At 52.8% G+C, this 57,671-nt stretch carries 54 protein-coding genes (1 of these 54 running past the window's edge); 5 read left to right on the top strand and 49 right to left on the bottom strand.

Going from position 1 to position 57,671, the window contains the following annotated elements; translation table 11 throughout:
* The 6 genes from D5269_RS05950 to pyrH all read right to left on the bottom strand — a co-directional run.
* Window positions 1–209 carry the beginning of a site-2 protease family protein gene (locus D5269_RS05950; RefSeq protein WP_120484109.1) on the bottom strand. Its footprint begins 817 nt before the window's first position, so 209 of the gene's 1,026 nt are visible here — the first part of the coding sequence; it begins with the start codon at window positions 207–209; its stop codon lies beyond the left edge, outside the window.
* An 83-nt stretch (window positions 210–292) separates the two neighbouring features.
* Entirely contained in the window at window positions 293–1,450 is a 1,158-nt protein-coding gene (locus D5269_RS05945) for a 1-deoxy-D-xylulose-5-phosphate reductoisomerase (protein ID WP_016316257.1), read from the bottom strand.
* 14 nt (window positions 1,451–1,464) lie between these two features.
* The gene (locus D5269_RS05940; protein WP_016316256.1) at window positions 1,465–2,304 is read right to left on the bottom strand and encodes a phosphatidate cytidylyltransferase; all 840 of its coding nucleotides are present in this window, start codon (window positions 2,302–2,304) and stop codon (window positions 1,465–1,467) included.
* A gap of 54 nt (window positions 2,305–2,358) precedes the next feature.
* The gene (gene uppS, locus D5269_RS05935; RefSeq protein ID WP_120484108.1) at window positions 2,359–3,087 is read right to left on the bottom strand and encodes a polyprenyl diphosphate synthase; all 729 of its coding nucleotides are present in this window, start codon (window positions 3,085–3,087) and stop codon (window positions 2,359–2,361) included.
* 16 nt (window positions 3,088–3,103) lie between these two features.
* Window positions 3,104–3,658 carry a ribosome recycling factor gene (frr, locus tag D5269_RS05930; RefSeq protein ID WP_120484107.1) on the bottom strand — a complete coding sequence of 185 codons (555 nt, stop codon included), beginning with the start codon at window positions 3,656–3,658 and terminating at the stop codon, window positions 3,104–3,106.
* 2 nt (window positions 3,659–3,660) lie between these two features.
* Complete coding sequence (pyrH, locus tag D5269_RS05925; RefSeq protein WP_120484106.1) at window positions 3,661–4,374, bottom strand: UMP kinase; 714 nt, start codon at window positions 4,372–4,374, stop codon at window positions 3,661–3,663.
* Between the two features lie 340 nt (window positions 4,375–4,714).
* Between pyrH and D5269_RS05920 the strand changes: the two genes are divergently transcribed.
* From D5269_RS05920 to yaaA, 3 genes are all read left to right on the top strand, one after another.
* Window positions 4,715–5,308 (top strand): DUF4364 family protein, encoded by a 594-nt coding sequence (locus D5269_RS05920; protein WP_016316252.1) that lies wholly within the window; start codon window positions 4,715–4,717, stop codon window positions 5,306–5,308.
* A 77-nt stretch (window positions 5,309–5,385) separates the two neighbouring features.
* Window positions 5,386–5,796 carry a hypothetical protein gene (locus D5269_RS05915; RefSeq protein ID WP_016316251.1) on the top strand — a complete coding sequence of 137 codons (411 nt, stop codon included), beginning with the start codon at window positions 5,386–5,388 and terminating at the stop codon, window positions 5,794–5,796.
* A gap of 16 nt (window positions 5,797–5,812) precedes the next feature.
* Window positions 5,813–6,556: a peroxide stress protein YaaA gene (yaaA, locus tag D5269_RS05910; protein ID WP_120484104.1), complete on the top strand. Its 744-nt coding sequence runs from the start codon at window positions 5,813–5,815 to the stop codon at window positions 6,554–6,556.
* A 36-nt stretch (window positions 6,557–6,592) separates the two neighbouring features.
* Here yaaA and D5269_RS05905 read toward each other — a convergent pair whose 3' ends face one another.
* From D5269_RS05905 to D5269_RS05860, 10 genes are all read right to left on the bottom strand, one after another.
* Window positions 6,593–7,132 (bottom strand): zinc ribbon domain-containing protein, encoded by a 540-nt coding sequence (locus tag D5269_RS05905; RefSeq protein WP_120484103.1) that lies wholly within the window; start codon window positions 7,130–7,132, stop codon window positions 6,593–6,595.
* Between the two features lie 153 nt (window positions 7,133–7,285).
* Window positions 7,286–8,572, bottom strand: coding sequence for an aminotransferase class I/II-fold pyridoxal phosphate-dependent enzyme (locus tag D5269_RS05900; protein WP_120484102.1), 1,287 nt, complete (start codon window positions 8,570–8,572; stop codon window positions 7,286–7,288).
* Window positions 8,573–8,661: 89 nt separating this feature from the next.
* Window positions 8,662–9,288, bottom strand: coding sequence for an MBL fold metallo-hydrolase (locus tag D5269_RS05895; protein WP_120484101.1), 627 nt, complete (start codon window positions 9,286–9,288; stop codon window positions 8,662–8,664).
* A 61-nt stretch (window positions 9,289–9,349) separates the two neighbouring features.
* Window positions 9,350–10,744, bottom strand: a complete 1,395-nt coding sequence (asnS, locus tag D5269_RS05890; RefSeq protein ID WP_016316246.1) for an asparagine--tRNA ligase — start codon at window positions 10,742–10,744, stop codon at window positions 9,350–9,352.
* 42 nt (window positions 10,745–10,786) lie between these two features.
* Window positions 10,787–11,128 carry a histidine triad nucleotide-binding protein gene (locus tag D5269_RS05885; RefSeq protein WP_016316245.1) on the bottom strand — a complete coding sequence of 114 codons (342 nt, stop codon included), beginning with the start codon at window positions 11,126–11,128 and terminating at the stop codon, window positions 10,787–10,789.
* A gap of 16 nt (window positions 11,129–11,144) precedes the next feature.
* Window positions 11,145–13,787: an alanine--tRNA ligase gene (alaS, locus tag D5269_RS05880; protein WP_120484100.1), complete on the bottom strand. Its 2,643-nt coding sequence runs from the start codon at window positions 13,785–13,787 to the stop codon at window positions 11,145–11,147.
* A gap of 374 nt (window positions 13,788–14,161) precedes the next feature.
* Window positions 14,162–14,932, bottom strand: a complete 771-nt coding sequence (sigG, locus tag D5269_RS05875) for an RNA polymerase sporulation sigma factor SigG (protein ID WP_016316242.1) — start codon at window positions 14,930–14,932, stop codon at window positions 14,162–14,164.
* Between the two features lie 74 nt (window positions 14,933–15,006).
* Complete coding sequence (locus D5269_RS05870; protein WP_120484099.1) at window positions 15,007–15,441, bottom strand: pyridoxamine 5'-phosphate oxidase family protein; 435 nt, start codon at window positions 15,439–15,441, stop codon at window positions 15,007–15,009.
* Window positions 15,442–15,559: 118 nt separating this feature from the next.
* Complete coding sequence (locus tag D5269_RS05865) at window positions 15,560–16,870, bottom strand: HAMP domain-containing sensor histidine kinase (RefSeq protein ID WP_120484098.1); 1,311 nt, start codon at window positions 16,868–16,870, stop codon at window positions 15,560–15,562.
* Window positions 16,867–17,544 (bottom strand): response regulator transcription factor, encoded by a 678-nt coding sequence (locus tag D5269_RS05860; RefSeq protein ID WP_120484097.1) that lies wholly within the window; start codon window positions 17,542–17,544, stop codon window positions 16,867–16,869. The genes D5269_RS05865 and D5269_RS05860 overlap by 4 nt, the downstream gene beginning before the upstream one ends.
* A gap of 371 nt (window positions 17,545–17,915) precedes the next feature.
* Between D5269_RS05860 and D5269_RS05855 the strand changes: the two genes are divergently transcribed.
* Together D5269_RS05855 and D5269_RS05850 are read left to right on the top strand one after the other, a co-directional pair.
* Complete coding sequence (locus D5269_RS05855; protein ID WP_120484096.1) at window positions 17,916–19,640, top strand: efflux RND transporter periplasmic adaptor subunit; 1,725 nt, start codon at window positions 17,916–17,918, stop codon at window positions 19,638–19,640.
* On the top strand, window positions 19,637–22,726 hold the full coding sequence (locus D5269_RS05850) for an efflux RND transporter permease subunit (protein ID WP_120484095.1): 3,090 nt from the start codon (window positions 19,637–19,639) through the stop codon (window positions 22,724–22,726). Before D5269_RS05855 ends, D5269_RS05850 begins: the two co-directional genes overlap by 4 nt.
* A 74-nt stretch (window positions 22,727–22,800) precedes the next feature.
* Here the strand turns inward: D5269_RS05850 and D5269_RS05845 are convergent, their stop codons facing one another.
* The 33 genes from D5269_RS05845 to infC form a co-directional block, all read right to left on the bottom strand.
* Window positions 22,801–24,024: a hypothetical protein gene (locus tag D5269_RS05845; RefSeq protein ID WP_016316236.1), complete on the bottom strand. Its 1,224-nt coding sequence runs from the start codon at window positions 24,022–24,024 to the stop codon at window positions 22,801–22,803.
* Between the two features lie 30 nt (window positions 24,025–24,054).
* Window positions 24,055–24,564, bottom strand: coding sequence for a C-GCAxxG-C-C family protein (locus tag D5269_RS05840; RefSeq protein WP_016316235.1), 510 nt, complete (start codon window positions 24,562–24,564; stop codon window positions 24,055–24,057).
* 222 nt (window positions 24,565–24,786) lie between these two features.
* Complete coding sequence (locus D5269_RS05835) at window positions 24,787–25,551, bottom strand: SDR family oxidoreductase (RefSeq protein WP_120484094.1); 765 nt, start codon at window positions 25,549–25,551, stop codon at window positions 24,787–24,789.
* 21 nt (window positions 25,552–25,572) lie between these two features.
* A complete protein-coding gene (locus tag D5269_RS05830; RefSeq protein ID WP_158604873.1) occupies window positions 25,573–26,838 on the bottom strand; it encodes a TRAP transporter large permease in 1,266 nt (421 codons plus the stop codon).
* A 1-nt stretch (window position 26,839) separates the two neighbouring features.
* A complete protein-coding gene (locus D5269_RS05825) occupies window positions 26,840–27,346 on the bottom strand; it encodes a TRAP transporter small permease (protein ID WP_016316232.1) in 507 nt (168 codons plus the stop codon).
* Between the two features lie 136 nt (window positions 27,347–27,482).
* Window positions 27,483–28,580 carry a DctP family TRAP transporter solute-binding subunit gene (locus D5269_RS05820; RefSeq protein ID WP_016316231.1) on the bottom strand — a complete coding sequence of 366 codons (1,098 nt, stop codon included), beginning with the start codon at window positions 28,578–28,580 and terminating at the stop codon, window positions 27,483–27,485.
* A 99-nt stretch (window positions 28,581–28,679) separates the two neighbouring features.
* Entirely contained in the window at window positions 28,680–29,420 is a 741-nt protein-coding gene (locus D5269_RS05815) for an SDR family NAD(P)-dependent oxidoreductase (protein ID WP_207709103.1), read from the bottom strand.
* A 353-nt stretch (window positions 29,421–29,773) separates the two neighbouring features.
* Window positions 29,774–30,487: a Bax inhibitor-1/YccA family protein gene (locus tag D5269_RS05810; RefSeq protein WP_016316229.1), complete on the bottom strand. Its 714-nt coding sequence runs from the start codon at window positions 30,485–30,487 to the stop codon at window positions 29,774–29,776.
* Window positions 30,488–30,738: 251 nt separating this feature from the next.
* Entirely contained in the window at window positions 30,739–31,266 is a 528-nt protein-coding gene (locus D5269_RS05805) for an isochorismatase family cysteine hydrolase (RefSeq protein WP_120484091.1), read from the bottom strand.
* 10 nt (window positions 31,267–31,276) lie between these two features.
* The gene (locus D5269_RS05800; protein WP_120484090.1) at window positions 31,277–32,218 is read right to left on the bottom strand and encodes a hexose kinase; all 942 of its coding nucleotides are present in this window, start codon (window positions 32,216–32,218) and stop codon (window positions 31,277–31,279) included.
* Window positions 32,219–32,240: 22 nt separating this feature from the next.
* Window positions 32,241–34,337, bottom strand: coding sequence for an ATP-dependent zinc metalloprotease FtsH (gene ftsH, locus D5269_RS05795; RefSeq protein WP_256374357.1), 2,097 nt, complete (start codon window positions 34,335–34,337; stop codon window positions 32,241–32,243).
* A gap of 38 nt (window positions 34,338–34,375) precedes the next feature.
* A complete protein-coding gene (hpt, locus tag D5269_RS05790; RefSeq protein WP_243126654.1) occupies window positions 34,376–34,933 on the bottom strand; it encodes a hypoxanthine phosphoribosyltransferase in 558 nt (185 codons plus the stop codon).
* A gap of 4 nt (window positions 34,934–34,937) precedes the next feature.
* The gene (gene tilS, locus D5269_RS05785) at window positions 34,938–36,320 is read right to left on the bottom strand and encodes a tRNA lysidine(34) synthetase TilS (RefSeq protein ID WP_158604872.1); all 1,383 of its coding nucleotides are present in this window, start codon (window positions 36,318–36,320) and stop codon (window positions 34,938–34,940) included.
* Entirely contained in the window at window positions 36,310–37,626 is a 1,317-nt protein-coding gene (gene dnaB / locus D5269_RS05780; RefSeq protein ID WP_051142468.1) for a replicative DNA helicase, read from the bottom strand. The genes tilS and dnaB overlap by 11 nt, the downstream gene beginning before the upstream one ends.
* 62 nt (window positions 37,627–37,688) lie before the next feature.
* Window positions 37,689–38,135, bottom strand: a complete 447-nt coding sequence (gene rplI, locus D5269_RS05775) for a 50S ribosomal protein L9 (protein WP_016316222.1) — start codon at window positions 38,133–38,135, stop codon at window positions 37,689–37,691.
* 13 nt (window positions 38,136–38,148) lie between these two features.
* Window positions 38,149–40,554 carry a leucine--tRNA ligase gene (gene leuS / locus D5269_RS05770; RefSeq protein ID WP_016316221.1) on the bottom strand — a complete coding sequence of 802 codons (2,406 nt, stop codon included), beginning with the start codon at window positions 40,552–40,554 and terminating at the stop codon, window positions 38,149–38,151.
* A gap of 41 nt (window positions 40,555–40,595) precedes the next feature.
* On the bottom strand, window positions 40,596–40,949 hold the full coding sequence (gene rsfS / locus D5269_RS05765) for a ribosome silencing factor (RefSeq protein WP_016316220.1): 354 nt from the start codon (window positions 40,947–40,949) through the stop codon (window positions 40,596–40,598).
* A gap of 43 nt (window positions 40,950–40,992) precedes the next feature.
* Window positions 40,993–41,559, bottom strand: a complete 567-nt coding sequence (gene yqeK / locus D5269_RS05760) for a bis(5'-nucleosyl)-tetraphosphatase (symmetrical) YqeK (protein ID WP_016316219.1) — start codon at window positions 41,557–41,559, stop codon at window positions 40,993–40,995.
* Between the two features lie 265 nt (window positions 41,560–41,824).
* Window positions 41,825–42,430 (bottom strand): nicotinate-nucleotide adenylyltransferase, encoded by a 606-nt coding sequence (nadD, locus tag D5269_RS05755; RefSeq protein WP_120484088.1) that lies wholly within the window; start codon window positions 42,428–42,430, stop codon window positions 41,825–41,827.
* Between the two features lies 1 nt (window position 42,431).
* Complete coding sequence (gene yhbY / locus D5269_RS05750) at window positions 42,432–42,722, bottom strand: ribosome assembly RNA-binding protein YhbY (protein WP_016316217.1); 291 nt, start codon at window positions 42,720–42,722, stop codon at window positions 42,432–42,434.
* A 24-nt stretch (window positions 42,723–42,746) separates the two neighbouring features.
* Entirely contained in the window at window positions 42,747–43,334 is a 588-nt protein-coding gene (rdgB, locus tag D5269_RS05745; RefSeq protein WP_016316216.1) for an RdgB/HAM1 family non-canonical purine NTP pyrophosphatase, read from the bottom strand.
* Window positions 43,331–44,257: a signal recognition particle-docking protein FtsY gene (gene ftsY / locus D5269_RS05740; protein WP_120484087.1), complete on the bottom strand. Its 927-nt coding sequence runs from the start codon at window positions 44,255–44,257 to the stop codon at window positions 43,331–43,333. The genes rdgB and ftsY overlap by 4 nt, the downstream gene beginning before the upstream one ends.
* Before the next feature lie 22 nt (window positions 44,258–44,279).
* Entirely contained in the window at window positions 44,280–47,849 is a 3,570-nt protein-coding gene (smc, locus tag D5269_RS05735) for a chromosome segregation protein SMC (RefSeq protein WP_158604871.1), read from the bottom strand.
* A gap of 2 nt (window positions 47,850–47,851) precedes the next feature.
* A complete protein-coding gene (locus tag D5269_RS05730) occupies window positions 47,852–48,847 on the bottom strand; it encodes a radical SAM protein (protein WP_016316213.1) in 996 nt (331 codons plus the stop codon).
* Window positions 48,844–49,533 (bottom strand): ribonuclease III, encoded by a 690-nt coding sequence (rnc, locus tag D5269_RS05725; protein ID WP_016316212.1) that lies wholly within the window; start codon window positions 49,531–49,533, stop codon window positions 48,844–48,846. Before rnc ends, D5269_RS05730 begins: the two co-directional genes overlap by 4 nt.
* 10 nt (window positions 49,534–49,543) lie before the next feature.
* A complete protein-coding gene (plsX, locus tag D5269_RS05720; protein WP_016316211.1) occupies window positions 49,544–50,557 on the bottom strand; it encodes a phosphate acyltransferase PlsX in 1,014 nt (337 codons plus the stop codon).
* Complete coding sequence (gene trmFO, locus D5269_RS05715; protein ID WP_120484085.1) at window positions 50,554–51,873, bottom strand: methylenetetrahydrofolate--tRNA-(uracil(54)-C(5))-methyltransferase (FADH(2)-oxidizing) TrmFO; 1,320 nt, start codon at window positions 51,871–51,873, stop codon at window positions 50,554–50,556. Before trmFO ends, plsX begins: the two co-directional genes overlap by 4 nt.
* Window positions 51,870–53,990, bottom strand: coding sequence for a type I DNA topoisomerase (gene topA, locus D5269_RS05710; protein WP_022788447.1), 2,121 nt, complete (start codon window positions 53,988–53,990; stop codon window positions 51,870–51,872). The genes trmFO and topA overlap by 4 nt, the downstream gene beginning before the upstream one ends.
* Before the next feature lie 42 nt (window positions 53,991–54,032).
* The gene (dprA, locus tag D5269_RS05705; RefSeq protein WP_120484084.1) at window positions 54,033–55,253 is read right to left on the bottom strand and encodes a DNA-processing protein DprA; all 1,221 of its coding nucleotides are present in this window, start codon (window positions 55,251–55,253) and stop codon (window positions 54,033–54,035) included.
* A 50-nt stretch (window positions 55,254–55,303) separates the two neighbouring features.
* Entirely contained in the window at window positions 55,304–56,119 is an 816-nt protein-coding gene (locus D5269_RS05700) for an RNA methyltransferase (RefSeq protein ID WP_158604870.1), read from the bottom strand.
* Between the two features lie 127 nt (window positions 56,120–56,246).
* Complete coding sequence (gene rplT, locus D5269_RS05695) at window positions 56,247–56,600, bottom strand: 50S ribosomal protein L20 (protein WP_016316206.1); 354 nt, start codon at window positions 56,598–56,600, stop codon at window positions 56,247–56,249.
* Window positions 56,601–56,636: 36 nt separating this feature from the next.
* The gene (gene rpmI, locus D5269_RS05690; RefSeq protein ID WP_016316205.1) at window positions 56,637–56,834 is read right to left on the bottom strand and encodes a 50S ribosomal protein L35; all 198 of its coding nucleotides are present in this window, start codon (window positions 56,832–56,834) and stop codon (window positions 56,637–56,639) included.
* Between the two features lies 1 nt (window position 56,835).
* A complete protein-coding gene (gene infC / locus D5269_RS05685; protein ID WP_016316204.1) occupies window positions 56,836–57,366 on the bottom strand; it encodes a translation initiation factor IF-3 in 531 nt (176 codons plus the stop codon).
* Window positions 57,367–57,671 lie beyond the last annotated feature (305 nt).

The following is a 57,671-nucleotide window of genomic DNA, read 5'->3' as shown; positions in this document are numbered from 1 at the left end:
ACCGCCACAAAGCCGCCGATCGGAAACAAGCGGATCGCATATTTTGTTTCGCCCCGCTGTTTCGACCAGATCGCCGGTCCCATGCCAATCGCAAACTGGTTTACCCTCATTCCCGAAAGCTTTCCGACTGTAAAATGCCCCAACTCATGCACAAAAATCAACAGTCCAAATACCAGAATTGCCGCAACCACCTGAATCACAATTTCCATAGGTCAAGTATCCTCACCAATTCAAAAAATGTCCTGCTACTGCGCAGGAGCGGGGTTACAGCCCCGCCATAGTCATAGTATTCTTACCCGATCCCGCAATATTCCAATACCATCTCACGGGCAGTCCGATCTGCTTCCAGCACCATTTCCAGCGTATATGCCTGCTTTTCTCTTCCATCAAACCGTTCCAAAACCTCATGTACACAATCTGCGATCTTTGTGTAACGAATCCTGTTCTGCAAAAATAGTGCGACCGCCTGTTCATTCGCGCTGTTGACTGCACATGGGAACAGGCCGCCCATACTCGCTGCGCGCATGCAGTCCGCCAAACAGGAAAAGGTCTGCAAATCCGGCGGCTCAAAGGTCAGCGAGCCCATCTCTGACAGCGAAAGCCTGTTCGCCGTACCGGGAATCCGCTTCGGGTAGGTCAAAGCATATTGAATGGGGATCTCCATATCCGGAACCCCCATCTGTGCGATCACTGATCCATCGGCATATTCCACTGCGGAATGTACGACACTCTGCGGATGGACAATCACTTCGATCTGATCCGGGGAAATGCCGAACAGCCACATCGCTTCGATGAATTCAAGCCCCTTGTTCATCAAGGTAGACGAGTCAATCGTAATCTTTGCTCCCATAGACCAGTTTGGATGCTTTAACGCATCTTCCAATGTAACACGTTCCAACTCTGCTTTGGAATATCCTCGGAACGGGCCTCCTGAAGCCGTGAGCAGAATTCTCCGGGGCGGGTTTTGTAAATTTCCCTGTAAACACTGAAAAATTGCGCTGTGTTCGCTGTCCACCGGGAGAATCTTCACTCCATTGGCCTCCGCAGATTCCATCACGAGCTGTCCGCCCGCAACCAGTGTTTCCTTGTTGGAAAGTGCAAGCGTCTTTTTCGCGGCGATCGCCGCGAGGGTCGGACGTAGCCCGATCATCCCGATTACCGCATTGCATACGATCTCTGTCTCATCCAGGACGGTAAGCTCGCAAAGGCCATCCATCCCTGTTAAAATGTCAATATCCATGTCTGCAAGACGGACTTTCAGATCCTTGTACGCATTTTCATCAAAAATGGCAACACGGCGAGGGGTAAATTCCCTCGCCTGCTGTTCCAGAATGTCTGCGCTGCGATTTGCCGCAAGTGCAGTGACCTCATATCCCGCACGCTTGCAGACCTTTAATGTCTGGGTTCCGATCGAACCGGTAGACCCCAAAACTGCAACTTTTTTTTTCAAGTCGGTCCCCCCATTTATGCCAACACTGCAAGCGGCAGATAGCGGCTGATAATATAGACCAGCGGCGCAACCATCAATGCGCTGTCAAACCGGTCCATCACACCTCCATGCCCTGGCATAATCGACCCATAGTCTTTCACACCAAACTGCCTCTTTACAATGGAAGCCGAAAGATCTCCTACAATACTGACAGCCGATAAAAACGGCATGATACATGCAATCGCCAGATAGTGGATCTGTATTGGGTATCCCGCTGCCGCAGAAGCCAGACTGTACATCCATGAGATCAGCAGCATTGCAAAATCGGCAAAAATCATTCCGCCAATCGCACCCTCAACCGTCTTTTTAGGACTGATAACCGGTGCCAATTTATGTTTGCCGAACGCATGTCCGGCGAAATAAGCACCTGTATCCGACAGCCATGCACTGCCAAGTGAAAGCAGGACATAAAAAATCCCGAGCGTTGTGCCATTCCAATCCCGCTGGTAAACCAATGTAGAGAGCGAAAACGGGATCATCAGGCTAAAAGTGAAAACCACTGCAACCTGCTCGACATGGATTTTTTTATGATTGCGCAGCAACACAGAAAACAGGACAAGTACATAGAGATAACAGGTAAGCGGTATCACTCTGCTGAGAAGCCGGCTGGACAAAAACGGGATTGCAATCGCGAAAATGGTCGCCGGAATAGACAATGGACGGAAATTCCAGCAGCCGGTCGCAGAAAACATCTCATAAACCGCCAACCAAGCAAGCAGCGCAACAACGATATTGACAACAATGGTATCGAAAAGCGCCAGAACCACAGCCAGTAAAATCAAGCCAACCGCAGAACTGATAACTCTTTGTTTCATAGGGTACGCTCCATTCTTTCCGAATTTGCCCATAAACAGGCAGGAATCGGAAAATCAAACGCCGCCAAATCTTCGGCTGCGTTGCAAATATTGCAGGATCGCCTGATCCAGATGGTTTGGCGTAAAGTCCGGCCAGAGCACATCCATAAAGACCAGTTCTGCATAGGTTGACTGCCATGGCAAAAAATTAGAAGTTCGCATTTCCCCGCTTGGCCGCAGAATCATATCTGGGTCGGGCTGTCCACAGGTGTACAGACAATCAGAAACCATCTGCTCACTGATCTCGGATGGGGAAATCGTCCCCTCCGCGCACCGCTGTGCCAAGGTACGAACTGCCCGTACAATCTCATCCCGTCCACCATAGTTCAATGCGATATTGATGTGGATGCGATCGTTATTCGCGCTTTCCGCCTCGATCCGCTGCATCTTTTCCTGTAAATCCGAAGCAAGAGGAGTGCGGTCTCCGAGAAAACGCACGCAGGCATCCTCCTTTTGCTTCTGGAAAGCTTCGTCCAGATACCTGCGCAGGAGATCCATAATCGCCTTGACCTCATCCTGCGGCCTTTTCCAGTTTTCGGTGGAAAGGGCGTAGGCAGTGAGGTATTGGATGCCGATTTCACGGCAATACTGCGCGATTTCACTAAAAACCTTTGCTCCCTGCCGGTGCCCCGCTGTACGCGGCAAGCCACGCTTGGTAGCCCATCTTCCATTCCCATCCAAAATCAAGCCAATGTGCACCGGCAACTTCTCTGTGGGAACCTGCGCAAGCAGCCCTTTTGCCATGACGTTCCTCCGTTCGTTAGATTTCCAGAATTTCTTTCTCTTTTTTCGATGCGATCTCATCGATCCGCTTGCAGAATTTATCAGTTAGCTTCTGCATATCCTCTTCCAAGGTCTTCTGCTCATCCTCACTGATCTCACTACTTTTTTTCTGTTTCTTAAAGGTATCATTCGCATCCCGACGGATCGAGCGAATCGCTACTTTCGAATCCTCTCCTTGCTTGCGGATCTGCTTGCAGATATCCTTTCTGCGTTCCTCCGTCAGCGGCGGGAAAACAATTCTGATCACCATGCCGTCATTAGCTGGATTGATACCAAGGTCGGACACCTGAATCGCCTTTTCGATGGCCTTTAGGGTAGATTTATCCCAAGGTTGGATAACGAGTATACGAGCTTCGGATACGGAAACCGCAGCCAGAGATTGAATTGGGGTCGGCGTGCCATAGTAATCGACAGTAATTTTGTCTAGAACAGCCGGATTGGCACGCCCTGCGCGGATCGAAGCGTAGTCCGATTCCAGAATACGGATGGTCTTTTCCATCTTTTCATTGTAAACCTGAAGCTTCTCTTTCATGGTTAGTCCTCCTTCACAATCGTACCAATATTTTCACCCTGAATAGCCGCCAGAATATTGTCCGGGTCCGCCAGACTAAACACCAGAACCGGTATTCCATTCTCTCTGCACATCGCCGCTGCGGTGCTGTCCATTACTGCCAGTCCCTTTTCAAGCACTTCCTGGAAAGTCACTCTTTCATACTTAACTGCATTTGCGTTTTTATTTGGGTCACAGTCATAGACACCATCTACCATCGTGGCCTTCAACATGATGTCCGCATCAATCTCCGCGGCACGAAGGGAGGATGCCGTATCAGTTGAGAAAAACGGGTTTCCTGTACCACATCCAAAGACCACGACCCGCCCCTTTTCCATATGCCGAATCGCTTTGTTCCGAATGTATGGTTCAGCAATCTGCTGCATCGTGATTGCTGTCTGTACACGCACTTCAACCCCATGCGTTTCCAACGCATCTGCCAGTGCCAGCGCATTCATCACTGTCGCCAGCATTCCCATATGATCTGCACGTGTGCGATCCTCCATCTGGCTGCTGCTTCGCCCTCGGAAGAAGTTGCCGCCGCCTACAACAATCCCAATCTGCGCTCCAAGATCCACACATTTTTTAATACTTTCGCAGATCGAAGAAATCACACTATAATCAATTCCAAATTTCTTCTCACCGGCAAGAGCCTCCCCACTCAACTTGAGCAGGACCCGTTTATACTTGATTGGCATAAACTACCTCCATAGAATGTTTTTTCCACGGTACAACTGGCTTCCGCATACTCTATTTATTTTACAATAACCACCCGATAAAGTAAAGATAAAAAGACAGATTCTTTCCAAAATAATCACCTTTTGCCGATAGAATCAGAGATGTCTCAAAAAAGTGCCTGATTGGAGCGAAAAATAAGGTCATAGAACTATCATGATTGAGAGAACAGTTCTATACAATAAGTAAAATGCTGGAAATTCAAGCGTACTTATGATTCAGATCAAATCTCAAAGCTATTGACGTTACCCTCTAAAATTATGTATGATAGATAGAAAGGATCATGAAGAGAGGATGTTTGGAATGTACGATGTTTTCCGCGCCGGTGTTGAACCCGGCGGCCTTACAATGGATTATGAAATCAAGATTCTGATCTGTTATATCCTGCGTAGCCTGGGGCATCCAATGCCAATCTCTGCGCTGATTGAAGTTTTCGTTTCCGAAGGGATCGGCAACTATTTTGAGGCTGCAAGTGCAGCTTCAGGATTGGTTAAGAGTGGACACATAGAAATTCTGTCTCCCAGTCCATCCGAGCCTGATCAATGCTATCAGATCACCGATCTTGGGCGCAACGCTGCCGAGACATTCGAAAAGACACTCCCCCTTTCGATCCGTGAAAAAGCGGTTGCTGCCGCACGAGATTATTTTCTGATCCGGGAGCACCGAACTCACAACAAAGCGGAAACCCGCAAGGTGGAGGATGGGTATCTACTGACCCTCACAATCAGCGATATTGGAAGCGACCTGCTGACGCTGACCATTCTGCTGCCAGATGCAGAAACCTGCCGAAAGCTTCAAGATCGTTTTTTTAAAGACCCAGTCACTACCTATAAAGGCATTGTTGCGGTTCTGACTGGAAATTTTGAGACAGTCGGCGCACTTCTCGAAAACCAGTGATTTGACAGCTTGTTCAGAATCTGGTATCATCTTTTTTCATAAGACTTGAATTGAATTCGGATTAGGGAGGTATCTTCATGCTCCATCAATGGATGTTCTGGATTATGCTGCTGCTCTGCGGCTTTCGGCTCAGCGGGCTGACGTTTCTCCTCTCGAACGACCTGGATCGCCTGCCGACTGTTATCTACTACTCTGCGGGCGTAGCCATTTTCCTGGGACTTGTCCTTCTGTGTAAGCGAATCATCCTTTCTTTCCTGAGGACCCGCGACCTCGTTTTCTTTTATGTAATACACGCGGTCTCTGTCCTGCTCAATCTGATCGTGATGAAAGCATCTCGTCCGCTTGTCGTCTACAACACGGATCTTATTGTAACCGGTACTCTTTTTGATATCCTGATAAGTATCGTGCTGGTCATTGAAGCAGCTGTGGAGCACCAACATATCCGTCTCGAACCTGCCGAACCCGCTGAGCCAAACGAATCTATATAATCCGCAGGAGAATGCCATGTTCATTATCCTCTCCCCAGCCAAAAATATGCAGTCATCCCGTCTGGAGGGGTTGACTCTGTCCCGCCCACGTTTTCTCGCGCAGACAGAACAGCTTGTCGAAACTCTCCGCAAATTTAGTCCATGGCAGCTTGAACGCCCCATGTCAGTGAATCCCGACCTTGCGCTCAAGGCATTCGACTCCTTCCAGTCGTTCGACCCAGATGCAGAAGGAACTGCTGCGTTACTCGCTTACCACGGCCTGCAATACCGCAATCTCGATCCGCAATCGTTCAGTCTTGCGGACTTTGCTTTCGCAAACGATCATCTGCGTCTACTCAGCGCATTTTATGGGGTTCTCCGACCAACCGACGGGATTCTTCCCTATCGGCTGGAATTTCTCTGCAAACTGAAATTTGGCGGGCAAAATCTCTATCAATTCTGGGGGGATCTGTTTTATCGTGACCTGTTTTCCAGCGGAAAGACGGTTATCAACTTAGCCTCTGCGGAATATTCCAGAACGGTACAGCCCTATCTAACCCCGCACGACCGGTTTCTTACCTGTAATTTTCTCGTGATGAAGAGAGGAAAACCCAGAATGCTCGCTACTGCCGCAAAGATGGCACGCGGGCGGATGGCACGTTATATTGTGAAAGAGCGAATCGACGATCCAGAGGGCTTGAAGGACTTCTGCTGGAATGGATATACGTTTATACCGCATCTATCAGATGAATCTACATATACCTTTTTGCAAAGAGAATAAGAAGTAAAAAAGACTGCGGTAGCAGTCTTTTTTGTTTCAATAATGCTTATAGGCAAGGATGCTGGTCACAGACGAAATAACCACCAAGGCACACCCGGCAATCAACAGATAAGGGATCGCTGCGACATCAAAAAACAATCCTGATCCCTTGCCGGTATAGCACTGTATCGTCAGGATCAGTCCGCAGCCAGAGGCAAACAGCCAAAAACTGTCGAACAGCAATCCGCCCCTGCTCCCTCCGAGGATCAACTCCTGCACCAGCAGGACCACCGATGGCACCGCAAGCACAAGGGTGCGGATCCACCAATCCCGGTCGATTTCCGGTGGAACCGAGCCGCCATATCCAAACATGACCATCAGCTGAAAGGCAAGCGCCGCCAGCAGTGCAAGGCATCCAAAGATACCCAAAACCATTGCGCAGATGCCTGCCGCACCGGCCGGTGCTTCTAGTAACGGATCCTTGCCTTTATGCCGTTCCTCCCGCGCAAAATAGTTATTGACAAGGGATTCTCCGCAGTAGCCGCAGGAACGCGCCCGCCCACTGACCGGATGCCCACATTTCGGACAGTTTATCATCCCATCATCCCTTTCGATCTCCTCATCGTCTACTGTTCAAATATTCCAGCTTTAGTGTAGCACAACCAGACGCTCTTGACAAGAGATCGTTCTACAAAAGACGCAGGCGCATAGCACTCTCTGCGCCTGCGTCTTTTGTCTTTAATTTTCGGTTTACTGCTCCAGCAACTTTTCAACTCCTGCTAACTCGACGCAGAGGCAAAGCAGTTCCACCGCCTGCCGGAGTTCTGAGATAGTCGGATAGGAAGGTGCGACGCGGATATTACGATCACGCGGGTCCTTTCCATACGGATAAGTCGCACCTGCGGAGGTCAATACAACACCTGCATCCTTGCACATCTGAACCACCTTTTTGGCACAGCCGTCGAGCACATTCAGTGAAATAAAATATCCGCCCTTCGGCTCAATCCATTCGGCAATCCCTTTTCCAGCCAACTCATTATTGAATGCATCCAGTACCGTCTGGAACTTCGGACGCAGTTCCGCCGCCAACTTTTCCATATGCGCGAGCACACCGTCCAAATTTTTGAAGTACCGCGCATGGCGCAGCATGTTGACCTTGTCAAAACTGATCGTCTGGATCGTCAGCAGATTTTTCATGTTCTCCATAACCGCAGTTGAACATGCAAAGGCCGCAACACCAGCACCGGCATGGGAAATTTTAGATGTTGACGCAAACATCATTACCCGGTCAGGGTCTCCCGCTGCCTTACACTCCTCCAGAATATTCAGGATCTGCTGCCGCTCCTCGGGATGCAGGTCATGCACTGCATAGGCGTTGTCCCACATAATCATGAAATCACTTGCAGCGGTCTTCATGCGCGCCAGACGCCGCACCGTTTCGTCCGAATAGGTTACACCGTTCGGATTGGAATATTTCGGAACACACCAGATACCTTTAATCGTAGGATCAGACGCTGCCAATCGTTCAACCACGTCCATGTCCGGACCGTTTTCATCCATCTCCACTGGGATCATCTCAAAATTGTAACGCTGGGTAATCGCGAAATGGCGGTCATACCCCGGCACCGGGCAGAGGAATTTTCGTTCAGGGGTCTTCCACCACGGCTCCGCACCCGGCCGCACCCCATGCAGCACCATCTTACCAATTGCATCATACATCATGGTCAGGCTCGAGTTGCCGCAGATGAACAACTCCTCGGGGGCAACGCCCAACATCTCACAGAAGATCACTTTGCAGTCGGGAATACCGGTAAAATCCCCGTAGTTACGGCAGTCGGTACCATCGGCGGACAGACAGGAGGTCTTGGAATTGACCACATCAAAAAGGCCGTTTGCGAGGTCAAGCTGATCGGATGAGGGCTTTCCACGCGACATATCGAGCTTCAAGCCCCTGCGTTTAAACTGCTCATACCGTTCTGTCAGCTCGGTGCGCAGGGTTTCCAGCTCTTGCCGGGAAAGTTCGCTGTATCTTGCCATAAGTCGATAACCTCCATCTTTTATTTTTTATCATATAACATTTTTATTATACATGAAAACACCAGTTCCCGCAAGCTGATTTAGACAATTCACACAAAAAATCTTCTGCGGATTGTGAAACCATGACTTGTGAGCACGATTTTTGCACCGCTTTCTCGAATACGGGACACCGATTCCAAGCAGGATTTCCGATCTTCAAAGATCAGCGGCGGCGAGAGAGCTGGCATCCGCATCAGTGCATCCCCAACCACAATGGCTTCCCCCGCGATCACTCCTGTCGAACCAGCGGTATGGCCCGGAAGCTCGATCACCTGCGCATCCACCCCGTAGGCATTCAGACGCATCCCATCCGAGAGCAGGATTTCCGGGGAAAACGGCTCCAACGGCTTCTGCATCAGCTTTTGGGAAAAGTAGCGCAGCATCTGCCCACGTACGCCCTGTGCATTGAGCGGACGGGCGGACTGATGTTCCAACAATGGCAGGTCCGCCGGATGGAGCGCAACAGGTGCCCTCAACTCCTGTGCAAGAAACGCTGCATTTTTGATGTGGTCAAAATGGGCATGGGTCAGCAAAATCAACCGGACATTCGCATCCTGAACCTGTCTGAGAATCTGCCCCGCATTCCTCATTCCTGTGTCGATCAGCACCGAGCCCGTCTCTCCTCGTAGTAGCCAGCAGCAGGCCGTCCCTGCCGGAATCCGCTCAATCACCTGCATAAAAAGCGCCTCCCTGTCAAAAACCGCGCGCGGGTAAACTACCCGCGCGCGAAACACAAACTCAATATTCTGCCGAACCGGTTGTCCGCGGGAACGGAAGCACGTCCCGAATATTCGAAACCCCAGTGATATACATAATCAACCGTTCGAAGCCCAATCCAAATCCAGAATGTCTGGCACCGCCATATCTGCGGAGATCAAGGTACCAGCTGTAGTCCTCTTCTTTCAGGCCAAGCTCTGCAATTCGGCTGGTCAGCACATCAAGCCGCTCTTCACGCTGGCTTCCGCCAATGATCTCCCCAATACCAGGCACCAGCATATCTACCGCTGCGACCGTCTTGTTATCATCATTCAGGCGCATATAAAACGCCTTGATTTCCTTTGGATAATCGGTCACAAATACCGGCCGCTTCATTAGCTCCTCGGTTAGATACCGTTCATGCTCGGTCTGGAGATCACATCCCCAGTAAACCGGGTACTGGAACTGGTCTTTGACTTTTTCCAGCTGCTCGACCGCTTCGGTGTAGGTCAGGTGTGCAAACTCCGAATGGACGATCCCGTTAAGCCGCTCGATCAGCCCCTTGTCATAGAAATTGTTGAAAAACGTCATCTCCTGCGGGCACTGCTCAAGTACATAGGAGAGTACAAATTTTATCATATCCTGTGCAAGGTCCATGTTATCCTGAAGATCCGCAAATGCAATCTCCGGCTCGACCATCCAGAATTCCGCTGCATGGCGGGCCGTATTGGAGTTTTCTGCGCGGAAGGTCGGCCCGAACGTGTAAATATTCGAGAATGCCAGCGCCATACATTCCCCCTCCAGCTGCCCGGAGACGGTGAGATTGGTCGCCTTTCCGAAAAAGTCCTGCGAGTAATCTACCTTTCCGTCCTCGGTAAGCGGCGGGTTCAGTGGATCAAGGGTGGTGACCCGGAACATCTCCCCTGCCCCCTCCGCGTCACTGCCGGTAATCAGCGGGGTATGCACATAAACGAAACCGCGTTCGTTGAAAAACTTATGGATTGCGTAAGCCGCGACCGACCGCACCCGGAACACTGCTGCAAAGGTATTGGTGCGCGGACGCAGATGCGCGATCGAACGCAGGAATTCAAGCGAATGGCGCTTCTTCTGGAGCGGATAGTCCGGAGTGGAAGCCCCTTCAATCTCCACCGCGTCTGCATGAAGCTCAAACGGCTGTTTCGCATCCGGGGTCAACAGGATCGAGCCGCGGACCACCAGCGCACTGCCGACATTGAGTTTGACGACCTCGGAAAAATTCTCAAGTTTACCCGCTTCAAGGACAACCTGTAAGTTCTGAAAGGAAGAACCATCGTTCAGCTCGATAAAGCCGATCGACTTGGAGTCCCGGATCGTTTTTGCCCATCCGCAGACGGTTACTGGCGCACTGGTATATTCCTGTACTGCCGTGAACAGCTTTTTGATCTCTGTCCTTTTCACAATATGACCACCTTTTCTGAAATCTGCTTTTCAATCTGCCAATCAGCCTGGAGGCCAGGCAAGGTTGCGCTGCGCGAGTACATGGAAGTGCAGGTGCCCGACCGTTTGTCCCGCCATTGGGCCACAGTTGTTGACCACGCGAAAATCATCCCCGCAGTCCAGTCCCTTCGCAAGCTTGGCAATTACTGCAAAGATATGCCCAACCACCGCGCAGTTTTCCTCGGTGAGCATATTTGCGCCCGAAATATGCGCTTTGGGCACCACCAGAAAATGTACCGGCGCCTGCGGATCAATGTCATGGAATGCATAACACCGGTCATCCTCATAAATCTTTTTGCTCGGGATCTCTCCCGCAATGATCTTGCAAAACAGACAATCGCTCACAGCCGATCCCTCCTGATTATTGAATAAATTTGCCCACAATCGCCGGAAGCTGTGCAACCGCTTCGTCGATCTTAAAAATCTCGGTAGTGCCGCCCATTGCGGAGTCCGGACGACCGCCACCCGATCCACCGCAGAGTGCGGTGAACTCCTTGACGATCCTGCCGGCGTGAGCACCTTTCGCGACCGCATCTTTGCCGCAGCAGACAAGGATGCTCGCCTTTCCGGCATTGACTGTGGTCAGAACACAGATTGCTGCCGGATTCCGGTCACGCGCATGGTCTCCCATCGTGCGCAGCGCTTCCACCTTCGCGCCGTTGAGAGAGATGCTTGCAATCCGGATGCCGCCAACCTCCTGCGCACCATCAAACAGGTTGCTCATCTGCACCTCGGCAAGTTTGCTGTTGATCCCGTCCAGCTCCTTCTGAAGGGCTTTCATCTCACTGTTGAGCGCGGCCGCCTTGACGGGAAGCTCAGCGGGATTGCCGACCTTCAGCGCCGATGCAGTCTCCTGCATCAGCTTTTCCTGGTCGGAGATCAGCTTGAGCACATTCCGGCCGGTGACCGCCTCAATCCTGCGGATACCTGCCGCGACCGAAGATTCCTTCACAATTTTGAAGAGGCCGACTTTTGCAGTATTGTCCAGATGGGTGCCGCCGCAAAGCTCGATTGACTCGCCCGGCACGTTGCAGACCCGTACGGTATCGCCATACTTTTCCCCAAACAGCGCCATTGCCCCGAGCTTTTTCGCTTCGTCAATCGGCATCTCCCGTACCTCCACGTCGATCGCGGAAAGTACCGCCCGGTTGACGATCTCCTCGACCTTCTCCAGCTCCTCGGGCGTAACCGCAGAGAAGTGGGTGAAGTCGAACCGGCAGATGTTGTCGTCGTAGAAGGCGCCCGCCTGATGCACATGATCTCCGAGCACATTACGCAGTGCCGCCTGAAGCAGATGGCAGGAGGTATGGTTGCGCATAATATCGCGGCGGCGTCCTGCATTGATCGCCGCAGTGACCGTGTCCCCCACCTTCAAGGTTCCGGCAGTCAGCTCCCCTACATGTACAAAATGTCCACCTTTGGATTTTTTGCAGTCAAAGACATTGAAAAAACTGCTGTCACTTTTGAGCATACCGCCATCTCCGGCCTGACCGCCGCTCTCAGCATAGAACGGGGTAATATCCAGCACGATCGAGCCAAGCTCGCCATCCGATAGCTCTTCCGCCCGCTGGTTATCCTTGATGATTGCCACTACTTTGGCTTTGGCGGCAAAGTCGGTATAACCCACGAAATTGCCATGCTCTTTCACGTCTGAGAGGATGTCCTCCTCCCAGCCGAGATCGCCCATCGCGGCGCGGGCTTCGCGGGCGCGCTGCTTCTGTTCCTCCATCTTGGCGATGAACTCTTCTTCATCCAGCCCGATCCCCCGTTCCTCGAGAATCTCCTTAATCAGATCAACCGGGAATCCGAAGGTATCATAGAGCTTGAACGCATCCGCGCCCCGCACCATCTTGTTCTCCATATTTGAGTCGATCTTGTCGATGATCGCGTTGAGCAGCTCGATTCCCTGGTCGATCGTGCGGGCGAACCGCTCTTCTTCTACCTTGATAACCTTGATGATGTAATCTTTATTCTCAACCAGATTCGGGTATGCGTTGGCGTTCTCACGGATAACCGTTTCGGCAACCTCATAGAGGAACGGATGGTCGATCCCGAGCAGACGTCCATGACGTGCGGCGCGGCGGAGCAGACGGCGCAGGACATAACCGCGCCCCTCATTCTGCGGAAGGATGCCGTCACCGACCATGAAGGTGGTTGAACGGATGTGGTCGGTGATGACCCGCAGGGAAACGTCGGTTTTCTCGTTGGTGTGGTACTGCACCCCCGCGATCTTGGCGATGTGGCTCATGATATTCTGGACGGTGTCCACTTCAAAGAGATTGTCCACCCCCTGCATGATGCAGGCGAGACGCTCCAGGCCCATGCCGGTGTCGATGTTTGGGTGCTCCATCCGCTCGTAATGGCCGTTCCCATCCCCGTCGAACTGGGAAAACACCAGATTCCAGAACTCGACATAGCGGTCACAGTCGCAGCCGACGCCGCAGGTCGGCTTGCCGCAGCCGTACTTCTCGCCGCGGTCAAAATAGATCTCGGAGCAGGGACCGCAGGGACCGGAGCCGATCTCCCAGAAGTTATCGTCCTTGCCCAGACGGACAATATGAGTCGGGTCCACGCCGACCTCTTTGGTCCAGATTTCAACCGCTTCGTCATCGTCCTCATAGACCGAAACCCAAAGCCGGTCTACCGGAAGCTCAAGCACTTTGGTGATAAATTCCCAGGCCCACGCGGTCGCCTCGTGCTTGAAGTAATCGCCAAACGAGAAATTCCCAAGCATTTCAAAGTAGGTGCCGTGCCGCGCGGTTTTTCCCACGTTTTCGATGTCCGGGGTGCGGATGCACTTCTGACAGGTGGTGACCCGTTTTCTGGGTGGGGTTTCGATGCCGAGGAACCATTTTTTCATGGGGGCCATGCCTGAGTTGATCAGCAGCAGGCTCGCTTCATCCGCGGCCGGCATCAAGGGAAAGCTCGGCAGACGCAGATGTTCTTTGCTTTCAAAAAAGCTGAGGAATTTTTCACGCAGTTCATTCAGTCCAGTCCATTGCATTGTCTCTATCGCTCCTTTAAAATTGTGACAAAATAAAAAACGCCCCCGCCCCATAAATGGGACGAAAAGCGTAACCAACACCTTCCGCGGTACCACCCATATTGCGCAATCGCGCCGCTCAAAAGGATTAACGCTCGCACCGCGTCCAGCTCCGCGCCGGAAGGCTCGGGGATGGCTTCCATCGGGTCTTGCGGCGGCCTCACAGCCAAAGGGCCGCTTCTCTGGGGCAAACATACGATGGTTGATCCCGTCATTGCCATATGCAAAACAGTATATACCCTGACTTTGGAAAAGTCAACCGTCTGATCTCCTCATCCGGACGTTTCAGGCGATTTTCTTCAAACTTGCACATGGCAGATGCCGGCATTTTTCTTTTAAATGTGCTTTTTGATCCATTCGAGCGCACCCTTTTCCAGTCTTGAAACCTGTGCCTGTGAAATTCCGATCTCCTTTGCAACCTCCATCTGTGTTTTGCCGACAAAAAAGCGCAGGGACAAAATCTTTTTTTCCCGTTCTCCGAGACTCTTCATCGCCTCCTTGATCGCGATTTCGTCCATCCAGTCGCTCTCACCATTTTTATCCCCCACCTGGTCCATCACAAAGATGGTGTCCCCGCCATCCGAATAGACCGGTTCGTAGAGGGACATCGGTTCGACGATCGCCTCGAGTGCAAGCACGACATCCTCCTTCTTAACCCCCATTTCCTTTGCGATCTCATCAACCGTCGGCTCCCGGGAGTTGCGGTTCATCAGCGCCTCTTTGGCCTGCATCGCCTTATATGCCATGTCCCGGAGTGAACGGCTCACCCGCACCGCGTTGTTGTCCCGCAGATGCCGCCGGATTTCCCCGATAATCATCGGCACGCCATAGGTAGAAAACCGGACATTTTGGTTCGGATCAAAATTGTCGATCGCTTTAATCAGGCCAATACATCCCACCTGAAACAGATCATCGAGGTTTTCCCCCCGGTTGGTGAATTTCTGCACGACCGACAGCACCAGCCGAAGATTGCCGTTTATCATCTCGTCCCGCGCCGCCTGATCTCCCGCACGAATTCTTTTTAGCAGTTCGATCTTTTCCTTTTCCTTCAGGACAGTCAGTTTGGAGGTGTTTACCCCGCAGATTTCCACTTTATTGATATACAAATCCCGCGCACCCCTTATACTCTCTACATTCGAGAAAAGTATGGGCAGTGCGCGGGAAGATCATGCAGGATTTTTCAGTTTCCAATAGTTTCTTGTATTGCAAAATCTTCGGACTTGAAGTTGTGGTAATACCGTCCTGACCGGGCGGTAAAACGCAATACACAGTAGTCTGGGTCATCCGGACCCTGCGGATAGTAGGCCGTATCCCCTTCCCGCCAGATCCGGTAGCGGGACTCCGAGTCGGTCAATATCTCTATGGTACCGGTCAACAGCGCACCTCGGAAAAAACGCCGGTCACAGAAATAAAGGCAAGCCGCAGGATTCTCGCGGTACTGCGCCACATGCAGCGACGAGGTGTTTGTGGTCAGCCAGAAGGTGTGAATTCCCTCCCGTTCGCGCGGTTGGAGCATCGCCTTGACGCTCGGGAACCCCTCCTTATCAATCGCGCCCAAAAAGCAGACCGACTGTTTATCCATTAGATTTCCAATGGTTTTTTCTGCGTCTCTCATAAAAAAGGCCCCTTTCTTTTCCTGAACTATATTTCTTGTCCCACAGGGCACAGTCAAAAGTGGGAGAAAACTTCTGATGCGATTTCCCAGGCAAAAAATCAGGCAAGACCTGAATCCCTTACAAGAATATGGTAAAACGCACGCCGCTTCCGGGCAGGTTTTCTACAGATGCTTCCCCACCATGCAACTCCGCTACCCGCTTGACGATCGAAAGCCCCAGACCGTTTCCCTCTCCTCCTCGGGAAGGATCGGCCTTATAAAACTGCTCAAACAGATGCGGCCGACTTTCCTCCGGAATGTTGTCCCCATCGTTGCAGATGACAAACACCACCCGCTCCCCTTTCTGGTGCAGAGCCAGGGAAATCCGTCCTCCATCCGGAGAAAACTTTACCGCATTGTCGATCAGGTTCGCCCACACCTGCATCAATAACGACTCATAACCTGCAAAATAAATTTCATCCAGTTCGAGGTCCAACTCCAAATTTTTTCCGGTCCAGCCCGCCTCACAGAGGGCAAGCGCATGCCGAATCTGCTCGTCAATCCGCACTGGATGCCGCTCGGATGGGATATTGCCTTTATCCAGCCGGTTAATCATCAGAATGTTCGCCACCAGAACCGACAGCCTGCGGGTTTCGTCGGTGATCGTCCCCACATATTCCCTGCGTTCCTCTGGGCTGCAATCCCCCTCAAGCAGTTTGGCATATCCTTCGATGGCGGTCAGCGGCGTCTTGAACTCATGTGAGATGTCCGAAACAAAGTTGCTGCGGAGCATCTCAACACTGCCAAGCTCCCGTGTCATGGTGTTAAAACTCTCGATCAGCGAACCAATCTCATCCATGCGCTTTGGGGCGGGAATCCGGACGGTAAAATCCCCTGCCGCGACCTTACGGGTTGCCTCGTCCAGCATACGCACCGGCACCAGCAGGCGGTAGCCACCGATCATCGCGGCGATAAGGCCGATCAGCAGGGTAAGCAGCAGCGAAAGCAATTTGGTCTGACGGGAGAGTCGGAAGATCGGTTCCATGTCCGCCTGAACCAGGATATAGCTGTCCTTATACCGGTTGAGCATCGCATGAGGTAGACCGTTCCCACTGGTCCGGGAGAACACAAGGTAGCCATCAGCCGCGAGCCTTCTCTGTTCCTCTTTGTCCAGCTCAAGCGGGGAAAGATCATCCAGTATCCGAAGCCGGAGACGCTCAAAACTGAGCAGCTCGTCAATGTCCGAAAGGGGCAGGTGGTGCTGTTCCAGATAATCCGCTACAGTGTCAATACTGGACAGCACCTGATTTTGTACATCGCCGGCGAACGCCCGTCTGGAGAAATGGGAAAACATGACTGTTGGGACCGCCGTAGTGACCAGCATTATCAGACAGAGCAGACCCACAACCTGATGGTAAACCGTACTGCGGCGTTTGCAGCGCTTTTTCATGTACCCTTCTGCACTCCTTTATAGCCAAGCCCCCGGATAGTGGATATTTCCATGTCAGGGATCTGCTCAAACCGCTCCCTCAGCCGCTTGATGTGCACGTCTACGGTACGGGGGCTGGTTTCACTGTCAAATCCCCAGATTTCATCCATCAGCTCCTGGCGGGTAAAAATCCGGTTGGGATAGGAGAACAACTTGTAAAGCAGGTAAAATTCCTTTTGCGGAAGCACGACTGTCTCCCCCGGGAGCCGGACCTCGAGCGTATTATAATCGAGTGTCACCTCGCCGATCCGTATTTGATTCTCGCTGTAAATCCGGCTGCGTCGGAGCAGCGCCCGCACCCGCAGAACCAGTTCTTCCAGATCAACCGGTTTGGTCATATAATCGTCTGCGCCCGCCTCAAACCCTTCTTTTTTGTCCACGAACTCGGTTTTGGCGGTCGCCATCAGTACCGGTATCTCCATCCGATTTTCCCGGAGCTGCCGAACCAGCGCATAACCGTCCATCCCCGGCATCATGATGTCAACGATCATCAGGTCGACCGCCTGCTCCCCCAGCAAGTGCAAAGCCTGCTCCCCGGTTTCGGCAAGCAGGGTGGAAAACCCTTCCCGGCGCAGATAAATGTCGATCAGCCTGCGAATTTTCTGGTTGTCATCCACGACCAAAATTACCGCCATACGATCCCTCCTTTTTCAAAAATTCCTGCTACCATCCTACCAGAAAATATGATAGAATGATAGGGGTTTTCTCAAAAACATAAATATAACATCTCGTTCACAGATTTTTCACACAAACGGTTGCACAGTCCATACTTGGTTCATAATCCGGCTGTAAACTATATCAGAATTATAAGGGAAGCGTTTGAAAAGAACCAAACTGATTCTTTCAAGCCTGCGGCGGGAGCGCCGCAGAGGACTGTTGCAAGCAGCCCTGCTTCATCACCTGGCGCGCTTTGCGTGCTGGCGGACTTTCGCCTGCCACTTCAAAACGGATACCCGTTTTGAAGTGTGTTGAATATATCTCAATAAGTAAGTAGGAGGTTCTCCCATTGAAAAAGATCACCGGAGTACTTTTGTGCTGCGCAGTTGTTGGCGGCGTTGCCGCTGTCGGGTTCCTGTCCCGCATGGGTCCCGACGATACCGCCCCTGTTGCCGCGCAGCTTTCTGAAATCAACGTCAGTGTCGCCAAACCTATCCGCGGCAGCCTTGCCCAGACCACCTCTTTTATCGGTACGGTGCAGCCTGAGGAATCGGTGCAGGTGTTCCCTAAGGCAAGCGGCACCGTCCTGCGCACCTATTTCGAGATTGGGGAACCAGTGCAGAAAGGACAGCTGCTTTTTGAGATCGACCCCGAGATGGCGCAGCTCCAGTATAATGCGGCCCGCATCGCGGCAGATGCACAGCTGGGCAGTGGGTACGACACCCAGCTCGTCACGATGAAGTCCAGCCTGAACGCCGCCCAGAGCGCGCTCAACACCGCCCGCGACAACCTGAAAAACCTCAACGATGGGGTTGCGGACGAGATTGAACGGCAGCAGCGGGATGCCGAGAAGTTTGAGAAGGAGATGGAAAATCTCGACCTCGAGCTTGACCGGATTTCCGGAATGTCCGCCGAAGAACTGAAAGCGACTTACGGCGCGGACGCCGATCGGGACAGGCTTCTTGTACAGAAGGAAAACGCCCGCACCACTGCCTATGAGAAGTATGTCTATGCGCGTGATAGGGTAGACGAGTTGGAGGACGACGATGATCCGCAGCTTCGCTCAGCGCGCACCGCCTACCGCAACGCCAAAAACAGCTACAATGCCGCGAAGGAAGCCTACGACCTGACTGCTGGCGTCTCCCGTGAGGATGCGGAAGCGGTCTCAGAAGCACAGCTTCAGATCCAGGCCAAGTCGATCGAGTACACCCGGGTCACCGCGCCGATCTCCGGGATCATCGAACAGAAAAATGTGTCTGAACAGAACCCCGCCCCTTCCGGACAGCCTTCCTATGTGATCTCGAACAAAAGCATCATGACTGTGCGATTTGGGGTTTCCGAGTCGGTGATGCAAAACCTTTCGATCGGTGAGGAGATCGAGATTGAAGCAGGCGGTCAGACAACTGTCGGCACCATCACTGAAATTCCCACTGCGGTTGATGCACAGACCGGCCTGTTCAATATTAAGGCGAGCATAGACGGCGAACAGATTCAGCTACATACCGGCGCCACAGTCAAGCTCTACGCCGCCACCCAGAAGGCAACCGACAGCATCATCCTGCCGATCGACTGCCTCTACTACGATGCTGAACAACCGTATGTTTATCTCTACCGGAACGGCAAAGCGGTCAAGACTGAGGTTCAGACCGGTGTTTCGAGCGAAACCGAGATCGCAGTTCTCTCGGGCCTCTCGGAAAATGATCGGGTCATCACCTCATGGCATCCCCGCCTGTTGGACGGTGCGGAGGTTGTCGTACAGGGGGATGAAAATGCGGTGGTCGCGGTTTCGGCGGCGGTTGGCGCGGCCGAGAAGGATACCGATGCCAGCTCCGGAGAAAGCTCCGAAGCGGAAGAAACCGCCTCCACTCCGGAGGATGTTGTTTCCTCCGAATCGGAACCTATCTCTTCTGCGGCTTCCTCTGTCCCACAGGAGCAGCTCTCCACCGAGCCGAACCGGACGGTCCGCCGGATGGATAGCGACAGCTCTTCTAAATCCTCATCCTCCAAGAGCAGTTCCTCTGCCGCTCAGAGTTACGCTTCGGGGTTGAAAGTGATGCAGGGAGGCTCTAAATGAATCTGACAAAACTTGCAATCAAGCGGCCGGTTTCAATGATTATCATTGTATTTGCGCTGCTGGTCTTTGGCGCAATGTCGATTGCAACTACCCCACTTGAAATGACCCCCGATATTGAAATGCCGATGTTCGTGGTTATGACCACCTACCCAGGCGCAGGACCGGAGGACGTGGAGGAGCTCGTCTCCAAGAAGGTCGAGGACGCCTGCTCGACACTGAACGGGCTGAAAAATGTGCAGTCGGTCTCACAGGAAAATGTTTCCCTTGTGATCCTTGAGCTGGAATATGGGAGCAACATGGATATTGCGCACATGGACCTACAGGAAAAGATCAACCGATACAAGGGCCTGCTGCCAGACAACGCATCTGACCCGATCATTATGGAGATGGATGTCAACGGGATGCCCAGTGTCGTGCTTTCGGCGAGTGCAACCGGCGATATCAACCTGCTCAACTATATCAACGAGAGCATTGTCCCCGAATTTGAAAAACTCTCGGGCGTTGCAAGTGTCGATGTAGCGGGTGGACAGGAAGAATATATCAGTATCCAGCTGATGGAGGACCGTCTGCGTCAGTATGGCCTCGACATTGACACGATCAGCGCACTCCTCTCCGCTGCCAACTTTTCGATTCCTGCCGGTGATGCGGACATGGGTACCCAGTCGCTCGCGGTGCGGGCCGCTGTCGAATACAAGACGGTGGAATCTCTACGTGACGTCCCGATCCCCCTGCGCAGCGGCGGTGTGATTCATCTTTCGGATGTTGCGCAGATATTCCGCACCTCCCGTGATGCGGACAGCATCAGCCGATACAATGGTGTGGACAATATCAGCCTTTCGATCACCAAGCGGCAGAGTGCGAGCACACTCGACGTCTCGCGGACAGTGCTGCGGGAGGTGGGGCGGCTCAATGCCGCTGATAGCGGCGTCCGCCTTGACGTGATCTATGACAGCAGCGACATGATTGTCGATTCGGTCAAGACAGTATTCAGCACATTGATTCTCGGGGTCCTCCTTTCAATGCTAGTGCTCTTCCTCTTTTTTGGGGATATCAAAGCATCGCTGATTGTCGGAAGCTCGATGCCGATTTCCCTACTGGTTACTGTCATCCTGATGAAGCTGATGGGATTCTCACTCAACGTCGTTTCACTGGGCGGTATGGTCATTGGTGTCGGCATGATGGTCGACAGCTCGATTGTTGTAATCGAGAGTTGCTTCCGGCGCAGCAGTACAGAACGGCAGGATTTCAAAAAATGTGCAATCGAGGGCGCCGGGTTTGTCGCAATGTCCATCATTGCCTCAACGATTACCACCGTTGTTGTGTTCCTTCCGATCAGTGTAATGAAGGGCCTTTCCGGCCAGCTCTTCAAACAACTCGGGTTCACAATTATCTTTTCCCTGACCGCCTCCCTGATCTGTGCGCTCACCCTCGTGCCGCTCTTCTTTTCGATGTTTAAACCGGTCGAGCGGCGGGAAGCGCCTATCTCTCGGTTTGTACGGAAGGTCGAGGTCGGTTATGGAAACCTGCTTCGTCACATTCTTCCGTTTAAAAAGACGGTGGTTCTGGTTTCTATCCTGCTTTTGGTTGGTTCGCTCGCTCTGATCCCTCTGATACACGTTGAGATGATGCCGTCTGTCGATGAAGGAACCATAGCGGTCAGCGCCGAGCTGCGTCCCGGGCTTCAGGTCGGGCGTATTGATGAAATTATGACCGATATTGAACAGCTTGCGGCAAATCATCCCGACGTGGAACGATACTCACTCAGCACCGGCGGTGGAAGCATGATGATGGGCAGTTCGGGCGGGGCAACCCTCACCGCCTATCTGAAAGGTGACCGAGAGATGTCCACCAACGAGGTAGTCGAACAGTGGAGGCAGGAAACCAGGGAGATGCTGGACTGTGAGATCAATGTAGAATCGTCCAGTAGCTCTATGGGGTCGATGGCCGGAGGTGGTGACGTAGAGGTCAACCTTCAGGGCAACGATTACGATCTGCTCAAAACGACTTCCGCCGAGATCGAATCGCTGATGCACCAAAATAGCGGGATCGTCCGAGTGACTTCTACTGTCGCAAAAGGCAACCCGCAAGCCAAGGTCGAGATCGATCCGCTCAAGGCCGCATCCAAAGGATTCCAGCCTGCGCAGATTGGTTCGCTGATCTATAAGGTACTTAGCGGCAGTGAGGTCACTACCCTCTCGCAGAATGGACAGGAATACGAAATCTGGGTCGAATATCCGCGTGGACGGTTTCAGACAATCAGTGACCTTTCCGGGCTGATCCTGATTAACGCGGCTGGACAGCAGGTCCCGTTGCTCGATGTTGCAGAAATCAATTTCTCGGACAGCCCACAAAGTATCACCCGCAAAAATAACCAGTACATTGTTACAGTTACCGGGCAGCCGACCGAAGCAGCGAAGTATACCGCCAAAGCTGAGATTCTCGCACAGGTGCAGGCAATGCAGCTGCCCAACGGTGTGACATTGGCTTCCGGTTCGATGGATGAACAGATGATGCAGGAATTCTCTGCACTCGGCATGGCAATCGCAATCGCTGCGCTGCTTGTGTTCATGGTTATGGCGATGCAGTTTGAATCTCCCAAATTTTCTCTGATGGTGATGGTCTGTGTCCCGTTCAGCTTGATCGGCTCATTCGGCCTGCTCTATCTCACCAACAGTACCCTGAGCATGCCCTCTCTGATGGGCTTCCTGACACTGGTTGGAACGGTGGTCAACAACGGCATCCTGTTTGTCGATACCACCAACCAGTACCGGTCCAGCATGGATATGCAGACCGCTCTGCTCAATACCGGCCGTACCCGTCTGCGCCCGATCCTGATGACCACTCTGACCACCGTCCTTTCCATGGTGCCGATGTCACTCGGAATCGGCGACGGTGCAGAGATGATGCGCGGAATGGCAGTTGTTATCATCGGCGGTCTCTGCGCCTCCACTCTGTTGACCCTGCTGCTCCTGCCGACCTTCTATCTCATCTTTGAAGGAAGAAACAAAGGAAACTTAAACAACACCCTACCCCCACCCGCGCCGGTATCGGCTCCCGCGATTGAGGACACCGCCCTCTTCAACTAACGATTCGCAAAACTGAATCGGTCAAAAGCAAGCCCCCTCTGCCAACGGCAGAGGGGGCTGTGTGCATTTCAGGACTATTGCAGCACCTTTTTGACAATCTCCGAAAATTCCTCCTGCGAAACAAGCCCATGATGCTGGATCGCCAAGGATTTCACGTGATCCAGTATCTCCATGCATTTCGACTTTTCAGGAATTTCCATCCCCAGCTTTTCCAGGTAGTGTTCGACAGTTGGCAAGCCACTCCCCTTGCCAAGCAGAATCCGGTTGTCCGGATGCCCGGTCAGTTCCGGCAGATAGGGGGTCAGCTCCAATGGGTCGGTTGCCTTGACATTCTGATACCAGCCGGTGATAATCCCCGACTCGATGTCCATAATATCATCTCCAACAATTCCCCTGTTAGGGCGGACCGGCATCCCGGAAAATGCCCGCATCTGTTTGGAAAGTTCATAAATTTTGTCGTATTTCAGTCCCAGATCGACGTCGTACATTGTCAGGAGCGAGAGCGCTACATCTTCATAGGCTGTATTACCCGCACGTTCCCCGATTGCCGAAATGGTCGTATGCGCCACATCTGCCCCAGCAGCCAGCGCCATAATGGTATTGGCACTGCCAAGGCCGAAATCATCATGGAAATGTACCTCGACCGGTTTATCCAGATAGCTTTTGACCGTACGGATCAGGTATGGGATTGCATTGGGATTCAAGCCGCCAAATGTGTCCACAATCGCAAGGGCATCCATGTGCCCCTCGTCCGCGACCCGCTTAATCAGTTTCATCGCCCAATTGATGTCTGCCCGGCTCATGTCGATCGGGAAAAAGACGGTATAAAGCCCCTTTTCCTTCGCAAATGCCGTCGCTTCCACCGAAAGCTGTATCGCTTTTTCCAAATCCCAGCGGTAGGCTTTTTCGATCATATGGTCGCTGGACGGGATTTCAATGACGATCCCGTCTACTCCCAGGTCTGCGGCCCGTTTTACATCATCTTTAACGCACCTGCAAAAAGCGAAAATCTCCGGACCGAGGTTCCTTTTGACGATCTGGCGAATGGCTTCCTCGTCGTCCGGGGATACTGCCGGCATTCCTGCCTCAATCCTATGTAGCCCGATTTCAGCCATCCTCTCGGCTAGAGCGATTTTCTCATCCTTGCTGAAGATCAGCCCAGCCTGCTGTTCTCCATCCCGCAGGGACACGTCATGAAGTTTGATATTCTTTTTAAAGTGGTAGGTTTCTTTTACTTCGTCCGCAAAATTCCACGGACTTGTGAACCATTTCTCGCTCTTCCATGGTGTTGTACTCATTCTATAGTTCCCCCTTTCCGCATCGGCTCTTTAGATTAGGCCCTCCTCGTTCAGAATGTCGACCACCCATTCCGCTGCCTTTCCGCAGACACTCGGACAGATGTCATCATGTCCGCCGGCGTTGATAAAGTCGTCGCGCTCCCCTTTCAGAATGTCGTAGGAACGGCCCATCAGTTTAGTCTGAACTGCGGAACAGTCACCGCCGCATTCCCCATACTCTTCCTCAAACCTGTCAACCAGACGGCGGGAAAGCTGGAAGGTCTTAAAGCGGATTCCTTCCGGGTCCGGGAAATCCGAGATGTCACGTCCGACAAAACAACTTAACGCCATGATCCCTCCGGTAAGTGCGCCGCACGCATATCCAGCGCCTGCAAGCCCCGCACCAAGCCCGGTAGCAGACTTGAAAACGTCGTCCGAAATCCTGCTGCCAATCGTATTTTTGATTGCTCCTATGACACACTGGGAGCAGCAGCCATACTCCTTTTCATAAAAATAAGCGAGATCATAGGCCAGTTTTTTGACAGAATTTACGTTTTCCATCGTTCTATCCCTCCGTAATATAAAAATTTTAACATAGAATATAATTGAAAATAACCCATTATTTTGAAGCATAGGTTAAAAACTGATCGATGTGCAGAGCACGTTTACTGATTATCAACGCTGGAACCAAACTGCTGTAAGCGGCTCCCCGCAGCATCTCCGCCTCGAGACTGTTGAAAATATGGGAGCCGCTTTTTTCAGCCCATCAAACAACCACTGCCCTTATCTGGGAAGCGCCTGCCTTGCAATGATGCCGCCATCGACCAGCATTACGTCACCAGTGATGCCGCGTGCATAGGAAGAAGACAGGAAAAGAGTACATCCAGCGACATCTTCCGGCGTTGTGAGGCGTCCGAGCGGGATATACCGGCAGAATGACTGCACCTTTTCCTCGGTATTCAGACGCACCCGACACATTTTGCTGTCCACGACGCCAGGTGCAATCGAGTTCACAGTAATCCCGAACTCTCCCAGTTCCAAAGCAAAAGATTTGGAGAGCATATCCAGAGCCGCCTTGGTCGCACCGTAGACGATGCGGTTTTCAGCCGCTGCAGAGCCGTTCAGACTGCTGATATTGATGATCGATCCACTGTCGCTTTCCTTGAGCAGAGGGATCATCGCCTTGGTCAGCAAGAACGCTCCGATCACATTTACTGCCATTGATTTTTCAAAGTCGCTCTTTTCGGTCTCAAACACCGATTTTCGGCAGAGAATCCCTGCAACATTCACCAGTACATCCACCCGTCCATAGAGTTTTCCAACCGTTTTAACCGCCTGCTCGATCGAATCTTCATTGGTGATGTCGGTTTGTAGAGGGAAAATATCCGCTTCCGGGAACTGTGCTTTCAGATTCTCTGCCGCTTCCAGATTCAGGTCACCGAGAATGATCCGGCAGCTTTCGTCTACAAAGCCCTTGACGATCGCGCTGCCAATATCCCCTGCCCCGCCGGAAATAAAGATCACTTTATTTTCAAGATGAAATGCCATAGATTTCCTTCCTTTCTTTGATCATAAAAACAGCATACTTGCCGCCGGCACAAACGCAACCAGCATGAGCACTCCGATCATAATTAGGACAAATGGAATGATATTTTTTATGACCTGCTCGATCTTTACATCATAAATACCACAGATACAGAACATGTTCAGTCCTAGCGGAGGCGTGATCGTGCCCACGCAGATCGAAACCACCATGACCAGACCAAACTGCACCAGGCTCAAACCTAATGCGGTAGCAATCGGAGCCAGCAGTGGAGCGAGGATTACAAGATAAGCGTTCCCTTCCATGAAAGTACCTACGATCACCAGAAAGACCAGCATAATCAGGATGATCAAAATTTTGCTGGTGGTAACCGAGAGAATCCCGGTTGCGATCGACTGCGGAATCTGCAAAATGGTCATCTGCCAGCCGAATAGCGAAGAGGTCGCGATAATGAACATAACTGTAGCTGTGTTTTTCGCTGAAACCAGGATGATCTCAGGGACATCACTAAGGCGGAACTGCTTATAGACAAAGCATCCTACAATAAATCCATACAGACAGGCAACCGCAGCCGCCTCAGTCGGGGTAAAGAATCCACCGTAAATGCCGCCCAGAATGATGACCGGCATCAGAAGCGCCAGAATCGCGTCCTTGAAGGCGACCCAGACTTCCTGAACGCTGGGCCGGGTGTCCAGTCCCTTGTACCCACACTTTTTCGATTTGATCATGATGTAGATAATCAGTGCCACACCGGAAATCACCCCAACCTCGATTCCCGCGGTGAACAGATCGGAGACTGACGCACCCTGCGAAACCGCATAAATAATCATCGGGATGCTCGGTGGGATCAGGATGCCCAGCGAGCCTGCGGTGGAGATCACTGCACCGGCAAATCCCTTGTCATAGTTATTTTCTTCCATAGAGGGCATCATGATCGAACCGATCGCAGCTACTGTCCCAGTGGAAGAGCCGCAGACTGCTCCAAAAAACATGCATGCGATAGTCGAAACGACCGCCATACCGCCAGCAACATACCCGACGAGCGTCTCAACCAGACGGATGATCCGTTTGGAAATGCCGCCGTATTCCATCAGTTTGCCGGAAAGCATAAAAAACGGGATCGCCAGAAGGGTGAACGAGTCGGTCGCGGCAAAGACCCGTTGTGCGACCGCACTGAGCGGCGTACCTGCGACAACCAGCGAAACCAGCGCAGACAGCCCTGTGCAGAATGCGATTGGGATGCCGAAAGCGACCAGAATCATGAAGGAACCCAAAAGAATCAATGCCGACATACTATTCTCCTTTCTCCTCAGAATTTGGCTTTGCAAAGAAATTGCAGATGTGCAGGAGGAAGTGGATCGCCATGAATATCCCTCCAACCGCCATTCCCGCATATGCATATTGCATCGGCAGACGCAAGGATGGAGAAATCTGTCCATATTGAATCTGTGTCCGCATGATGATAGCCGTAAAATAGACAAGGATAAAGCTCAGGCCCAGGCAAAGAAGATAGGTCAACAGCTCGACTACTCTCTTCATTGCGGGAGGAAAGATATCGACCAAGGCTGTAACGCCGATATGGGCTTTGCCGCCTGCGGCATAGGCAGCAGCGATAAACGTAAGCCATACAAACAGGTATCTAGACAGCTCGTCCGACCAGGCCATCTGGGCATTGACAGTGATCCGGTTGAATACGGCGATCAACACGACCAGTGTCATAGCGACAAAAAGAATCTGCAAAAAGATTTTTTCCACTGTGTTGAGGATGTTCTCAATGGTTTTGAGCATAATCACATACACATGTATGCTCCACACCCAACAAAAACGAGTGTAAACATACGCTCCTTTCGTTGTTTTTTAAGAAACGGTCCAAACCGGGTCTGATGGAAGCTGCGGCAGACAGGAAGATGTCTGCCGCAGTTCCGCTCCGGTCTGGTTACTTGTAATTTTCCGCAGCAGCTACAAATTTATCAATCAGGTCCTGTCCAATCTCGCCTGCAAACATCGCATAGATATCTTCGGCAGTCGCCTTAAATGCATCCTTATCCGCATTGTTGATCTCGCAGCCATATTCCTCAAATACACCGATTGCTGCCTCCTCGGCAGCCAGATTGGTCTGTCGGCAGACATCGCGTCCACCATGTGCGGCTTCCACGATGATTGCCTGTAGCTCCGGAGTCATCTGATCCCAGAGGGTTTTGGAAATCAGCAGCGGGGTGCCGGTGTAGAAATGTTCGGAAACCGAGATGTATTTCTGAACCTCATACAGCTTCTGGGAGAGGATGATCGAAAGTGGGTTTTCCTGCCCGTCAATGGTCTTGGTCTGAAGCGCGGTATAGACCTCGCCAATCGGCATCGAAATCGCGTTGCCACCCCAGTAACCAATTGCCTGTACGTGAACCGGGGTTTCCATAGTACGGAATTTTTTGCCGGAAACATCCGCAGGCGTGTTAATCGGATTGATGCTGTTGGTGAAGTTTCTAAAGCCGACCTCGTAGAATCCAAGCCCTACCAGACCTTTGCTTTCCAGCATTCCGAGCATCTCCTCGCCCAACTCACCATCGAGCGTATCCCATGCCTGGTCTCGGCTGGTAAAGATATAGGGAAGGTCAAAAACCTGATACTGCGGTACGAAGCTGGTGAGCTGCGAAGTCGCCGCCAGACACATCTCAAGCGTACCCAGCTGAAGCGCTTCGATCATTTCGCGCTCGGAACCCAGAGAAGAGGACGCGTGAATCTCCACCTTCACTTTGCCGCCGGTCTTCTCTTCCACCGTCGCTTTGAACTGTTCCAACCCCTTATGGTAGCCATGATCCGTTGCAACGCTGTGTCCGACATTGATGGTCATTTCGGGGAAATCCGCAGAACTGTCCGCCGCCGGCGCAGACGACGCCTGTGACTGTGCTGCCGGTTGGCTGGGGGTCGCCGCACTGCTCGCGGGAGCGGAAGAGGCCGCACCCTGCCCACAAGCTGTCAGAAAAGCCGCAACCAGGATTGAGGAAACCAAACTCAGGGTTCTTTTCTTCATCTTCATTGTAATTCCTCCAATTCGTATCATTTCTATGGAAATCTACTCCCGTCTCGGAATCAGGATTTCAGATTCCAGGACTGTTTCCGCCTCTGTTTAACCGGATCAGCCGATGAATGCACCGCCATTGATCGCGATGACTTCTCCTGTGATCCATCCGCTCTCATCGCTGGAGAGAAAAAGCAGGAGATTCGCAATATCTGTTGGGGTTCCCTTGCGTTTGAACGGGATCGTGCTGAGAAGACTGTTCATCTGCTCTGTTGTGTAGTTTTTCTCAAAAAGAGGAGTCACAACAGGGCCTGGCGCAATCGCATTGACATTGATGCCGTCTGCCGCTACCTGAAGGGCCAGCGCCCTTGTTATGCCCACAATTCCGCTTTTTGATCCCGCATAATCGACGGCGACCATCCGACCGGTCTGGGCGCAGATTGATGCAAGATTGACGATCTTTCCGCATTGTCTTTCAACCATGTGAGGAATGATCTCACGGCAGCATAAAAAAGTTCCAGTCATATTCACATCAATCAGACGCCGCCACTGTTCCAATGTCAAGTCCTGAATCCGCGAACTTCTTCCATATCCTGCGCAGTTAATCAGAATATCCACTGTATGCATCTGTTCCAGAGCTTGAGAGAATGCCGATTTTACACTCTCTTCCTCTGAAACATCCACCTGCATCACATGTGCCCGACCTCCAATCTTTGCGATCTCTGTGGCCACCTTTTGTGCTGACTCGGCATTGATGTCCAAAAGTGAAATTTCTGCCCCTTCCCGCGCAAAAAGAAGCGCTGTTTCCTTGCCAAATCCGCTGGCACTTCCAGTGATAACCGCTTTTTTACCTTCCAGTCTTATTTTTCATCCCTTCCTTTCTTCCTTCCTCTTCGTCCATTGTATCGTTGCCCTTCTTTTATGTGGTTTGTTTGAGTTGATTAATCATCAATCCATCAGACCACAAAACCAATATACACTCTATTCACCCTAAAAGTCAATGGTTTTTTTATTTTTTACTATTTTTCTAATATTAAATATTTTATTTTAGCTATTTCGACGATTTATTTTCATTTATTTTTTCAATAAGATTTCAAATTTATATCAAAAAAACAGATTCCACCCATATCTAATGGTTAGAATCTGTTTTTTGATATGCAATAAAAATGATTTACCAAAAATCCTGCCCCATATGGGACAGGATTTTATACTTACTTGCGTTTTCCGAACAACCGGAGCAGGTAAAGAAAGATGTTCATAAAATCGAGATAAAGGGCAAGGGCGGAATAAATCGCCATCTTGTCAAGCATCTGCGCATTGCCCTCAAACAGATAGTAATAATCTTTGGTACGTTTTGCGTCATAGGTAGTAATACCCATGAAGAGCGCCAGACCAACAAAGCAAAGCACAGTATCCAAACCCTGCAAATGGAAAATCGTCGCTACAAGCTGCATCACAAGCAACGCAATTAAGCCGGCCAGAATGACCCAGCGGAAGCCGGAAACATCCCGTTTTGTAACCAGCCCAAACGCTGCCATTGTGCCGAAGAAAACTGCTGCGACACCAAACGCAAGAATTACGCTCTGTGCCTGGTACATCAATAAGACTGCCGAGAAGGTCACCGCACTAAGAAGGGAGTAACCAATAAAAATTGCCTTGACCTTTCCGACTGAATATTGTGCGATCCGGCTTGTGAGAAAACCCACAAGAACCAGTTCCCCGATTAACAGAGCAAGCGGCAGCCACCAAGTCATAAACACAAACCAGACAAGGCCGGTCGCGATCAATGCGTAAGCTGTTGTAAAGGTGAGGGCCAACCCGAGGAACATCCATGCATAGGTCTTCGCCACATGTTTATAAAGCGGGCTTCGATTCTTTTCCAGCTCCAATGCGCTCAGATCAGCGGGGTCAGTGCGATACTCCATACGATCAATCCTTTCTATACCCCTTATCGGGAGTTGATTTTATAGTCAAATTTCACCAAGACAGCAATCTGCCTTCACGTGCATCGACTATAACGGCTGATTGTTTCTGTCCCATACGCTCCCAAGTAGTCGCCGCTATCTATAGTATACCCCCAAATGGGCCGCGCGTCCAGCCCCAAATAACAGGTAATTCCAACAGCTCCGCCTTCTCAGCCAAAAAAGATGCCAATACCTCCGACTTTTTTTAAAGGTCAGCGGCCAATTACCCGGATTTGAAGCCCCTCCATCACATCCAGTGCCTTCCGGTTCATCTCTGGGTCAGCGCAAGAGGTGCACGCCGCATCCACAACGACTTCCGCCTCTGGAAGGGAAGCTTTGATCAATACTGCATTTGAAATGACACAGATATTGGAAACCAGCCCACACAGCTCGACCCGCTCAAACCCGTTTTTTGCCACATAGTGTGCCAATTCTGGAGATCCAAAGGCAGACTTCTCGAAGCAGGGATCATCTGCTTCCCGCAATCCGGCGACTTTTCCATAAAGGTCCCAACCTTGTGTACTTTTTGTACAATGCGGGATCGGCAGCAATCTTCCCTCCTGCGTATCCAGATAATCTGCCCCATGCGTATCAAAGGTGAATGCAACCTGTGCACCCTCCGCCCGATATTGGGATATCTTCTGGCAGATCGGTTGCTCGAGCTGCTTTGCCTCGAAAAAACCGAGACTTCCGTCAACAAAATCATTTTGAAAATCTACAACTACCAATAACTTTTTCATCGAACAACCTCTAAATTTCATAGACCGAGACCTGATTGTTAATCATTGCAACCGAAATTCTGCGGGGCGGATTGGTCCCTTCGATCAGACAGGAAGCTGTTCCAAACGCCGCCGCAAACTGCACCGACCGCTTGACATCATATTTGTAATCATTGGCAATGATGAAGCCCGCCAGTGCAGCATCTCCGGCGCCAATCGTCGACTTGATCTCTGAAAGTTCGGGGACATCTGCCTTATAGATATGTTCCCCGTCTGTATAGATCATTCCCTCTGCGCCTAAACTGGCGAGAACATGGGAAGCCCCCGCCCGCGCCAGCTCGTGTACAGCCTCTTTCATCTCTTCAAGTGTATGCAGTTCCCTGCCAACGAGCGCACAAAGTTCTTCATAATTCGGCTTTACTACCCAGGGACGTACTCTCTGGATAATCTCAAGCGTTGCAGAGCGGGTATCAAGCGCGATAATCCCGCCCGCCTCCTTGATGAACGCACAGATCTCACAGAGGATTTCGTCCGTGATGCCATCCGGCATCACTCCCGCCACCACCACGAGCGTTGCAGGTTTGATCTCTTCGGAGAGCACCCCCTCCAGTTCGTTGATGGTGCGAAAACTGATTTTCGGGCTTTTCCGTACCAGACGGGTTTGCTGTCCATCCGGTGTGATGATGCTGATATTCTCACGGATACGCCCTTCGGTGTAGATCACCCGAGTGGTGACATTCTCATCCTTGAGCCGCGCAAAATATCGCCGACTATTATCCTGCCCTGCAACAATCAGCGCAGTATTCGCAATCTCGTAACTCTGGAGTACACGTGATACATCGACCGCCTTTCCTGCCGCGTCATAAAGCTCCGATTGTACCACATGTTCGCTACCGGCTTCAAAATTATCTACATAGCAGGTAACATCCGCCGCCGGGTTGAGCGACAGGGTTATGATTTTATCAAACATCATTGTTCGGTCACCTCTTATGGCTTCATCTCTCACTGTCTGTTTGGTTCTCGTTCTGGGACTCCAGCTCCGATTCAGCCTGATGCGCTGGTTCTTCTGCTGCGGAAACTGTCTGGTCTCCGTCTGCTGCCGGCGGCCGTTCCGATGCTGCAGAATCTGCTAGCTGCTCCGAAACCGGCTCGGTCTGTGCAGTCACCTGATTTGGATCGTGCGCCGCATGGCTGCTATAGATCGAATAGTCCGGTTTTTCAGGCATCGGCTGCCCAGTCATCATTGCTTCAAACTCGTTTGCTGCCATCTTCTCATTCTCAAAGAGGAACTGCGCAACCTTATGCAGCTGATCCATGTGCTCGGTCAGGATATCCCGGGCGCGCTCACGGGCAGTGTCAATGATCCCACGCACCTCCGCATCAATTTCTGCGGCAACATTCTCGGAATAACTGGGAGTGCTGCTGAAGTCACGTCCAAGGAATACCTCGTTGCTGTCGTGCCCATAGACAATCGGTCCAAGCTTCTCCGAAAAACCATAACGCATGACCATATTGTGCGCCACCTTGGTAGCACGCTCGATGTCATTGGAAGCACCAGTCGAGATGTCCTCGAGCACCAGCTCCTCCGCCATCCGTCCGCCCAGCAGAGTGACAATATTTTCCGCCATCTCCCGCTTGGTGACATAGGATTTGTCCTCTCCCGGCAGAGAAAGGGTATAACCGCCCGCCATCCCACGCGGTACAATCGAAATCTGATGCACCGGATCCTGTGTCGGCAGATAATAGGTGCAGATTGCGTGTCCCGCTTCGTGGTAAGAGGTGAGCTTTTTGTCTTTTTCTGTGACCACATGCGACCGTTTCTCCGGTCCAGCGATGACCTTAATCGTCGCTTCCTCGATCTCAGCCATTGTGATCGCTTTTCGATCCTTCTTCGCCGCAAGCAGGGCCGCTTCATTGGTGAGGTTCTCGAGGTCTGCGCCAGTAAACCCAACAGTCGAGGACGCGATCACCCGCAGGTTAACATCCGGTGCGATCGGCTTATTTTTGGTGTGAACCCGCAGAATCGCCTCGCGTCCTTTGATATCCGGATAGCCAACCGCAATCTGACGGTCAAACCGCCCGGGGCGCAGAAGTGCCGGGTCCAGAATATCCCTTCGGTTGGTCGCGGCGATGATGATAACACCTGCATTGGTACCAAAGCCGTCCATCTCAACCAGCATCTGGTTAAGGGTCTGTTCCCGCTCGTCGTGTCCACCGCCGAGACCCGCGCCGCGCTGGCGTCCCACCGCGTCGATCTCGTCGATGAAGATGATCGATGGGGCATGTTTTTTCGCCTGCTCAAACAGGTCGCGCACACGGGACGCACCGACACCGACAAACATCTCCACAAAGTCGGAACCGGAGATCGAGAAGAATGGAACCCCCGCTTCCCCTGCGACCGCCTTGGCAAGCAGGGTTTTACCGGTTCCCGGAGGCCCCATCAGCAGGACACCCTTGGGAATCCGCGCACCGAGCGCATTGAACTTGGAAGGGGCCTTCAGGAACTCGACGATCTCGACCAGCTCCTCCTTTTCCTCGTCCGCACCCGCGACATCCGAGAAAGTGACTTTCGGGCCGTCCTCAGGGGTACGGGGCTTGGCCTTGCCAAAACTCATCATACCGCCTGCGCCACCACCGCGTGCCTGCCGCATCATCATCACATAGAAGAAGATCAGCGCACCAAGCAGCAACAGCGAAGGGAGCAGATTGACCCACCACGGTGTCTCACGCGGACGGATGATGTCAAAATCCATGGGCGCATCCGGGTGCGCCTCATTGTAGCTCCTGACATAGGACGGCGCTCCGTCGTACTTGTCGTAATAGACATCGTTCAGGAAAAGGGCGGTATTTGGCACCTTATATTCCAGCGTTTTTTCCTTGCCCTCTTCGCCGGTGAACTTAACTTTGAGCATACCAGTGCCGAGATCCAGCTCGAACGCTTTGACCTCCTGCCGCTCAAAATAACCGACCACCTCCGAATAGTTCACGGTGCTGGCGGGCTGCTGCATCGAAGAGAAGAGCACCATCGCCATCAGCATCAGCAAGAGAAAGACCGAAATATAAATGCCGATGCCCTTTGTTCTTTTGTTCAAATCTGTTTCACTCCTGTCAAGCTGCGATCAGAGCGCGCTTATTTTTCATAGACTTCGGGCTTCAGCTCGCCGACATAAGGCAGGCTGCGGTATTGCTCGGCATAGTCCAGCCCGTAACCGACCACAAACGCATCCGGTACCTCGAACCCACAATAATCCGCCCTGATGTTTGCTTTACGGCGGGAAGGTTTGTCAAGCAGGGTCGCGATCCGGATGCCGGTTGCGCCGCGTTGAAGCAGCATCGTCTTCAAATAGCTGAGGGTGAGTCCGCTGTCGAGGATGTCCTCCACAATCAGGATATGGTAGTCCTGCGGATTGATGTCAATATCCTTAATTATCTTAACCACCCCGGAAGTTTTTACGCCGGCATGGTAGCTGGAAACCGCCATAAATTCCATCTCACAGGGGACGCTGATCTGGCGCACCAGATCAGCCATAAAGACAAACGAACCCTTGAGCACACCGAGCACCAGCAGCTTTTTGTCCCCGTAGTCAGCCGAAATTTTTGCACCCAGTTCAGCGACCTTTTCCCGAATCTGTTCCTCGCTGACAAGCACCCGCTTTATATCCTGCTCCATTGCCGTTGCGATTGCCATATCCTTATTCCTCCGTCTCTTGCTCCAAAATCAGAAAAGCCAGAACTCTCCTGGTCCTCCTGTCTATTTTGACACGCTCATCCACGCCCGCGCCCTGTGCGAACACGACCCCCTCATCGTCCGCGATAACGCAGAGCCGGTCGCGCCCGGACAGGCCCAGCTCGGAATAGAGCTTTTTCAGCGACTTGCCGCAGCCGCGCCCCGCCTGATGGAGCCGGTCTCCCGACTGTCTGGAACGCACAAAAATATCATTGCTTATTTTATCATAATCGACCGCGTTTTTTAAGCCTGAATCGCTATTATTCTCAAAAATTTCATAATCTTCACAGTTTAGTATTGAAAATGTGATGGATTTTCCCTGCCCAAGTGCAAAACACTCTCCATCCAGTCGGTTTTTGGGGAGCGCATGAGGAACAAGCGGCTCGGATTTACGACGTTCCCGCCGTTCCGCACGCAAAACCCCATTGCGCAGGGCTATGTAACGGTCACTCCCGACCTGGAGCACATATCTGCGACTGCCGGGATCGAGCATCCCATCCACCAAGGCGATCCGGTCGGACGACCGTTCCGCGCCGCACTGTTCGAGCAGACCGGCGATCACCCTGCTGCGCAGTGCCGGATCGAGTGCACGCAGCTGCTCTGCATCCAGCCCGTCCCCTGTAGAAATCTGCTGAGTGGCAAGCGCGGCCTGCCGCTCAAGATAGGCAGCATCCCGCCGAAGATGCGCAGACATCCGCCCGATCGCCCCCAGCAGATCCGGGTTGACCCGGTCAAGGCTGGGGATTACACTGCGGCGAATGTGGTTGCGGGTGTAGTCGCTTGAAAGATTAGTGCTATCGGTGACATAGCAAAGCCCATGCCCCGCACAATATTCTTCAATTTCAGTACGGGTACAGGAGATCAATGGGCGGATGACCCAGCCGTCCCGCACCGGCGGGATACCGCAAATCCCAGCGATCCCAGTACCGCGTGCGAGGTTGAGCAGCACCGTTTCGGCGTTGTCCGAAAGGGTGTGTGCGGTCGCCACCCTGCCGCTGTACTGTTCCGCCAGTTCCGCGAAAAACGCATACCGCGCTTCGCGCGCCGCTGTCTCGAGGGAAAGACCCTGCGACCGCGCGTCCTCGGCAACCTGTACCCGCTTCACATCAAGCGGAACCCCATATTCGCGGCACATGGTGCATACAAACTGCTCGTCCCGGTCGCTCTCCTCACCGCGCAGGCAATGGTTAAGATGGCAGGCGCGGATTTTGAGGTTCCAGCCGGAAAGCGAGCACAAAAAATCGAGCAGAGCGACCGAATCTGCGCCGCCCGAAACGGCGGCGATCACCGTGTCACCCTGCTTTAACATTCCATATTCTATGATTGCGGCCAATGCCTTACGGTTCATGTCGTGATAACTCCAAATTGGTAAATCTTGTGTATCTGCTGTCCCAGCCGAGCTTGACCACCCCGACCTCGCCATGGCGGTTTTTCGCAACATCACAGTTGGCGATATTGCGCTCCTCCGCCTCCTCACGGGCGTAGTAATCTTCACGGTAGAGCAGCAGGACGATATCTGCATCCTGCTCGATCGAGCCGGATTCGCGCAGATCGGAAAGCATCGGCTTATGATCCGCGCGGGATTCGGGTCCACGCGAGAGCTGGGAAAGGGTGATCAGCGGGACATTCATCTCTTTTGCCATAATCTTGAGATTCCGGGTGATCTCCGAAACCTCCTGTACGCGGTTTTCGATCCGACGTCCCGAGGACATCAGCTGCAAATAGTCGATGATGACCAAATCAACCTGCTTGAGCCGGCGCAGTTTGGCCTTCATCTCCCCGATCGTGATGCCTGGAGTATCGTCTAAGTAGATGTTCGCTTTGGAAAGCACCTGGGACGCCATCGCGATCCGGACCCAGTCATCCCCCGAAAGCTCCCCTGTACGCAACGACTTGCCTTCCACCAATGCCTGCGATGAGAGTAGGCGCTGGGCAAGCTGCTCACTGCTCATCTCAAGCGAAAAGATCGCAACTGTCTTTTGGGATTTGGTTGAGACATTCTCTGCGATGTTGAGCGCGAACGAAGTCTTTCCCATGCCGGGACGCGCCGCCACGAGGATCAAGTCGGTGCGGTTCAGGCCGGTAATCACCTTGTCGAGCGCTGGATAACCAGTCGAAAGCCCCCTGTACCGATCGCGATCCTCTCCCGAAAGCCTCTGCAGCGTCTCATAAGTCTCGGTAATTGCAGTCCGAATATGCTTGAATGCACTTGTGTTGCGTCCCTGCCGAATCTCAAAAATCCGCTGTTCCGCGCTATCTAAAAGCAGATCGGATTCGGTCTGCCCCTCCTGCGCCATCTCAATAATCCCGCGTGATGCGGTGATCAGCCGCCGGACATAAAATTTTTCACGCACAATCCGGCTATAAGCCTCGACATTGTTGGAGGACGGCACCACCTGCGCCAGATTGGTCAAGTAGATTTTTGCGTCTTCATCGGTCTCAAAAATCCCTTCGGTTTTCACCGCATCAAGGATGGTGATGAAATCCATGGTCCGGCTCTGGTTGAACATGTTCATCATCACTTCATAGACTTGCTGGTGCTGGGGCCGGTAAAACGCCTCGGGACGCAGGTTTTCCATAACCTCCCCGAAGCAGGCCGGGTCAATCAGGACTGCGCCAAGTACGCTCTGTTCCGCCTCCAGATTATAGGGCATCTGCTGTGCGCCCAGTTCAATCTCTGCCAACCTCCGGCCTCCTTTCGGTTTTCAAGTGTTTTTTATGCCTCGCCTACCTCGATACGGAGCTGCGCGTTGATGCCCGGATGCAGCTTTGCCTGCGCGGTATAGCTGCCGAACGCCTTGATTTCGGTATCGAGCGAAATTTTGCGCTTGTCGATCTCCGCGTCAAACTGCTTTTTGATTTCCTCGGAAATCTCCTTCGCGGTGATTGAACCAAAGAGCTTTCCATTCGCGCCTGCTTTTGCGGTCAGCTTGACGGTTTTGCCGTTGAGCCTGTTCGCAAGCTCCTGCGCAGTCTGTTTCTCTACTGCGGCATGGTGCTCTTTCGCCGCCTGCCTAGCTTTCAGTTCGTTCATCGCCTGGGCATTCGCTTCAACCGCCAGCCCTTTGGGCAGGAGATAATTGCGGCCATACCCATCGGATACATTGACCAACTCACCCTTTTTCCCACTTCCGGGGACATCCTGTTTCAGAATTACCTTCATTGTCCAAACTCCTTTATCGTATCACAATATTGACCAGTTTTCCCTTTACAACGATCTCTTTGACGATCGTTTTTCCCTCGATCAAAGCTGCTACTTCGGGACAGGCCTTGGCGGCTTTCAGCAGTTCCTCATTAGCGCTGTCAGCATCCACCATGATACGCGCCTTGATCTTGCCGGAAACCTGCACCGCGATCTCGACCTGTGCATCTTTGCACTTGGCCTCATCAAATTTCGGCCATGCCTGTCCAGTAATCATCCCGCCAAACCGGGCCTCCTCCCACATCTCTTCGGTGAGATGCGGCGCAAACGGATTGAGCAGCAGGAGCAGCGTTTTCAGCTCTGCACGCGTAATCGAGCCATGATTGCTGATCTCGTTGAGCAGGGACATCATCGCCGCAATGGCAGTATTGAACTTGAGAACCTCAATATCCTCTGTCACCTTTTTGATCGTCTTATGGAAGCTTCCCTCCAGCGCGGAAGAATAGCTGTCCCCTTCCTGGAGAATCTCAAGCAGGTTGTAGATACGGTCCAGGAACCGTTTACAGCCTTTGATCGAACTCTGGGACCAAGGCGCACTCTTCTCAAAGTCACCGATGAACATTTCGTAAAGGCGAAGGGTGTCCGCACCAAACTCCCGCACAATGTCATCGGGATTTACGACATTGCCACGTGATTTGCTCATCTTCTCCCCATTCTCTCCCAGAATGGTTCCATGGCTGGTACGCTTTGCATAGGGTTCCGGGGTGCTCACTACTCCGATGTCATACAGAAATTTGTGCCAGAACCGCGAATAAAGCAGGTGCAGAGTGGTATGCTCCATACCGCCATTATACCAGTCGACCGGCATCCAGTAGTCAAGCGCCTCTTTTGCCGCGAGTGCACTGGCGTTATTGGGGTCGCAGTAGCGCAGGAAATACCAAGACGAACCTGCCCACTGGGGCATGGTATCGGTTTCCCGTTTGGCAGGCGCGCCGCACTTCGGGCAGGTGACGTTGACCCAGCTGTCGATTGCAGCAAGCGGAGAATCCCCGTCACCGGTCGGCTCGTAGCTCTCGACCTCCGGCAGTCTGAGCGGAAGTTCGCTTTCATCCAGCGGGACATATCCGCAATGATCGCAATGGATAATCGGGATCGGCTCGCCCCAATACCGCTGACGGGCGAACACCCAGTCACGCAGCTTGTAATTGACCTTCGGCTCGCCTTTCCTGTTCTCACTCAACCAGCCGATGATTTTGGTTTTTGCTTCCTCCACCGAAAGCCCGTCCAGGAAATCCGAATTGACCAGAGTGCCGGTCGCACAGTCGGTGAATGCCTCCTCCTGTACATTGCCGCCCTTGACCACTTCGATGATCGGCAGGCCAAACTTTTTAGCAAATTCCCAGTCGCGGGTATCATGCGCTGGGACCGCCATGATCGCGCCGGTCCCATAGGTCATCAGAACATAGTCGGAAATAAAGATCGGGATTTCGGTATTGTTTACCGGATTGATCCCCATAACGCCCTCAAGTTTAACACCGGTTTTCTCCTTGACCAGTTCGGTGCGCTCGAAGTCGGACTTGCGTGCCGACTCCTCCTGATAGCTGCGGACCGCATCCAGATTCTGAATCTTGTCCGCCCATTTTTCAATATAGGGGTGCTCCGGAGAGATGACCATATAGGTCGCGCCGAACAGGGTGTCCGGACGGGTGGTGAACACGGTAAGTGGATCACCAGCGGTGGTCTGGAAATCGACCTGCGCACCGGTGGAGCGTCCGATCCAGTTACGCTGGGAGGTGCTGACCCGGTCTACATAATTTACCGTATCAAGATCATCAATCAGCCGTTGGGCATACTCGGTGATCTTGAGCATCCACTGGCTTTTCACCTTATGGACGACATCGCTGCCGCACCGCTCACAGACACCGTTGACAACCTCTTCGTTCGCAAGTACGACTTTGCATCCGGTGCACCAGTTGACCGACATCTCCTTTTTGTAGGCCAGCCCCTTTTTAAAGAGCTGCAAAAAAATCCACTGGGTCCAGCGGTAATAAGCGGGATCGGTGGTATTGATCTCGCGGTCCCAGTCGAACGAAAGCCCCAGGCTTTTGAGCTGGGTTTTAAACCGCTCCACATTCTGCCGGGTGACGATCTCGGGATGGATGTGGTTTTTGATCGCATAGTTCTCGGTAGGCAGGCCAAACGCATCCCATCCCATCGGATAGAGCACGTTGTAGCCCTCCAGCCGGCGCTTGCGGGCAACGATGTCCAACGCGGTATAAGAGCGCGGATGCCCGACATGCAGCCCCTGCCCGGAAGGGTATGGAAACTCGACCAGAACATAATATTTCGGTTTGGTGTAGTCATTGGAAGCAGCGAACACTTTTTTTTCTTCCCAAATCCGCTGCCATTTCTGTTCAACCTTGGCAAAATCGTACTTCAAAATCTGTACACTCCCTGTTATGGCGCGCCCACAGGCGCTTTTTAGTCTGTTTTCAGCCCCAGATCTACCCGCGGCGCATCTGCCCAGAGCCGCTCAAGCGAATAGAATTCGCGGGTCTGGTCCAGAAAAATGTGGACGATTACATCATAGTAATCCAGCACAATCCACATCGCGGACTGATATCCCTCAATCCGGCGCGGCTCAAAGCCCAGGGCGGTCATTCCCTCTTCTACCGCGTCGGACAGTGCCTTCACCTGTGCATTGGAACCACCCGATGCAATCACGAAATAGTCGCCGATCGTGGTCAAATCCCTGATCTCGATCGCTGTGATCTCTTTTGCTTTTTTGCTGTCCAGCAGTTCAGCTACCTTCTGCGCCATCTCTCTGGATGTCATAGAATCACCTCCATTTTATTCCTGCTGCCTGTTACACCTTACATCAAAACTGTGTATAGTGGTTATAAGCCTCAAAACTGTCGATACTGATTCCCTGCCCTCTGCTCACGAGGTCCCCCAGTGCATACTGCATCGCATACTTCATCGCAGGCTTGAGAGCGGTCTCCGCCAGCTTGCGCATATGCTCGATCTCCTCATACTGCCGGTCGGCGCTGGTCAGGTCGGCAAGATATACCACTTCGTCCAGATCGGTCATCTTTCCGCGGGCGGTCGTGTGATAGCGCACCGCATCAAGAATCTCCGGGTCGGTGATCCCCGCCTTGCACTTCATATAGCCGCATGCCGCCATACCATGCCAGGTCTTGGGCTGGGAGCGTTGTACATCGTCAAGAATCATACCATACTTCTCAATCCAATGCAACTGCTCTTCCGGTTTCATCTCTTTGCAGACGTCGTGCATCCATGCCGCTGTGACCGCCTTCAGCTCATCACAGCCGTAGAGCCGGGCGAGCTTTCGTGCCTGCGCAACCACACATTCAGTATGTCGGAACCGCTTTTCCGAAAGGTTTTTCTTAGCCAGCCTGCGAAGTAAGTCCAGATCGTATTCCAAAAAAGACACCCCTTTTCTGTTTTGATGGCTCTATTTCATGCGTCCAAAGCCGGACGCACCGTCACAAAACATGCCCTTCCCAAAATAACGCGCTCCGGCCGTCCGGTAGTACCACCATCAACGCAGCAAAATGCCTCTCATTGACGGGCAAAATCCGCCAGCACGCAGAGCATACTTGATGGCTATGTCGCCTGAGGCAGGGCGGCAGTCAATAGCCTCCTGCGGCGACCCCATCGCAGATTTGAAAAAATCAGAACACTTCTCTTCAAGTACTTCCGTGATAAAGCTGCCGTTCAGCGATATAAGCGGCAACCGCAGGTGGGACAAGCCGGTCGATCGGCAGGCCCAGGTGGATCCGCTCCCGCACTGCTGTAGAAGAGACCAGAACCGGGTCTATGTCGATTACACGGCACCGCGCCCCCAGGCTTTCCAGATACCTCCCGTAAGTCTGAAGCCGCCCGAATAAATTTGGCTCCCGCTCCCCCACGCACATCACCGCAAGCTCGAACAGCCGCTCCCAGCGGCGCCATTCGGTCAGCGTCAAAAACATATCGCTTCCGGTAAGCAGGAACAGTTCATCCTCCGGCCAACGGGCGTGCAGGGCTTCCAGCGTATCCACCGTATAGCTGGGCTCTGTCCGGCACAGCTCAATATCGCTCACCTCAAATTCCGGCTGCCCCGCAAATGCCAGCCGGCACATCTGAAGGCGATCCTTCCCGTCCGCCAGCTCTGTGCTGACTTTATGCGGAGGGATGCGCGTGGGGATAACCAGCATCCGGTCGAGGTTCAGCTCGGAACGGTAGGCACACGCGAGCTTGATATGGCCGTTGTGGATCGGGTTGAACGTCCCTCCAAAAATCCCTGTACGCATATTAGTTCAGCTCAATCACCGGTTTTTTGTCATTGCGGCGGTAGAGCACAAATTTTGAACCGATCACCTGAACGGTTTGGGAGCGGGTTGCATCTGCGAGCTGCTGTGCAATCTCTTTCACCGGCTCAGGCGAGGTCTCAAGTACCCGAAGTTTAATCAGTTCACGCGCGGTCAGCGCATCATCCACCTGCTTGACCAGCATCTCGTTGACGCCGCCTTTTCCCACCTGCAGGATGGTATCAGCGGTGTTCGCCAGCCCTCTCAGTTTTGCCCTCTGTTTGCTTGTCAGCATATTGATTCTCCTAATTCTATAAATTTATCCTTGTTTTTCCAGATATGCAGCCAGTCTGCGCAGTGCTTTCCCCCGATGGCTGATCGCGTCTTTTTCTGCGTCGTCCAGCTCGGAAAAGCTCTTTTCGCCGACCAGAAAGATCGGATCAAATCCAAATCCATTTTCCCCGGCTGGCGCATAGCCGATCTTGCCTTCGCAGGACTCTTCAATATCCAATCGCTGCCCGTCCTCATCAATATAACAGATATGCGCCACAAATCGTGCCGTACGTTTCTCGTCCGGGACTCCGTCCAGTTCGGCGAGCAGACACTGTATCTTTTCCGGATAAGGGGTCTCTTCCCCTGCATACCGCGCCGAATAGACTCCCGGCCTGCCGTCCAGCGCATCGACACAAAGTCCGGAATCGTCTGCAACCGCAGCTCTCCCGGTCTGCCGGTGGACTGCATCCGCTTTGAGGAAGGCGTTTTCAGCAAAAGTAGTGCCGTTTTCCTCCACCGACAGCCCAGGGCACACCTCTTTTTGTGCGGCCGTTTCCAACCCGAACGGAGCAAAAATCCGACCGAACTCCCGCAGCTTTCCAGCGTTGCCGGTTGCCACAATCACCTGTTTCACAGCTGCTCCTCCTGACCGCTGCCGAACAATGCGTCGGCGAACTCTTTGGCGTCAAACGGACGCAGATCGTCGATCTGCTCCCCCACCCCAATATACTTGATCGGTACCTTCAATTCCTCTTTAATCCCGATCACCACCCCACCGCGCGCGGTCCCATCCAGCTTGGTCAGGATGATACCGGTAATCCCTGCCGCTTCCTTGAACTGACGGGCCTGATTGAGCGCATTCTGCCCGGTGGTTGCATCCAGCACCAGCAGTATCTCTGTTGCACAGCCGGGGGCTTCCCGCTGGATCACACGCGAAATCTTGGAAAGTTCATCCATCAGGTTTTTCTTGTTGTGCAGGCGGCCTGCTGTATCGCAGATGATGACGTCTGCACCGCGCGCCTTTCCTGCAAGGATCGCATCATAAACCACCGCCGCAGGGTCGGAGCCTTCATCATGCCGGATCATCTCAACGCCTGCACGATCTGCCCAGACCTGAAGCTGTTCGATCGCCGCAGCACGAAAAGTGTCCGCCGCACCGAGAAGCACCTGCCTGCCGTCCGCCTTGAGGTTCGCCGACAGCTTCCCGATCGTGGTAGTCTTGCCCACTCCATTGACCCCGATCACCAGAATCACCGACGGCTTGGTTGAAAGATCAAGTTCCTGCCCGCCTTCCAGCATCTCCGCAACGATCTCTTTGATCAGTCCGCGCACCTCCTGTGCATCGGTGATCCCCCGCTTCTTAATCCGAGTACGCAGTTCCGCACAGATGCTCTGTGCAGTCACAATTCCGACATCCGAAAGGATCAACGTCTCTTCCAGCTCCTCAAAAAGCGACTCGTCAATCTTTGTAAACGAGTTGAGCAGTTCGTCTACCGCGCGCGTCATCGACTCGCGGGTTTTTTTCAACCCTTCCGCCAGCTTCCCGAAAAATCCCATAATTCCCTCCTATAAACTCTTTTCAACTGATCCCCAGTTTGCTCTCGATCTCGCCCACATTCAGTTCCAAAAGCTTGGAAACGCCCTCTTCCTGCATAGTCACACCATAAAGGACATCCGCTTCTTCCATCGTGCCGCGGCGATGGGTAATTGCAATAAACTGAGTTTTGCCGCACATTGTTCGCAGATACTGTGCATATTTTACAACATTCACGTCATCCAGCGCCGCTTCAATCTCATCCAAAAGTACAAACGGGGAAGGCCGTACCTTTAAGATTGCAAAATAGATTGCAATGGCCACAAACGCCTGTTCACCGCCTGAAAGTGCTGCCAGATTCTTGATGATCTTTCCCGGAGGCTGTACATAAATTTCGATCCCGGAATCCAGAACATTTTGCGGATCGGTGAGCGAAAGTTCTCCCCTTCCTCCATCAAAAAGCTGTGTAAACACCTGGGCAAAATGTTCGGAAATCTGGCTGAAATTCTCGGTAAAGATCGACTGCATATCCATCGTGAGTTCGTCAATCAGGCGATTCAGCTCGGTGCGGGAATTCTCAATATCCTCAATCTGGCTTTTCAAGAACCTGTAACGCTCGGAAACCTCCTGATATTCCTCCACCGCTCCCACATTGACCGTTCCCAGCGCCTTAATCCGGCTCTTCAGCTCATTCAGGCGGCGCTGCGCTCCATTGATATCCGATACCGGCCTAGACTGTTCCACTGCCTGCGAACGGGTGATCTCATATTCATCCCAAAGCCGTCCAATAATCGCGTCATAGTCCGATTGCAGGGCGTTTTTCTTTTCCTCCAACCGCGCCAATTCCCGTCCGGCCTGCTCGCGGCGTCCCGTGACCTCCTTTTCCTGCGCACGCATCCCATTTGCCTGTGCTTCACAGGCATTGCGTCTTTCCATTCTGGCTGCAATCTCCTGTTGGAGCGATGCAGCCTGTTCGGCATAAGCTGCATGGCGTGTCTCCATCTGCACGATCTTCTGGCGGATGCGTCTGTTTTCTGTTTCCAGCTCTGCCCGCTGGTCATGCAGCAATTGTATATGCATCTGCCGGTTCTGTTTCTGTCCAGCCAGTTCGGCCGCCATCTGCCGTACCGACCCGATCTCATTCGAGAGCGTCGCAATATCCAACCTGTATTGTGCCAGTTTTTCTGTAGCCGCTTCTGCCTGGCCAGCCAGCCCTTCCCGCTTGAGGCCGGCCTCACTCAGTTCCTCCGCGAGGGAGGAAAGCTGGAGACTCAGCTCCTTTTCCAAATCACCGCTCGAAAGACTCTGCGACTTCAATTCCTGTAATCTTTCCGTAAGCTGTCCATATTCCTGAGCCGCCTGCTTTTTTGCGGATACCGCCTCCTCATAGGAACGTTTTAGCTGGTGGCTCCGGGCTTCAAAGCGAATCCTGTCCTCCTGTGCGGTGGAAAGTTCCCCCTGAATCCCTGCCATTTTGGCCTGCAACGCGGAAAGATCCTCCTGTAGCCCCTTTAATTCCGCATCCATGCCCCGTATCCGCTCCTGACAGGACTCCGCCTGTCGGTTCAGGGCGTCTATCTCCTTTGTGCGGCTCAAGATGCCCGCACTTTTGGCAGAATAGCCGCCGGTCATTGATCCGCCGCTGTTCATGACCTGCCCATCCAGCGTCACAATCCGGAACCGATAGCTTGCACGTTTCGCAACCGGAAGCGCACAGTCCAGATCCTGCACAATCACGACTCTGCCCAAAAGCTGACGGATCACCCCCTCAAATTCCGGTGCATAGGACACCAGGTCCGAAGCAATCCCGACAAACCCTTCCATTTCCGGGAGCCAGCTATCTGTAAGTCTATTTCCCTTTACCGTAGAAATCGGAAGAAACGTGGCACGTCCAGAGCGGGTATTTTTCAGCATCGCGATTGCACGTTTGGCGACCGGCTCATCTTCTACAATGATATTCTGCATCGCCGCGCCGAGTGCGATCTCGACCGCGAGCGCGTGTTCACCCGAAACCGAAATTAAGCGGGATACTGGGCCGTAGACCCCCTGCAAAGCCCCCTTCTCCGCCTGAGACATCACATACCGGACGCTCTGCTGGAATCCTTCCAGATTGTTTTCCATCTCCTGCAAAAGTTTTGCCTTTTGCAGATACCCGCGTGCCTGATCCTCCTGACTGCGTCGGTCCGCAGCAAGCCGGTCGTATTTCTCCTGCCTGCCCCTGTACTTGATCTGATAACCAGTCTGTGCATTTTCAAGTGTCTGTATCCGGTCGGCGATCTCCCGCAGCAATCCCTCGCAATCGGCGGACTCCTGTTGAATCCTTGCAATGTTTTCGTCCTTTACAACCGCACTGTCTTTGAGCATTTGCAGGCGCAGGATCGTTTCATCAATCAGCGAACTGCTCGATGCAGAGGAAAGTTTGGCTTCGTTGATGCTCTGTGTCAAACCAAAACGCCGCTCTTTTAGCGCCTCAATCCGCTGCCCCAACGATGTCCTCTGCTCTACGAGCGCCTGCGCGCGCATCTGTTCCTGCTCCTGCCCAGACTGCAATTCTGCCAATCTGCACTCCTTCTGCGCAACCTCCTTTTCATATGTAGCAATCCGCTCCCTAAGTTCTTCGTCGGCAACATCCGACTGCTCCAGTTCCTCCTGGATACGGCCAATAGAGGCCTCGTTATGTGAGATGTCATTTCTCATAACAGCCATATCCGAGACCTCTTGTGCGGACTGCTCCTCAATTTCCCGCACCTTTGTCCGGAAACCGTCCACCTCTACGGAAATCTGCTGCATCTGCACAAACAGACGGTTGATCTCCTCTTCGATCCCGTCCAGCTCTTCCTGAATTTCATCGTGTTCTTTTTTGCAAAGCAGGATTTTGTCCTCCTGCTCCCGCAGCGACTCCTTTGACCGTTCGAGCGTTTGTACCCAGAGGGAGATTTCCAGAGTCCGCTTTTCCTGGGAAAATTCCAGAAACTGCATCGCCTTTTCTGCCTGCTCCCGCAGCGGTTCAACGCGTGATTCCAGCTCGGCGAGAATATCCTTGAGCCGAAGAAGATTCTCCTCTGCTCCCTCCAGACGGCGCTGGGCCTCCAATTTCCGATACCGGTATTTGGAGATTCCCGCAGCTTCCTCGAAAATCTCCCGGCGCTGGCTGCTCCTGGCACTGACGATCTCTGCAATTTTCCCCTGCCCGATGATCGAGTATCCGTCCCGGCCAAGCCCGGTATCCATAAACAGTTCGTAAATGTCTTTCAGCCGGACGCTTGCCTGATTGATCCGGTACTCACTCTCGCCCGAGCGGTAGAGTTTGCGCGAAATAGTTACCTCATCGCTTTCATACGGGAGCACTCGGTCCGCATTGTCGATCGTGAGCTGTACCTGCGCATAACCCTGCGGCTTGCGGTTCTGAGTGCCTCCAAAGATGACATCCTCCATCCTGCCGCCGCGCAGCGTCCGGGTCGACTGCTCGCCCAGAACCCACCGCACCGCATCCGCAATATTGCTCTTGCCGCTTCCGTTTGGACCGACAACCGCGGTAATTCCATCATTAAAGGAAAGCCGTGTCCGGTCGGGGAACGACTTGAACCCTTGTATCTCCAAACTGCGAAGCCGCAAATTCACACTCCCTTTAACCTGACCGCAAGCCCGGACATCAACCGATCCTGCTCTACCTTTATATGATACCCCAGCGCGCGCAGTTTTGCAATGCCCTGTCCGCCATGTCCGCAAACTTTTGAAATGCTTTTCGGAGAAACGCAGGCAGTATACGACCCCTGCGGCTTTCCGGACAGCAGGGACAACAGCCGTTCTTCCATCAGCCTTCCCTCACACAGTTCGCGGAAAGCCGGGTGATGCGGGCCTGCGATCTGTCCGGCTGCGAGCTCCTCCTGCGCATGCAGCCCCATCCGGATCACACGGATTCCCTGCCCGTCAAAAAACTCCAACAGCTGTGCCCCCAGCCCGACTGCCTGTTCAAGGCTTTGGGGATGATACATTCCCGCGCGGTAAAGCGCCGCAAGCCGAGTCCCCTCCAACACAACGGTGGGGTAAACCCGCATCGTATCGGGCCGAAGTGCCGCCAGGCGTTTCGCTGTCTCAAGGTCGGACTGCTCATCCGAACGATAAAGGCCGGTCATCATCTGAAGTCCAAGCGAAAAACCGGCATCCTGGATCAGCACAGAGGCCCGCTCCACATCCAAAGCGGTATGCCCTCTGCTATTGGCACGAAGCACCGCATCCGACATGCTCTGTGCTCCCAATTCGATCGAACGCACTGAATAACGCGCAAGCAGTCCCAGAACCTCCCGGTCGATCGCATCCGGGCGCGTGGAAATCCGGATACCACTGAACACCTCACCAACAAACGGAGACGCAGCCTCGAGCAGTTCACACATATATACCCGGTCGATCGCGGTGAAACTGCCGCCGAAAAATGCGATTTCCGCATCAGGGTACCGGCCGCGCAGCTGTCCGGCGACAGTCTCGCAGAGCTGCCGAACCTGCTCACTGGTTGGGGGCTGCTCTGCCCCCGAAATGTGATGTTGGTCACAGAAGCTGCACTGATTGGGGCATCCCAAATGCGGCACAAAGATGGCAAGATTGGCGTGCCTCATCTCCCCATCAGTTTCAAAGCCTCTTTTGCGGCGGCCTGTTCCGCACTCTTTTTGCTTCCGCCCACGCCTGTCCCGATCACGTTACTGTTAAGGTGCACCTCAACCACAAATCGTTTGTTGTGGTCCGGCCCAGATTCATCCACCAGCACATAGCTCAACCGTTCCTCGGGATTTTTCTGGGTGATCTCTTGAAGCATGGTTTTATAGTCGTTGAACGCAAAGTGATCCTTGTTTTCGAGGGTGCTGACCACAAACTGCAGGACAAACTTCCGCGCTGGTTCGATCCCACCGTCAAGATAGATCGCCGCAATGAATGCTTCGAACGCATCCGCCAGAATGGAAGGACGGGTGCGTCCCCCCATCATCTCCTCGCCGCGCCCCAGCTTCAGGCAGTCTCCCAGGTGAATCTGCTCCGCAAACTCGCAGAGGGATTTTTCGCAGACGATCGCGGCCCGTAGCTTTGTCAGCTCGCCTTCCGGCAGATGGAATGTATGGAACAGATAATCGGACACGATGACCGAAAGCACCGCATCTCCCAGAAATTCCTGCCGCTCGTTGTTTGAAAGCGTATGTTTGACCTCGTTGGCATAGGAGGAATGGGTCAGTGCGATGTCAAGATATTTCTGGCTTTGAAAGGTGTAACCCGCCCGCTGCTGCAAGGAATCAATCCTGTTTTGACTCTCCATCTTTCCCTCCTCAGTCCTGCTCGACTGCACGCTGTTTCATCTGCTCCAGTGAAGATTCGATCTGCGCGATAACCCCTCGTTCGGTATACTCTTTGGCCTGCCGGATCGCATTTTTGAACGCCCGCGCATCCGAACTTCCATGCGCCTTGATGACTGGGCGCGAAATTCCCATGAGCGGCGCCCCTCCATACTCCTTATAGTCCATCTTGCTTTTGAAGTTAGAAACCCCGCCCTTTACGAACAGGTATCCCAGCTTGGAAGCGGCGCTCTCCATGAAAATCCCTTTTAGCTCGTTGGCGAACCATTTTCCAAGGCCCTCGGTCAGCTTGAGCACCACATTACCGGTAAACCCATCGCAGACCGCCACATCACACGCCCCCTGCGGCAGATATCGCGGCTCCACATTTCCAATAAAATTGATCGGTGCATGTTTCATCTGCTCATTGGCATTTTTTTGCAGGTCTAATCCCTTGTTATCCTCCGCACCGATATTGATGGTGCCAACCCGAGGGGACTTCACTCCAATGATATGCTCCATATATGCACTGCCCATAATTCCAAACTGCACCAGCATTTCAGGGCGGCACTCCTTGTTTGCGCCGATGTCGATCAGCATATAACAGCCGTTGGCATTCGGGATAATCGTTGCCAGCGCGGCGCGTTTGATCCCCTTGATCCGCTTGACAAAGAGTGACGCACCAACCGTCACTGCGCCGGTGCTCCCTGCGCTGACGTAAGCATCCCCCTCCCGGTTTGCAAGCATCTTCAGACCGACCGCGAGGGTGCTGTCATCGTAGGATTTTACCACTTCTGCAGCGTCCACCTCGACAGGCATAACCTTTTCCACATCAATAATCGAAATCCGATCGAGCGAGATATTGTTTTTTCCGCAGACCTCCCGGATCGTCTTTTCACTGCCTACTGCAAGGATATCCACTCCATACTCCCTGACCGCCATCTCACAGCCCTGCAAGATCGCAAGCGGGGCATTATCTCCGCCAAAAGCATCCACTATAATTCTCATCCTACCAATTCCCCCTGTTCCTGTAAAACCTGTCTCAATGCTGAAAGCCCGCGTTCCGCAATCTGCCGGTAACGCTCCTGCTTGTCCCGAATCCGTTCCTCCAGCGGAGGCAAAAGTCCCATATTTGCACCCATCGGCTGGAATTCACCGCAGGCAGCCCCAGAAATATATCCAGTCAATGCGCCGCACATACTCTGCTCTGGAAGCACCAGCTCCGGCCTACCCTGCATCCTGCGCGCAAGCTGCTTCCCTGCTAGGATGCCCGACATCGCTGATTCCATGTATCCTTCTACACCGGTGAGCTGTCCGGCAAAAAAAATTCGGTCGTTTTCCCGCATCTGGAAAGTCCTGTCAAGCAGGCGTGGGGAATCAATGAACGTATTGCGGTGCATCACCCCATACCGAACAAATTCAGCATTTTCCAGTCCAGGGATCATCGAAAATACCCGTTTCTGTTCGCCAAATTTCAGATTGGTCTGGAACCCGACCAGATTGTAAAGCGTCCCTTCCCGGTTTTCCCGCCGGAGCTGCACCACCGCCCATGGACGGTGACCGGTGCGCGGATCGCGCAGGCCGACCGGCTTCAGCGGGCCATAACGGATGGTGTCGGTCCCCCGCCTGGCCATGATCTCGATCGGCATACAGCCTTCATAAACCTTTTTTTCCGGCTGGTCAAACGTATGCAGCGGCGCAGATTCCGCATCCAGCAAAGCCTCATAGAATCGCTCATACTCCTCCCGATTAAACGGGCAGTTGATATAGTCGTCCTCCCCACGGTCGTACCGCGCGGCGAAAAAGACCTTCTCCCGATCGAGCGAATCGAATGTCACGATGGGAGCAGCGGCATCGTAAAAACGCAGCAGGCCGCCGCAGAGGGTAGAAATCTGCTCTGCCAGCAGGTCAGATGTAAGCGGACCGGATGCGATTACTACTGGCCCATCTGCAGGCAACCCAGTGACCTCCCCGATAACGACTTCAATGTTTTCCCGTGTACAGATTTCCTGGGTCACCAGCTCGGAAAAGGCATCCCTGTCAACGGCAAGCGCTCCGCCTGCTGCTACACTCGTTTGCAAGGCACAGCGCACAGACAGCGAACCCATCATCGCCATCTCTGCCTTGAGCATCCCTGCTGCGGAACCGATCCGCTGCGCCTTGAGCGAATTGGAGCAGACCAGCTCTGCAAACTGTTCACTGTGATGGGCAGGGGAAAACTTTTTTGGCTTCATCTCATACAGCCGGACGGAAATCCCTGCATTGGAGAGCGCCCAAGCCGCCTCGCAGCCGGCCAATCCGGCTCCAATCACATGCGCTGTCATTCCTCGGCATCGTCCTTTGCAGATTTTTTCTTAACCGGCCGGCTATAGTCACAGCCCTCCTTCAGGCAGTGGATCAATGCGCCGCGCCCGGTCTTCTGGAAAAGTGCCGCGCCGCATTTGGGGCATTTTTCCTCCAAGGGCTTATCCCATGTCATAAACTGGCACTGGGGGTTGTGCTCACAGCCATAATAGCCCTTTCCGTTTTTGGACTTTTTAGCCAGCACTTTTCCACCACAAACCGGACAGATTCCTCCGGTTTCCTTGACAATCTTCTTCGTGTTCCGGCACTCCGGGAATCCCGGGCAGGCGAGGAATTTCCCGAACCTGCCGGTTTTAATCACCATTTTGCGGCCGCAAAGCTCGCAGACCACATCGGTTTCCTCGTCCGGCACCTTGATACGGGTGCCATCCATATTCTTTTCCGCCTGTTCGAGCGTCTCGATAAACGGACCATAAAAATCCCGCAGGGTATCCACATAACTGGCATGCCCTTCTTCCACCTCATCCAACCCTTTCTCCATATTGGCAGTGAAGGTCACATCCACAATATTGGAAAACTGCTCCTCCATCAGCTTGGTTGTTACCTCGCCGAGAGCGGTCGGTTTGAGCGCTTTGCCTTCCCGTTCAACATAGTTGCGGCCAAGAATGGTGGTGATCGTCGGCGCGTAGGTGCTCGGACGCCCAATTCCGTTTTCTTCCAGAGTCTTGATCAACGAGGCTTCCGTATACCGCGCAGGCGGTTGGGTGAAATGCTGGTTCGGTGCCAGCTCCTTGAGGTTGAGCAGCGCGCCTTCTTCGAGTGGGGGCAGCGCTGCCGAACCTTCCTCTTCACTCTCTTTGGTGTCCTCATAGAGGACCGTAAACCCATCAAATCGCACCGTAAATCCCGATGCTTTAAACACACAGTTTGCCGCATTGATGTCCACAGCTACGGTATCGAGCAGTGCATTGGCCATCTGGCTGGCGATGAACCGTTCCCAGATCAGTTTATAGAGTTTGTACTGTTCCGCAGACAGGCTCTTTTTGATGCTGTCCGGGGTTAGTGCCGGATCAGATGGGCGGATCGCCTCATGTGCATCCTGCGCATTCTTTTTAGATTTGAACACACGGCGGGTGCTGGGCAGATAATCCTTCCCATATTTTCCAACGATATAATCTTCGGCCTGCTGCGCCGCCTCGTCTGAGATGCGCAGCGAATCGGTACGCATATAGGTAATCAGACCGGTGGCACCTGCGTCCTCCAGCTCAACCCCCTCATATAGCTCCTGCGCAACCTTCATCGTACGGCGGGACTGGTATCCCAGCCGGCGGGATGCCTCCTGCTGAAGTGTCGAAGTGATGAACGGCGGCGAGGGGGATTTGCGGCGCACCCCCTTCTTGACCGTCCCTACCAGATACTCGGCATTGTCGAGCATTGCTACAATCTCACGGGCGCGCTCTTCATTCGGAATACTGGTCAGCTCGAGCTTTTTGCCATCAACCGAATAGAGCTTGGCCGGAAACGGCTTTCTGGCATACCCTTTTGCGGCGAGCTTTGCGTCGATGCTCCAGTACTCCTGCTGCTGGAATTTGCGGATTTCTTCCTCCCGATCCATGATAATCCGCATCGCAACCGACTGCACCCGCCCGGCAGAAAGCCCCCGGCGAACTTTCCGCCAGAGGAACGGGCTGATCTTGTAACCCACAATCCGGTCCAGAATTCGGCGTGCCTGCTGCGCATCGACCAGCTTGGTATCGATCACACGCGGATGCTCCATCCCATATTTGACACCAGTTTTGGTGATCTCGTTGAAGGTGACTCGGTTCTCCTTGGTCATATCTACCCCGAGCATCTGCGCCAGATGCCATGAAATTGCTTCCCCTTCCCGGTCAGGGTCGGTAGCAAGATAGACTGCGTCGCTCTTTTTGGCCTTTTTTTTCAGCTCCTTAATCAGGTCTTCCTTCCCCTTGATATCCACATAGATCGGCTCGAAATCGTTGTCCACATCCACACCCAGCTTGCTTTTGGGCAGGTCGCGGATATGCCCCATCGAAGCGATCACCTCATAACCCTTTCCGAGATATTTCTGTATCGTTTTTGCCTTTGCAGGCGATTCCACAATCACCAGGTTCGCCAAAATAAACCCCATCCTTTCTTAGGAACTTCTATTCGAGGCGTGTCATGGGGCACGCCGTATGTATCTTTTTCCTGGGAGCTGTTCCGCTAAATCTGCCAGCTCCAATTCAGTCAGTATAGCCAACAGTCGTGCGACTGGCAGCCCAGACGCATAGGAGATGGTATCAAAATCGGTTGGTTGCTGATTTAGCAGCTGAAAAACCTTCGCTGCCTCCGGCGAAAGGTCCCATTGTTCCGGTTCCAGCTGCCCAGATGGAGACGGTGTCTTCTCTACAGTTTGTAACGGCCTTTCCGACTTTTGGGAAACTCGCGCCGGTATCTTTCCGACCATCCCCCGAGACTCCTGTTCCAGCAGCTCCGACAGCTTTTCCAGCCGGATACAGGGAGGGTACCTGCCCTGATATTCTTCCAGGATGCTTGCAAGGCCCAGCACCATCTTGCCGCCATCTGCGATCAGCCGGTTGCAGCCTTTCATCTTCTCATCGAAAATCTGCCCTGGAACCGCGAACACATCCCGATTCTGAGAAAGCGCATGGCGCGCAGTGTTGAGCGCACCACTGGTCTCGGGCGCCTGTACGACCACTACACCCGCGCTGATACCCGAAAGAATCCGATTGCGGACATTGAAATGATACCCATAAGCACGTACACCAAACGGGAATTCAGAAATTAAAACGCCGCCCTGATCCAGAATCCGGCGTTTCAAGCGGCGGCTGGCCTGTGGATACCCCACATCCATGCCGCACGCCAGCATACCGATCGTCCTGCCACCGGCCTGAAGCGCACCTTCGTGTGCTGCGGTATCAATACCGACCGCCAACCCGCTCACAACAGTGGCTCCCACGGTCGCCAGACCGTAACCTAAATGCTGTGCCGTTGAGATGCCATATGCATCGCAGTCCCGCGTGCCGACCATCGTGATCGCCAACTCGTCATTGATCCCCTCCAGCTCGCCCAATACATATAATACACAGGGCATACAGTCGATATTTGTCAAACTCGCAGGATAGGCTGGATGATCCGGCGTAACGACTGCGCACCCGAGCCGTTTGGCACGATCCTGCTGCCAGCGCGCCTCCTCAAGGGAGGATCCCCGAATCCGCTCGATCTCTTTCGGCGCAAATCTCCCGGTCGCAGCGAGCGCCTGCTCCGTCATCTGATAGAGTTTTTCAGGCGAGCCAAGCTCACGAATGACCCAGTCAGTTTTGATGCTGCCGATCCCAAGTGCCTGTTGCAGCCAGATCCAGAATACGCAGTCCTCCATGATGTCCCTCCTGTTGTCCGTCACTCTAATCTGAAAACAGTTTCCCGCTTTCAGGCATTTCGAGGATAGCCAGACCTTCCGCACATCTCCCACAGGAAAATCCCCGCCGCCATAGCCGCGTTAAGCGACTCGCTGTCCGGGCGCATCGGGATCATCACAGCTTGACCACATCTTTCGATCAGATGCCCCGGAAGGCCGTTCCCCTCGTTCCCGATTACAACTGCACAACCGTTCCCCAGGCCAGCCTGTTGGAGCGGAACCGCCTGCCCGTCAAGCGCGGCGGCACAGACCCGGATGCCTGCCTCCTGTAACCTGTCGATTACCTCCGTCAGATCATCCGAAACCTCGAGCGGAATTTTAAAAATACCACCCATCGTTGCCCGTAACACTTTAGGGCTGTACAGGTCAGGGCAATCAGATGAAAGGAATACCCCATCCAGCCCAAACGCCGCAGCTGTACGCAGGATCGTCCCGATGTTTCCAGGGTCCTGCATCGAAGAAAGCAGGATATATCTTCCATCCTTGCCTATTTTAACAGTTTGCATCCGATTGTCAAGCATCCGGAAGATTCCGAACACCCCCTGTGGGCTGACCGATTGGGACAGCTTGTCCGCAACCGGTTGGGAAATCTGGCAGAACAGTTCAAACTGATATGCGAATTTTTCAAGCTGTTCATACCGGTCCCATGCCTCTTCGGTGACAAACAGCACAGCCGGTCCACAGCCTGCCGAAAACGCCTCGCAGGTCATCTTCAGCCCCTCGGTAACAAAAAGTCCCGCCTGCCTGCGTTCTTTCCGGGAACCCGCAAGCTGCACATATCGTTTTACTTCCGGGTTTTCCCGGGAAGTAATCTCTCTGGAATGCATAAAACGCCACCTTTTCTGGAGATAGTCTGTATTTCCATACATTCAATGGGCGTATTTCATATTCAAAGCGGCTTTGAATATGAAATACGCCCGTCGTCAAAGACGCGGGCGCATACGAAACGGTTATTTAAAGCGCTGCTTTCGCCTTTTCGACCAATGCAGTAAATGCCGCAGCATCGTTGATCGCGATCTCGGACAGCATCTTTCTATTAAGGGTTACACCGGCTTTATTCAGTCCGTTCATGAAAGAGCTGTAATTGACACCATTCATCCGGCAGGCAGCCGAGATTCTGGTAATCCACAGGCGGCGGAAGTCACGCTTTTTCTGCTTTCTTCCGATAAAAGCGTAGTTACCGGATTTCATGACCTGCTGTTTTGCCATTTTAAACAGCTTGCTCTTTGCACCAAAATAACCTTTTGCAAGCTTCAGCGTCTTTTTTCTTCTTTTGCGCGTCATCATTGCGCCCTTAACACGAGCCATATCCTTTTACCTCCGTTATATTTCAGCGATTCAAAGTTATTTATAAGGGATCAGCAGCTTGATGGTTGCCGCGTTTGTCTTATCCGCATAGGTTCCCTGGCGCAGCCGGCGTCCCCTCTTGGTGTCCTTTTTGGTCAGGATATGGCTTTTGTACGCATGAGCGCGCTTGACCTTCCCGTTTTTAGTGAGTTTGAAGCGCTTTTTTGCGCCGGAATGGGTCTTCAGCTTAGGCATTTTATTTTCCTCCCTTAGTATTGGTTACAGGCTTTGGAGACACAAACATCACCATGCTGCGTCCCTCCATCTTGGGCTGTTTCTCGACGACCCCGACAGCAGCAACCGCATCGGTGAATCTCTGCATAATGTTCACACCAAGCTCGGGATGCGCCATCTCACGGCCTCTGAAACGCAAGGCAGCCTTCACCTTGTCCCCCGCTTCGAGGAATTTGATCGCGCGGTTGACTTTTGTGTTGAAGTCGTTGGTGTCGATATTCAAGGAAAGGCGTACCTCCTTAATCTCGATCACCTTCTGATTCTTCTTTGCTTCCTTCTCACGCTTTGCCTGCTCGAATTTGAACTTGCCATAGTCCATGATCTTGCACACAGGCGGTACCGCTTGAGGAGCGATCTTTACAAGGTCCATATTTTTTTCAATGGCCATATTCTGGGCGACCGAGATCGAAACGATCCCGAGCTGTTCTCCGTCGGTGCCAACCAAACGGACCTCCTTATCCCTGATCTCCTCATTGATGAGCAAATCCTTCATGCGAATGCAATACACCTCCAAAACCTATTCATAACAAAAATAAAACTGAGCGCAGACAGCTTTGCCCACACTCAATCAAAACACATCCTGTCCCTCAGAAAAACTGTGGGCAGTTTGGTATTGACCAGCCGCCTTTTGGCGACGAGGTGAGAACAGATAAGCTGTTCTACTTTATTTATGATGTTGATCATAACACAATCGTGGAAAGCTGTCAAGCCCTTTTCCGTGATTTTCCAGGGCAACAGCATTTGAAATTATCCAAAAAGGATATCAAGAAGACGCTGTGGATTCAAGGCGGCGGCAAA

This window comes from Anaerotruncus sp. 1XD42-93 (assembly GCF_009917605.1).
Classification (GTDB): domain Bacteria; phylum Bacillota; class Clostridia; order Oscillospirales; family Ruminococcaceae; genus Anaerotruncus.
This window is presented reverse-complemented; position numbering and strand designations above follow the sequence as displayed.

Bases quoted from the DNA above. Each gene is read 5' to 3' on its own strand.
- yhbY (WP_016316217.1), bottom strand. From the start codon at position 42,722: ATGCTGACAAGCAAACAGAGGGCAAAACTGAGAGGGCTGGCGAACACC.
- tilS (WP_158604872.1), bottom strand. From the start codon at position 36,320: ATGAACCGTAAGGCATTGGCCGCAATCATAGAATATGGAATGTTAAAG.
- uppS (WP_120484108.1), bottom strand. From the start codon at position 3,087: ATGGCAAAAGGGCTGCTTGCGCAGGTTCCCACAGAGAAGTTGCCGGTG.
- dprA (WP_120484084.1), bottom strand. From the start codon at position 55,253: ATGGAGGACTGCGTATTCTGGATCTGGCTGCAACAGGCACTTGGGATC.
- hpt (WP_243126654.1), bottom strand. From the start codon at position 34,933: ATGGCAATCGCAACGGCAATGGAGCAGGATATAAAGCGGGTGCTTGTC.
- nadD (WP_120484088.1), bottom strand. From the start codon at position 42,430: ATGCGTACAGGGATTTTTGGAGGGACGTTCAACCCGATCCACAACGGC.
- rpmI (WP_016316205.1), bottom strand. From the start codon at position 56,834: ATGCCTAAGCTGAAGACCCATTCCGGCGCAAAAAAGCGCTTCAAACTC.
- rplT (WP_016316206.1), bottom strand. From the start codon at position 56,600: ATGGCTCGTGTTAAGGGCGCAATGATGACGCGCAAAAGAAGAAAAAAG.
- D5269_RS05805 (WP_120484091.1), bottom strand. From the start codon at position 31,266: ATGAAAAAGTTATTGGTAGTTGTAGATTTTCAAAATGATTTTGTTGAC.
- infC (WP_016316204.1), bottom strand. From the start codon at position 57,366: ATGAAGGATTTGCTCATCAATGAGGAGATCAGGGATAAGGAGGTCCGT.
- D5269_RS05900 (WP_120484102.1), bottom strand. From the start codon at position 8,572: ATGGCAAGATACAGCGAACTTTCCCGGCAAGAGCTGGAAACCCTGCGC.
- D5269_RS05845 (WP_016316236.1), bottom strand. From the start codon at position 24,024: ATGAGTACAACACCATGGAAGAGCGAGAAATGGTTCACAAGTCCGTGG.
- D5269_RS05840 (WP_016316235.1), bottom strand. From the start codon at position 24,564: ATGGAAAACGTAAATTCTGTCAAAAAACTGGCCTATGATCTCGCTTAT.
- D5269_RS05860 (WP_120484097.1), bottom strand. From the start codon at position 17,544: ATGGCGGTAATTTTGGTCGTGGATGACAACCAGAAAATTCGCAGGCTG.
- D5269_RS05865 (WP_120484098.1), bottom strand. From the start codon at position 16,870: ATGAAAAAGCGCTGCAAACGCCGCAGTACGGTTTACCATCAGGTTGTG.
- D5269_RS05830 (WP_158604873.1), bottom strand. From the start codon at position 26,838: ATGTCGGCATTGATTCTTTTGGGTTCCTTCATGATTCTGGTCGCTTTC.
- D5269_RS05905 (WP_120484103.1), bottom strand. From the start codon at position 7,132: ATGATAAACTGTCCGAAATGTGGGCATCCGGTCAGTGGGCGGGCGCGT.
- D5269_RS05870 (WP_120484099.1), bottom strand. From the start codon at position 15,441: ATGAGAGACGCAGAAAAAACCATTGGAAATCTAATGGATAAACAGTCG.
- dnaB (WP_051142468.1), bottom strand. From the start codon at position 37,626: ATGCCCTATAATCTGGAGGCGGAACAGAGCGTACTTGGCGCAGTCCTG.
- D5269_RS05920 (WP_016316252.1), top strand. From the start codon at position 4,715: ATGTACGATGTTTTCCGCGCCGGTGTTGAACCCGGCGGCCTTACAATG.
- D5269_RS05810 (WP_016316229.1), bottom strand. From the start codon at position 30,487: ATGGAGTATCGCACTGACCCCGCTGATCTGAGCGCATTGGAGCTGGAA.
- D5269_RS05820 (WP_016316231.1), bottom strand. From the start codon at position 28,580: ATGAAGATGAAGAAAAGAACCCTGAGTTTGGTTTCCTCAATCCTGGTT.
- plsX (WP_016316211.1), bottom strand. From the start codon at position 50,557: ATGAGAATTATAGTGGATGCTTTTGGCGGAGATAATGCCCCGCTTGCG.
- D5269_RS05895 (WP_120484101.1), bottom strand. From the start codon at position 9,288: ATGCAGGTGATTGAGCGGATTCCGGCAGGGACGGCCTGCTGCTGGCTA.
- pyrH (WP_120484106.1), bottom strand. From the start codon at position 4,374: ATGCCAATCAAGTATAAACGGGTCCTGCTCAAGTTGAGTGGGGAGGCT.
- D5269_RS05835 (WP_120484094.1), bottom strand. From the start codon at position 25,551: ATGGCATTTCATCTTGAAAATAAAGTGATCTTTATTTCCGGCGGGGCA.
- D5269_RS05800 (WP_120484090.1), bottom strand. From the start codon at position 32,218: ATGATGTTTGATAAAATCATAACCCTGTCGCTCAACCCGGCGGCGGAT.
- rsfS (WP_016316220.1), bottom strand. From the start codon at position 40,949: ATGACATCCAGAGAGATGGCGCAGAAGGTAGCTGAACTGCTGGACAGC.
- D5269_RS05940 (WP_016316256.1), bottom strand. From the start codon at position 2,304: ATGAAACAAAGAGTTATCAGTTCTGCGGTTGGCTTGATTTTACTGGCT.
- rnc (WP_016316212.1), bottom strand. From the start codon at position 49,533: ATGGAGAGTCAAAACAGGATTGATTCCTTGCAGCAGCGGGCGGGTTAC.
- D5269_RS05915 (WP_016316251.1), top strand. From the start codon at position 5,386: ATGCTCCATCAATGGATGTTCTGGATTATGCTGCTGCTCTGCGGCTTT.
- ftsY (WP_120484087.1), bottom strand. From the start codon at position 44,257: ATGGGATTTTTCGGGAAGCTGGCGGAAGGGTTGAAAAAAACCCGCGAG.
- trmFO (WP_120484085.1), bottom strand. From the start codon at position 51,873: ATGACAGCGCATGTGATTGGAGCCGGATTGGCCGGCTGCGAGGCGGCT.
- yaaA (WP_120484104.1), top strand. From the start codon at position 5,813: ATGTTCATTATCCTCTCCCCAGCCAAAAATATGCAGTCATCCCGTCTG.
- frr (WP_120484107.1), bottom strand. From the start codon at position 3,658: ATGAAAGAGAAGCTTCAGGTTTACAATGAAAAGATGGAAAAGACCATC.
- alaS (WP_120484100.1), bottom strand. From the start codon at position 13,787: ATGCAATGGACTGGACTGAATGAACTGCGTGAAAAATTCCTCAGCTTT.
- D5269_RS05730 (WP_016316213.1), bottom strand. From the start codon at position 48,847: ATGAGGCACGCCAATCTTGCCATCTTTGTGCCGCATTTGGGATGCCCC.
- D5269_RS05700 (WP_158604870.1), bottom strand. From the start codon at position 56,119: ATGCATTCCAGAGAGATTACTTCCCGGGAAAACCCGGAAGTAAAACGA.
- rplI (WP_016316222.1), bottom strand. From the start codon at position 38,135: ATGAAGGTAATTCTGAAACAGGATGTCCCCGGAAGTGGGAAAAAGGGT.
- D5269_RS05850 (WP_120484095.1), top strand. From the start codon at position 19,637: ATGAATCTGACAAAACTTGCAATCAAGCGGCCGGTTTCAATGATTATC.